The organism is Vibrio olivae (genome assembly GCF_042428525.1).
Classification (GTDB): Bacteria; Pseudomonadota; Gammaproteobacteria; order Enterobacterales; family Vibrionaceae; genus Vibrio; species Vibrio olivae.
The window spans coordinates 115,344-173,014 of record NZ_JBHMEP010000002.1 but is presented as its reverse complement, the minus strand read 5'-3'; the positions used below and the strand labels follow the sequence as shown (position 1 = coordinate 173,014).

At 45.2% G+C, this 57,671-nt stretch carries 49 protein-coding genes (2 of these 49 cut by a window edge); 30 read left to right on the top strand and 19 right to left on the bottom strand.

Annotation, left to right across the window (positions count from 1 at the left end):
• On the top strand, nucleotides 1–48 hold the end of the coding sequence (locus tag ACFFUV_RS10660) for an Lrp/AsnC family transcriptional regulator (protein ID WP_390192274.1). Its footprint begins 393 nt before the window's first position; 48 of the gene's 441 nt are visible here — the last part of the coding sequence; its start codon lies beyond the left edge, outside the window; the stop codon is at nucleotides 46–48.
• A 2-nt stretch (nucleotides 49–50) separates the two neighbouring features.
• Here the strand turns inward: ACFFUV_RS10660 and ACFFUV_RS10655 are convergent, their stop codons facing one another.
• From ACFFUV_RS10655 to ACFFUV_RS10645, 3 genes are all read right to left on the bottom strand, one after another.
• Nucleotides 51–1,391 carry an MATE family efflux transporter gene (locus ACFFUV_RS10655; RefSeq protein ID WP_390192272.1) on the bottom strand — a complete coding sequence of 447 codons (1,341 nt, stop codon included), beginning with the start codon at nucleotides 1,389–1,391 and terminating at the stop codon, nucleotides 51–53.
• Between the two features lie 215 nt (nucleotides 1,392–1,606).
• Nucleotides 1,607–2,230, bottom strand: a complete 624-nt coding sequence (locus tag ACFFUV_RS10650) for an HAD family hydrolase (RefSeq protein WP_390192269.1) — start codon at nucleotides 2,228–2,230, stop codon at nucleotides 1,607–1,609.
• A gap of 33 nt (nucleotides 2,231–2,263) precedes the next feature.
• A complete protein-coding gene (locus tag ACFFUV_RS10645; RefSeq protein ID WP_390192266.1) occupies nucleotides 2,264–2,623 on the bottom strand; it encodes a glutaredoxin family protein in 360 nt (119 codons plus the stop codon).
• 399 nt (nucleotides 2,624–3,022) lie between these two features.
• Here ACFFUV_RS10645 and galE point away from each other — a divergent pair, with 399 nt between their 5' ends.
• The 4 genes from galE to galM all read left to right on the top strand — a co-directional run bounded on the left by galE (nucleotide 3,023) and on the right by galM (nucleotide 7,420).
• Complete coding sequence (gene galE / locus ACFFUV_RS10640; protein WP_390192263.1) at nucleotides 3,023–4,033, top strand: UDP-glucose 4-epimerase GalE; 1,011 nt, start codon at nucleotides 3,023–3,025, stop codon at nucleotides 4,031–4,033.
• Between the two features lie 28 nt (nucleotides 4,034–4,061).
• Complete coding sequence (locus ACFFUV_RS10635; protein WP_390192261.1) at nucleotides 4,062–5,123, top strand: UDP-glucose--hexose-1-phosphate uridylyltransferase; 1,062 nt, start codon at nucleotides 4,062–4,064, stop codon at nucleotides 5,121–5,123.
• Between the two features lie 111 nt (nucleotides 5,124–5,234).
• Nucleotides 5,235–6,347, top strand: coding sequence for a galactokinase (gene galK, locus ACFFUV_RS10630; protein WP_390193265.1), 1,113 nt, complete (start codon nucleotides 5,235–5,237; stop codon nucleotides 6,345–6,347).
• Nucleotides 6,348–6,361: 14 nt separating this feature from the next.
• On the top strand, nucleotides 6,362–7,420 hold the full coding sequence (gene galM, locus ACFFUV_RS10625; RefSeq protein WP_390192258.1) for a galactose-1-epimerase: 1,059 nt from the start codon (nucleotides 6,362–6,364) through the stop codon (nucleotides 7,418–7,420).
• Between the two features lie 77 nt (nucleotides 7,421–7,497).
• Here the strand turns inward: galM and ACFFUV_RS10620 are convergent, their stop codons facing one another.
• The 3 genes from ACFFUV_RS10620 to ACFFUV_RS10610 form a co-directional block, all read right to left on the bottom strand.
• Nucleotides 7,498–8,502, bottom strand: a complete 1,005-nt coding sequence (locus ACFFUV_RS10620) for a substrate-binding domain-containing protein (RefSeq protein ID WP_390192256.1) — start codon at nucleotides 8,500–8,502, stop codon at nucleotides 7,498–7,500.
• Nucleotides 8,503–8,663: 161 nt separating this feature from the next.
• Nucleotides 8,664–9,068: a hypothetical protein gene (locus ACFFUV_RS10615; RefSeq protein ID WP_390192253.1), complete on the bottom strand. Its 405-nt coding sequence runs from the start codon at nucleotides 9,066–9,068 to the stop codon at nucleotides 8,664–8,666.
• A gap of 138 nt (nucleotides 9,069–9,206) precedes the next feature.
• Nucleotides 9,207–10,106: a LysR family transcriptional regulator ArgP gene (locus tag ACFFUV_RS10610; protein WP_390192249.1), complete on the bottom strand. Its 900-nt coding sequence runs from the start codon at nucleotides 10,104–10,106 to the stop codon at nucleotides 9,207–9,209.
• Nucleotides 10,107–10,216: 110 nt separating this feature from the next.
• Here ACFFUV_RS10610 and ACFFUV_RS10605 point away from each other — a divergent pair, with 110 nt between their 5' ends.
• Nucleotides 10,217–10,834 (top strand): LysE/ArgO family amino acid transporter, encoded by a 618-nt coding sequence (locus ACFFUV_RS10605; protein ID WP_390192248.1) that lies wholly within the window; start codon nucleotides 10,217–10,219, stop codon nucleotides 10,832–10,834.
• A 91-nt stretch (nucleotides 10,835–10,925) separates the two neighbouring features.
• Nucleotides 10,926–11,645 (top strand): SGNH/GDSL hydrolase family protein, encoded by a 720-nt coding sequence (locus tag ACFFUV_RS10600; RefSeq protein WP_390192245.1) that lies wholly within the window; start codon nucleotides 10,926–10,928, stop codon nucleotides 11,643–11,645.
• 110 nt (nucleotides 11,646–11,755) lie between these two features.
• Here the strand turns inward: ACFFUV_RS10600 and ACFFUV_RS10595 are convergent, their stop codons facing one another.
• Entirely contained in the window at nucleotides 11,756–12,979 is a 1,224-nt protein-coding gene (locus ACFFUV_RS10595; RefSeq protein ID WP_390192242.1) for an aldose 1-epimerase family protein, read from the bottom strand.
• 295 nt (nucleotides 12,980–13,274) lie between these two features.
• Nucleotides 13,275–13,709, bottom strand: a complete 435-nt coding sequence (locus ACFFUV_RS10590; protein WP_390192239.1) for a hypothetical protein — start codon at nucleotides 13,707–13,709, stop codon at nucleotides 13,275–13,277.
• Nucleotides 13,710–13,872: 163 nt separating this feature from the next.
• Between ACFFUV_RS10590 and ACFFUV_RS10585 the strand changes: the two genes are divergently transcribed.
• Complete coding sequence (locus ACFFUV_RS10585) at nucleotides 13,873–14,298, top strand: GNAT family N-acetyltransferase (RefSeq protein ID WP_390192237.1); 426 nt, start codon at nucleotides 13,873–13,875, stop codon at nucleotides 14,296–14,298.
• Between the two features lie 68 nt (nucleotides 14,299–14,366).
• Here ACFFUV_RS10585 and ACFFUV_RS10580 read toward each other — a convergent pair whose 3' ends face one another.
• Nucleotides 14,367–16,076: a phospho-sugar mutase gene (locus ACFFUV_RS10580; RefSeq protein ID WP_390192235.1), complete on the bottom strand. Its 1,710-nt coding sequence runs from the start codon at nucleotides 16,074–16,076 to the stop codon at nucleotides 14,367–14,369.
• Between the two features lie 348 nt (nucleotides 16,077–16,424).
• Between ACFFUV_RS10580 and ACFFUV_RS10575 the strand changes: the two genes are divergently transcribed.
• The 8 genes from ACFFUV_RS10575 to ACFFUV_RS10540 all read left to right on the top strand — a co-directional run bounded on the left by ACFFUV_RS10575 (nucleotide 16,425) and on the right by ACFFUV_RS10540 (nucleotide 25,725).
• Nucleotides 16,425–16,907, top strand: a complete 483-nt coding sequence (locus tag ACFFUV_RS10575) for a MarR family winged helix-turn-helix transcriptional regulator (RefSeq protein ID WP_390192232.1) — start codon at nucleotides 16,425–16,427, stop codon at nucleotides 16,905–16,907.
• Between the two features lie 2 nt (nucleotides 16,908–16,909).
• Nucleotides 16,910–18,361, top strand: a complete 1,452-nt coding sequence (locus tag ACFFUV_RS10570; RefSeq protein WP_390192229.1) for an efflux transporter outer membrane subunit — start codon at nucleotides 16,910–16,912, stop codon at nucleotides 18,359–18,361.
• Nucleotides 18,362–18,376: 15 nt separating this feature from the next.
• Nucleotides 18,377–19,567 (top strand): HlyD family secretion protein, encoded by a 1,191-nt coding sequence (locus tag ACFFUV_RS10565; RefSeq protein ID WP_390192227.1) that lies wholly within the window; start codon nucleotides 18,377–18,379, stop codon nucleotides 19,565–19,567.
• Between the two features lie 11 nt (nucleotides 19,568–19,578).
• Nucleotides 19,579–21,078: a DHA2 family efflux MFS transporter permease subunit gene (locus ACFFUV_RS10560; RefSeq protein ID WP_390192225.1), complete on the top strand. Its 1,500-nt coding sequence runs from the start codon at nucleotides 19,579–19,581 to the stop codon at nucleotides 21,076–21,078.
• A 377-nt stretch (nucleotides 21,079–21,455) separates the two neighbouring features.
• Nucleotides 21,456–22,574, top strand: coding sequence for a cytochrome c oxidase subunit II (coxB, locus tag ACFFUV_RS10555; protein ID WP_390193262.1), 1,119 nt, complete (start codon nucleotides 21,456–21,458; stop codon nucleotides 22,572–22,574).
• Nucleotides 22,571–24,226: a cytochrome c oxidase subunit I gene (gene ctaD, locus ACFFUV_RS10550; RefSeq protein ID WP_390192223.1), complete on the top strand. Its 1,656-nt coding sequence runs from the start codon at nucleotides 22,571–22,573 to the stop codon at nucleotides 24,224–24,226. Before coxB ends, ctaD begins: the two co-directional genes overlap by 4 nt.
• A 9-nt stretch (nucleotides 24,227–24,235) precedes the next feature.
• Nucleotides 24,236–24,844 carry a cytochrome c oxidase assembly protein gene (locus ACFFUV_RS10545; protein WP_390192220.1) on the top strand — a complete coding sequence of 203 codons (609 nt, stop codon included), beginning with the start codon at nucleotides 24,236–24,238 and terminating at the stop codon, nucleotides 24,842–24,844.
• Entirely contained in the window at nucleotides 24,841–25,725 is an 885-nt protein-coding gene (locus tag ACFFUV_RS10540; protein WP_390192217.1) for a cytochrome c oxidase subunit 3, read from the top strand. Before ACFFUV_RS10545 ends, ACFFUV_RS10540 begins: the two co-directional genes overlap by 4 nt.
• A gap of 5 nt (nucleotides 25,726–25,730) precedes the next feature.
• Here the strand turns inward: ACFFUV_RS10540 and ACFFUV_RS10535 are convergent, their stop codons facing one another.
• Nucleotides 25,731–25,958: a DUF2909 family protein gene (locus ACFFUV_RS10535; RefSeq protein ID WP_390192215.1), complete on the bottom strand. Its 228-nt coding sequence runs from the start codon at nucleotides 25,956–25,958 to the stop codon at nucleotides 25,731–25,733.
• A 46-nt stretch (nucleotides 25,959–26,004) separates the two neighbouring features.
• Here ACFFUV_RS10535 and ACFFUV_RS10530 point away from each other — a divergent pair, with 46 nt between their 5' ends.
• From ACFFUV_RS10530 to cyoE, 4 genes are read left to right on the top strand one after another with little or no spacing between them, the layout of a single operon-like run.
• Nucleotides 26,005–26,682: an SURF1 family protein gene (locus ACFFUV_RS10530; protein WP_390192213.1), complete on the top strand. Its 678-nt coding sequence runs from the start codon at nucleotides 26,005–26,007 to the stop codon at nucleotides 26,680–26,682.
• Complete coding sequence (locus tag ACFFUV_RS10525) at nucleotides 26,675–27,223, top strand: redox-active disulfide-containing membrane protein (protein ID WP_390192210.1); 549 nt, start codon at nucleotides 26,675–26,677, stop codon at nucleotides 27,221–27,223. Before ACFFUV_RS10530 ends, ACFFUV_RS10525 begins: the two co-directional genes overlap by 8 nt.
• A 41-nt stretch (nucleotides 27,224–27,264) precedes the next feature.
• The gene (locus tag ACFFUV_RS10520; protein ID WP_390192207.1) at nucleotides 27,265–28,296 is read left to right on the top strand and encodes a COX15/CtaA family protein; all 1,032 of its coding nucleotides are present in this window, start codon (nucleotides 27,265–27,267) and stop codon (nucleotides 28,294–28,296) included.
• Entirely contained in the window at nucleotides 28,293–29,183 is an 891-nt protein-coding gene (cyoE, locus tag ACFFUV_RS10515; protein ID WP_390192206.1) for a heme o synthase, read from the top strand. The genes ACFFUV_RS10520 and cyoE overlap by 4 nt, the downstream gene beginning before the upstream one ends.
• Before the next feature lie 3 nt (nucleotides 29,184–29,186).
• On the opposite strand, the gene lpdD is transcribed toward cyoE, so the two are convergent.
• Nucleotides 29,187–29,564, bottom strand: a complete 378-nt coding sequence (gene lpdD, locus ACFFUV_RS10510) for a prenylated flavin chaperone LpdD (protein ID WP_390192203.1) — start codon at nucleotides 29,562–29,564, stop codon at nucleotides 29,187–29,189.
• A gap of 395 nt (nucleotides 29,565–29,959) precedes the next feature.
• Between lpdD and pncA the strand changes: the two genes are divergently transcribed.
• The 3 genes from pncA to ACFFUV_RS10495 all read left to right on the top strand — a co-directional run bounded on the left by pncA (nucleotide 29,960) and on the right by ACFFUV_RS10495 (nucleotide 34,501).
• A complete protein-coding gene (gene pncA, locus ACFFUV_RS10505) occupies nucleotides 29,960–30,577 on the top strand; it encodes a bifunctional nicotinamidase/pyrazinamidase (protein ID WP_390192200.1) in 618 nt (205 codons plus the stop codon).
• Between the two features lie 292 nt (nucleotides 30,578–30,869).
• Entirely contained in the window at nucleotides 30,870–31,637 is a 768-nt protein-coding gene (locus ACFFUV_RS10500; protein WP_390192197.1) for a DUF1266 domain-containing protein, read from the top strand.
• A gap of 2 nt (nucleotides 31,638–31,639) precedes the next feature.
• Nucleotides 31,640–34,501 (top strand): J domain-containing protein, encoded by a 2,862-nt coding sequence (locus tag ACFFUV_RS10495; protein WP_390192193.1) that lies wholly within the window; start codon nucleotides 31,640–31,642, stop codon nucleotides 34,499–34,501.
• Here the strand turns inward: ACFFUV_RS10495 and ACFFUV_RS10490 are convergent.
• Nucleotides 34,482–36,158, bottom strand: a complete 1,677-nt coding sequence (locus tag ACFFUV_RS10490; RefSeq protein WP_390192191.1) for an Hsp70 family protein — start codon at nucleotides 36,156–36,158, stop codon at nucleotides 34,482–34,484. The two genes, ACFFUV_RS10495 and ACFFUV_RS10490, sit on opposite strands and share 20 nt — an antisense overlap.
• Nucleotides 36,159–36,657: 499 nt before the next feature.
• On the opposite strand from ACFFUV_RS10490, the gene aroG reads away from it, so the two are divergent.
• Nucleotides 36,658–37,710: a 3-deoxy-7-phosphoheptulonate synthase AroG gene (gene aroG / locus ACFFUV_RS10485; protein WP_390192189.1), complete on the top strand. Its 1,053-nt coding sequence runs from the start codon at nucleotides 36,658–36,660 to the stop codon at nucleotides 37,708–37,710.
• A gap of 65 nt (nucleotides 37,711–37,775) precedes the next feature.
• Here aroG and ACFFUV_RS10480 read toward each other — a convergent pair whose 3' ends face one another.
• Both ACFFUV_RS10480 and ACFFUV_RS10475 read right to left on the bottom strand, forming a co-directional pair.
• Nucleotides 37,776–38,051, bottom strand: a complete 276-nt coding sequence (locus ACFFUV_RS10480) for a nitrogenase-stabilizing/protective protein NifW (RefSeq protein WP_390192188.1) — start codon at nucleotides 38,049–38,051, stop codon at nucleotides 37,776–37,778.
• 326 nt (nucleotides 38,052–38,377) lie between these two features.
• The gene (locus ACFFUV_RS10475) at nucleotides 38,378–40,435 is read right to left on the bottom strand and encodes an alpha-amylase (RefSeq protein ID WP_390192186.1); all 2,058 of its coding nucleotides are present in this window, start codon (nucleotides 40,433–40,435) and stop codon (nucleotides 38,378–38,380) included.
• A gap of 301 nt (nucleotides 40,436–40,736) precedes the next feature.
• Here ACFFUV_RS10475 and ACFFUV_RS10470 point away from each other — a divergent pair, with 301 nt between their 5' ends.
• The 4 genes from ACFFUV_RS10470 (at nucleotide 40,737) to ACFFUV_RS10455 (ending at nucleotide 46,361) form a co-directional block, all read left to right on the top strand.
• On the top strand, nucleotides 40,737–41,090 hold the full coding sequence (locus tag ACFFUV_RS10470; RefSeq protein WP_390192183.1) for a helix-turn-helix domain-containing protein: 354 nt from the start codon (nucleotides 40,737–40,739) through the stop codon (nucleotides 41,088–41,090).
• Between the two features lie 82 nt (nucleotides 41,091–41,172).
• Entirely contained in the window at nucleotides 41,173–41,400 is a 228-nt protein-coding gene (locus tag ACFFUV_RS10465; RefSeq protein WP_055451883.1) for a DUF3820 family protein, read from the top strand.
• The gene (locus tag ACFFUV_RS10460; protein ID WP_115206697.1) at nucleotides 41,384–43,420 is read left to right on the top strand and encodes a recombinase family protein; all 2,037 of its coding nucleotides are present in this window, start codon (nucleotides 41,384–41,386) and stop codon (nucleotides 43,418–43,420) included. The genes ACFFUV_RS10465 and ACFFUV_RS10460 overlap by 17 nt, the downstream gene beginning before the upstream one ends.
• 1,549 nt (nucleotides 43,421–44,969) lie before the next feature.
• Complete coding sequence (locus ACFFUV_RS10455; protein ID WP_390192179.1) at nucleotides 44,970–46,361, top strand: RepB family plasmid replication initiator protein; 1,392 nt, start codon at nucleotides 44,970–44,972, stop codon at nucleotides 46,359–46,361.
• 136 nt (nucleotides 46,362–46,497) lie between these two features.
• On the opposite strand, the gene ACFFUV_RS10450 is transcribed toward ACFFUV_RS10455, so the two are convergent.
• Entirely contained in the window at nucleotides 46,498–46,869 is a 372-nt protein-coding gene (locus ACFFUV_RS10450; protein WP_390192177.1) for a hypothetical protein, read from the bottom strand.
• A 230-nt stretch (nucleotides 46,870–47,099) separates the two neighbouring features.
• Between ACFFUV_RS10450 and ACFFUV_RS10445 the strand changes: the two genes are divergently transcribed.
• Entirely contained in the window at nucleotides 47,100–47,924 is an 825-nt protein-coding gene (locus ACFFUV_RS10445; protein ID WP_390192174.1) for a hypothetical protein, read from the top strand.
• A 5-nt stretch (nucleotides 47,925–47,929) separates the two neighbouring features.
• Nucleotides 47,930–50,017 (top strand): hypothetical protein, encoded by a 2,088-nt coding sequence (locus ACFFUV_RS10440; RefSeq protein ID WP_390192172.1) that lies wholly within the window; start codon nucleotides 47,930–47,932, stop codon nucleotides 50,015–50,017.
• A 707-nt stretch (nucleotides 50,018–50,724) separates the two neighbouring features.
• Here ACFFUV_RS10440 and ACFFUV_RS10435 read toward each other — a convergent pair.
• The 4 genes in view from ACFFUV_RS10435 to ACFFUV_RS10420 are tightly spaced (at most 16 nt apart) and all read right to left on the bottom strand, a layout consistent with a single transcriptional unit that may run on beyond the window.
• Complete coding sequence (locus ACFFUV_RS10435; RefSeq protein WP_390192171.1) at nucleotides 50,725–53,949, bottom strand: type I restriction endonuclease subunit R; 3,225 nt, start codon at nucleotides 53,947–53,949, stop codon at nucleotides 50,725–50,727.
• A gap of 16 nt (nucleotides 53,950–53,965) precedes the next feature.
• Nucleotides 53,966–54,895 carry a COG2958 family protein gene (locus tag ACFFUV_RS10430; protein WP_193295504.1) on the bottom strand — a complete coding sequence of 310 codons (930 nt, stop codon included), beginning with the start codon at nucleotides 54,893–54,895 and terminating at the stop codon, nucleotides 53,966–53,968.
• A complete protein-coding gene (locus ACFFUV_RS10425; RefSeq protein ID WP_390192167.1) occupies nucleotides 54,895–56,238 on the bottom strand; it encodes a restriction endonuclease subunit S in 1,344 nt (447 codons plus the stop codon). Before ACFFUV_RS10425 ends, ACFFUV_RS10430 begins: the two co-directional genes overlap by 1 nt.
• On the bottom strand, nucleotides 56,228–57,671 hold the 3' portion of the coding sequence (locus tag ACFFUV_RS10420) for a class I SAM-dependent DNA methyltransferase (RefSeq protein ID WP_130545509.1). It continues 260 nt past the right edge of the window; the window shows 1,444 of its 1,704 coding nt (coding positions 261–1,704); its start codon lies off the right edge, out of view — the gene reads right to left on this strand; the stop codon is at nucleotides 56,228–56,230. Before ACFFUV_RS10420 ends, ACFFUV_RS10425 begins: the two co-directional genes overlap by 11 nt.

Here is a 57,671-nt window from a genome sequence, read left to right as displayed (position 1 = left end):
GCCATCACTACCATGGTAGTGATGGATTCGTCGAAAGATGAGCGTTGAGCTTAGTTTTGTTGGGCTAATTTTGCTTCGACTTGAGTCAGTGCTCGGCGATACATGAGCCAAGCACAAAGTCCAGCAAAGAGGTTGCCGACAAGAGCGCCGATAAACAAGCCTTGTAATCCGTCCAATTGAGCACCGAGCCACAAGCAAGGCAGGAAGAAAACGAACAGACGCAGTGCCGAAATGGTTAACGCGGTATACGATTTACCTAATGCGTTGGACACCGATACCATCATCATACACACGCCAAGTGGTCCAAGGCTCAAAGGCACAATCATCAAGTGCCAATTTAAAATCGACTCAACACTGTGCTCACTGGTCATGAGTTGAGCCAGTGGTGTTGCGGCAAGCCAAGTGATGATCGCAATCACCAGCTGTAAACCAAGTATGAACTTGACGGCAATGTTAATGAGTTGGCGAATATCCTGTATTTTCCCGGCCCCCAGTAAGCGACCAATCATTGGAGGCATGGACATGGTTAACGCCAATACCGCAACAATAGCAAAAAACTCATAGCGAGAACCCAATGCCCACGCAGCCACTGCGGCGGTGCCGAACGTGGCAAGCAATTTGGTGGCTAACATTGATGAAAGCGGAGGAAGAAGCTGGCTTATCATCGCTGGCCCCATGATATTGCTGATCGAACCTACGCTGCGCACGATATTGAGATCATGCCAATCAAAACTTACCCAATGGCGTGACATGACTTTTGGGGCAACCACTAAAATACCGATACCAAACGCGAGTATCGTTGCAATCGCAGCTCCGTTAATACCCAAATCAAGGGTAAAAATGAAGATAGGGTCAAGCGCTAGGTTGAGTACGCTGGTGACCATCATCATGGTGCCTGGCAACATGGTATTGCCGTTTGAGCGGCAGAGGCTGTAGAAAAAGTAAAGTACAGCGCCCGTCCAAGAGCTGACTAACCAGTATATCCAATAACTGTCTATGATTGGCATGACGCTGTCTGGGGCACTAAGCAGAGACAGTAAAGGGCCGCGCAACAGGTAAATCAGCACGGAAAACAGCGCAATTCCAATGCTCCCGATGGCAATCACCAAGCCGCCAAGTTGTTTGGCATAGCGTGTTTGTCCGGCGCCTAACGCACGAGAGATAACCGCCGTGGTTGCGATGCCTAGGCCCACTTGAAGTCCAATGATCACCATCTGAATTGGTAAGGTGAACCCTTGTGCAGCTAACGGTAAAACGCCAAGTTGACCGATAAAAGCACTATCCACCAATTGAAAGCTCATGAGCGACAGCACGCCGAATAACATCGGCCAAGTCATGGTAAACAATTGGCGGCTTAAAGAATTGGGTGGAGCGGAAACAGTATCAGACATAATTCTCGAACTTGTGTAATAAAGAAAAGTAAACCGAGGTGTGGTTAACCTCGGTTTAGCTGCTAGAGATTATTGGGGATGAAAGCCAACTAATCAACCGTCACCGCGTAAGGTTACTGCGATTTTATATGGCACCATAGTTTGGCATTGACGGTGTGGATTCACCAATGCTTTGATATCGAGAGATCGAAGTTGGTAAGCGGTTACTTCACTCTCTATTGATGTTTACTGATATACGGAATTAATTGATCAAGTGAGTTAACGGTAAGCGAAGCATACGCGGAAAACTCTCGATGCATCGGATGGTTAGTGACGAGGCAACTTGGCGTCTTTGCATTCATCGCGGTATGTAAATCATGCACGTAGTCGCCAACATAAATCAGCTCCTCTGGCATTAGTTGCCAGCGCTCAAGGAGGGCATTTAACGCGTCTGGACTAGGCTTGGCGGCGTAGTGTTCTCGGCTAATTACGGGCGAAATCGTCAACTCATGCTGCTCAAGTTTTTGCTTCGCGGCTGCTTGGCAATTACGAGTAATGATCGCCACATGATGCTGCTCGTGAGCTAATACGTTGAGCAGTGCTTTGGCCCCTGGCATCAGTGCGCTGTGCCGAGCATCGTCAAGTTCATGATCGACCACAATTTGATGGGCTTTTTGTGCTTGTTGATGCGGAAGTTCGTCGACGTAGTCAAGAACATCCCGTTGAGGCGGGCACCCGATTTGTTCACGAAGCCAAACAAAGTTCAGTTGCGAGCTAATCAGAGTATTATCCAAATCAAACACCATGGCTTTGATTTTGGTCCAATCGAGCTTTACTGGATGTGAAGCAATCCGCGTCATACTCTTTCCTATGGCTGCCTATCAGAGATCAATTTAAGCGAACTCTTTTTCTAAGTACGCGACAATGTCTGAAGATTCATACATCCATTGAGTTTGACCATTTTTCTCAATGCGCAAACATGGCACTTTGATTCGTCCACCACCTTGCTCTAACTCAGCTCGATGCTGTGGATTGTTCTTCGCGTCTTTCAATGCAACATTCACGGATTGACGTTTCATCGCGCGGCGAACTTTCACGCAAAATGGGCAAGCTTCGAATTGGTACAGCGCTAAAGATCTAGCCTTTTCATCAACTTGACGCTGATCTTGGGGATTGCGTTTAATGCCTTTGGGAGAAAATACCGCATTTAGTACCAAAATGAGTTTTCCTAATAACCAGCGAATGACTTTCATATTGTTTTCCAATATTGCAGTTTGAATGAATGGCCTAACACAGAGGCCCAATGAATCGGTGCTACTTTGCCAATCCTTAATTTGATAATCAACCGTCGATGCGCCAAAGCGCGATGTTTTCTGATGGTTTTTGACGTTCCTTAGCAGATCAAAGGGTTTCTCTGAGTCGCGAATGTTGTATTTGGATTAGCCTTATAATGGTGCTTTTTTTGTAAACGTTTACCTCTGGTTATTAATTTATTAACTCGTGCTTTATTAACAGGGAAATTAGTACCTCTTAAATTTTTAATGAAAATTAGTGGAAACGTTTACATGTTGTGCTTTTTATCACAGAAACGATCTTCGTCGTACTGCTAAACTCAGCGCTACTAATTTGGGTAATCAACAGAGAGGTTAGTCGTGAACGTTCTCATTACCGGTGGCATGGGGTATATCGGCAGTCACACTTGCGTTGAAATGTTAGAAGCGGGTTTAACACCCATCATCATTGATAACTTATGTAACGCCAGATCTGAAGTACTCAATCGCATTGAGCACTTGACTCAACAACGCCCGGTTTTTTTAGAGGGTGATGTCCGTGATGAAGCTTTTTTGGACTCCGTATTTGCCCAATATGATATCGATTCGGTGATTCATTTTGCCGGATTGAAAGCGGTGGGGGAGTCAGTCAGGAAGCCTCTTGAGTATTACGACAATAACGTAAATGGTTCGTTGGTACTCACCCGCTGTATGCGCAAAGCGGGCGTCACAAGTCTTGTCTTCAGCTCTTCAGCAACGGTTTATGGCGACCCTCAATCTGTGCCAATTACTGAACAGGATCCTACTGGCGCGACAACAAACCCCTATGGTACCAGTAAATACATGGTGGAGCGGTGTCTCATGGATTTGGTTCATGCCGAACCCGAGTGGAGTATTACGTTGCTACGCTATTTTAATCCGGTTGGTGCGCATCCTTCAGGATTAATGGGAGAAGACCCACAAGGCACGCCCAACAATTTGATGCCTTTTATTGCGCAAGTTGCCGTCGGGAGACGCGAAAAACTGTCTATCTTTGGTGATGATTATCAGACAAAAGATGGTACGGGTGTACGGGACTACATCCATGTGCTCGACTTGGCCGATGGGCATATTGCGGCGCTACAACAAGTGGGTGCAAAGCCGGGACTGCATATTTTTAACCTTGGTACGGGACAGGGCTCCAGTGTGTTGGATATGGTGAATGCATTTTCTCAAGCAAGCGGTAAATCGATTGCTTATGAGCTGTGTCCGCGGCGGCCAGGCGATATTGCGAAGTGCTGGGCAAGTACTGACAAAGCTCAGCGTGAGCTTGGTTGGAAAGCCAAACGCAGTGTTACCGAAATGACCGCCGATACATGGCGCTGGCAGTCTAACAACCCTCAGGGTTATTAAGTTTTTAACAATTTGGGTAAATACGATTATGGCGAACAAACAATTTAATCCGGTTGATCATCCCCACCGACGCTTCAATCCATTGACAGGTCAGTGGGTTCTTGTTTCTCCCCATCGCGCTAAGCGCCCTTGGAGTGGGCAAGATGAAACCCCTGCACTCGAGCAGTTACCAAGTTATGAGCCCACGTGCTTTTTGTGTCCAACGAATCCACGGATTTCTGGCGATGTGAACCCGGATTATCATGGCACTTATGTGTTTGACAATGATTTTGCGGCATTGATGGTCGACTCACCGGATACGCCGCCGTCAGAAGACCCATTATTTCAAGCGCAGGGTGTTCGTGGTTTAAGTCGAGTCATTTGCTTCTCACCCGATCACAGCAAAACCTTACCTGAACTCTCGGTTCACGCCATTCGACAAGTGGTCGATACCTGGAGTGAACAAGTCGCGGAGCTAGGCAAAGAGTATATATGGGTTCAGGCGTTTGAAAATAAGGGAGAAACCATGGGGTGCTCTCAACCACACCCCCATGGGCAAATTTGGGCAAATAGTTTTTTGCCCAATGAGATCGAACGAAAAGACACCAACCTGAAACAGTACTACCAGCAGCATAACCGCAACTTATTGACTGACTACGTCGAGGCAGAATTAAAGCATGGTGAGCGTGTTGTCGTCGAAACCGAACATTGGGTGGCTCTCGTGCCTTATTGGGCAGCGTGGCCATTTGAAACCATGTTGCTGCCAAAAGCGGCGGCTCGGCGTTTCAGTGACTTAAACGAAGCACAGCGTGATGATCTGGCTTTAGCACTGAAAAAGCTCACGAGTCGCTATGACAACTTGTTCCAATGTTCCTTCCCGTATTCGATGGGATGGCATTATGCGCCATTTTTTGAGCAAGGAACCGATATCGAGCATTGGCAGTTACATGCCTTGTTTTATCCACCACTGCTGCGCAGCGCTAGCGTGCGTAAGTTTATGGTCGGTTATGAAATGTTAGCGGAAACGCAGCGTGATTTAACGGCGGAACAAGCCGCTCAAAGGCTACGTGATGTGTCAGATGTCCACTACAAGTCTGAACGCAATGACTAAACCCAATCCGTTTTTAGTGCGCTTTCTTTAGGCTAGCGCGCTAAATAACCAAAATTGAAGAGAAATAACATGAGTGATCCAGTAAGCAAGGTGTCGGCGAGTTTTGAAACGATGTTTGGCGCAAAACCGCAGTTCTTGGTCCAAGCTCCAGGGCGAGTTAACTTGATTGGTGAACATACCGATTACAATGATGGTTTTGTTCTGCCGTGTGCGATTAACTATCAGACTGTGGTCGCTGCGAGTCGACGTGAAGACAGCCTTGTACGAGTGGTGTCGGCCGATTACCAAAACCAGTTGGATGAATTTGACTTAACCCAGCCGATTGAATTTCAAGCCGATAAAATGTGGGCCAACTATATCCGTGGTGTGGTGAAATGCTTGCTTGAGCGTGACTTGACGTTAGGCGGATTAGATCTGGCTGTGAGTGGAAACGTACCGCAGGGGGCAGGGCTTAGTTCTTCTGCCGCGTTAGAAGTGGTCATAGGGCAAACGTTTAAAGAACTTTATCAACTTAATCTATCTCAAGCTGAAATTGCACTCAACGGGCAAAAAGCAGAAAACGAATTTGTGGGCTGCAACTGCGGCATTATGGATCAGCTGATTTCTGCTGAGGGCGTTGAGAACCACGCCTTGCTGATTGATTGTCGAACCCTAGCCACCAAGCCGGTTTCTATGCCCAAAGAGTTGGTGGTGGTTATCATTAACTCGAATAAACAGCGGGGGTTAGTTGACAGCGAATACAACATGCGTCGTGAGCAGTGTGAGCAAGCAGCACAAGCGTTTGGCGTGCCCGCCCTTCGCGATATTAGTTTGGCGCAGTTCGAACTGAATAAAGCGAGTTTATCGCCAGTAGTGGCGAAACGCGCTCGCCACGTGATTACTGAAAATGCACGAACGATTGAAGCAGCAAAAGCGCTCGAAGAGGGGAATATCGCCCATTTAGGCGCTTTGATGGCGCAATCTCATGCCTCTATGCGAGATGATTTTGAAATTACAGTACCGGAAATTGATACCTTAGTTGAAATTGTTCAAGGTGTGATTGGTGACCAAGGTGGTGTGCGGATGACGGGTGGTGGCTTTGGGGGCTGTGTCGTATCATTGGTGGTGCCTGAGTTAGTGGAAGCGGTTACATCTGCTGTTGCTGAGCAGTATCAAGCTGCAACTGGACTCAAGGAAACTATCTATGTCTGCCAAGCCCATACAGGGGCTGGCCTCGTCAACTGATCAAGGAGCACAGCGTGACCCATCCACTATTTGAAACAATGACAACTGAGCCTGCGTATGATGGCAAGCCGGCGACATTGGTTGAACTTAAGAATGCCAAAGGCATGCGTTTGGTATTGATGGATATCGGTGCAACCTGGCTGAGCTGCAGTTTACCCTTGGCAAGCGGTGAGCAACGGGAAGTACTGCTGGGTGTCGACACCCTAGCGAACTTCAAGCGCCAACAAAGTTACATGGGGGTAACGGTTGGGCGTTATGCGAACCGTCTTGCTAAAGGGGCTTTTAACGTTGATGGCCAAGCGTATATCGCTGACCAAAATCAGAAAGGAAATTGTTTGCACGGTGGTGATGGTGGGTTTCATAGTTTGCGTTGGGAAATTGAATCGCACTCTGACTACCATGTTACTTTCAAGATAGTTTCCGCTGACGGCGACCAAGGTTTTCCAGGTAATGTAACCATGCGTGCTACTTATACCCTGACAGATGACGATGAAGTCTTGATTGATTACCAAGGGGAAACCGATAAAGCAACGCCGCTCAACATGACCAACCATGCTTATTTCAACTTAAATGGCGCCGAGTCTCAAACCGATACTCTTGCGCATGAATTATGGATTGATGCGCCATGGTATTTACCCATTGATGATGCTGGCATTCCAAATGCGGATTTAACGGCAGTCATTGAAACTGGATTCGATTTTCAGGAGCCGAAAACGCTTGGTCAAGATTTACTTAAAGATGAGCAGCAAAAACCGCATCAAGGTTATGATCATGCTTACTTTTTTTCTGACCAGCGTGATGTCGCGAAGCCGATTGCGCGTCTTGTCAACCAAGACCAAAGCATTCGGATGGAAGTGTTAACCGATAAGCCTGCCATTCAGCTCTATGGTGGGAACTGGTTGGAAGGTACACCGGCACGTAACGGGCAACATTATAAAACTTATGCTGGCGTGGCACTAGAAACCGAGTTTCTCCCTGATTCTCCGAATCATCCAGAGTGGCCTCAACCCAGCTGTATCTTCGAACCTGGACAAACGTACCGCTTTCATACTGGCTATCATTTTCACTATTAAGACAGTGACAACCCCAATAAGGCTTACGCAAGTAAGCCTTATTGCTATGTGCTTATTGCTGTGTGTCTGCAGGGGAATTAATCGAGCGCTTTTACCGAGTCGCGTTTGACCATGGTTGGTGAATAGCGCATGACCTCTGGCTCGGTAGGGGCATCACCTGCTGCGAGTTCCAGTGCGAGATTCGCCGCTTTTTCCGCCATCATTTGTATTGGATAACGTACGGTGGTAAGCCTTGGTTTTACGTAGCGGGCAATAAACCCATCATCGAAACCCACGATGGAAACTTGACTCGGTACGTCAAGGCCATTTTCATCCAAAATAGATAATGCGCCTGCCGCCATATAGTCGTTGTAGGCGACAACACCGGTAAACTCAATTCCTTTGGTTAAAAGGTGCATCATCGCATCTTCGCCGCCGTCATTGTCGGGTTCACCACTTTCAATATAAGCATCTGACAGCGGGATTTGATGATCAGCCAGAGCTTGGCGATAGCCTCCAATACGTTCATTAACATCTTCTATATCGTGGCTAGAAGTGATACAGGCAATTTTTTCGTGGCCCTGGCGAATGAGAAACTCGGTCGCCAAATAGGCCCCTTTGTGGTTATCAAGATATACGCAGCGATCTTCTAATTCAGGAACATGGCGATTAATGATCACCAGGCCTTGAACCTCCTTAGAAAAATCAATCAGCTCTTGGTCTGAAAGGGCTTTAGCGTGAATCACCAATGCGTCACAGCGGTTATTGATCAGTAATTCTATCGCCCGGCGTTCATCATCGGCGCTGTGGTAGCCATTTCCTACCAATAAATGTTTACCGTTTTGGTGGGCTACCTTATCTATCGCTTTGACCATCGTGCCAAAGAACGGATCGGAGACATCACCTACCAACACCCCGATTGTATTGGTGCTTTGACTGACTAAAGCCCTCGCTGCGGCGTTTGGCCGATAACCCAACTCGTTCATGGCTTTGGTTACAGAATCGATTGAGCTCTGGCTCGCTTTTGGAGATTTGTTGATAACTCGAGAGACAGTAGCAACAGAAACGCCAGCGGCTTTCGCTACATCTTTGATAGTAGCCATGAAATTTGAGTTCCTCAGTTAGACATTTAGGAAATTAAACACTGGATGTTTGGCTAAAGCAAACATTGAATTCCCAATCATACGCAAATGCGAATTAAGCCATCACATTCATCAACATAGTCGTGCTGTTTTAACCCGTTTGGTTAATTTATGGGCTTGATTTACGCCGAATCAGCGAGCGACTCAATGGCGACGAAATTCAGGTCGCTCGGTGGCGTAATAGTAACGCCCGACACAGCCTGTTGTGAGTAGGTTTGCCGCGCGAGTTTGGGCGATAAGAAGGTGATCGTGGCGTTTGCCAAATCGAGTACACCTAAGGCCACGTTTTTGACCTCGACACCTGATTCGCCCGCAGGCTGATCCGTAAACTGACGCAAAATCAGCAATCGTTTCACCTTTTCCATCTCACCACGCTTTTGAGCCCAGTGCTCAAAGTCGTGGGCGTTTTCTGCATGAAAATGAATGTTCATTTGTGGGCTACTAATAAACAGCCGGTTACTTAGGCTATTTGCTTCAAAATAGAGGGCAAAATCGCTGATTGAGCACGCGACATCGGTCGTTAACATCGGCATATCCTATGACCATTGATGGTAAGTGTTACTCGGTGTTGTTTGTTCCCACCAAGCTATGGCTATTATATCCAGCCTTACGAGTTAACGCTTGCGCCAAGCGCTCAATGTAAGATTGCACCAATATTCAGCGAATTAGCTTGAGCGATGTAACTCACTCGTTGAGGCGTCAAATAACGCGTTGGTCACCCTATCGAGTAATTTGGATTGGACCGCTGCATGCTGCCAATAAAGCGGTTCATCAAGCCACATCTTAGGGGCAAGATACACCAACTGTTGATGTTTTATGGCGTCGCCAAGTAGACCTTCAGCGACCATACACCAACCCATGTGTTGAGTCGCAGCCGTCACTAACCCGGAAGAGTTGGGCATAAAGTGGACGTTATTGGGAGAAAGTGCCTGGTGGGTGACTTTTTCCATAAAGCGGTGTTGTAAGGGGTCTTTACGGTTATAAGCAATGAGCGGCGCTTGAATAAAGGCTTGTGGTGTAAGCCCGTTTGCAAAGTACCGTTTGGCAAATTGCGGAGAGGCCACGGCATAATAGCGCATGTTGCCCAAGTTATGACAAGTGCAGCCTTGGAGCGGCGTTTTCTCCGAGGTCAACGCACCAATCGCTGTGCCATTTTTGACGTAGTCGAGGGTATAATCTTGGTCATCAACGCACAGGTCAAAGAGATGACCATGCTGTTGGTGAAGAGCAGTTAAGGTGGGAATAAGCCATGTCGAGAGCGAATCTTCATTAACCGCAAGCGTAAAGCGCTTGGCCTGCGTTGACGCTCGAGGAACAAACTCCGCCATGACTTCGGTTTCGAGTAGGGCCATAGGTTTGACTTTCGCGAGCAGTTTTTCACCTGCAGGTGTGGGTTGGCAAGGTGACTGGCGAATCACCAGCAACTGTCCTATGCGATCTTCTAAGGTTTTAATTCGCTGTGAGATGGCAGAGGGCGTGACGGCTAAACGCTTGGCCGCAGCGTCAAAGCTGGTTTCTTCAATGACGGCAATAAATGCTTGTACTTGTGGAGAGAGTAAACTCATCGTGATGGCATCAACATTAGTTATTCTTAATTAAGATAAGATTATATCGTTTTCCTAATTAAGTCTTGTTGTCGATAATTGAAAACAACTTTTCCTTATTTGACGTTTTTATGATCATTTCTTCATTAGCAACTGGATTTACTACGGGCGCTGGCCTGATTGTTTGTATTGGCTCCCAAAACGCGTTCGTTCTTCGCCAAGGATTGCTACGCAGCCATGTTGGTTTGGTGGCCTTGGTGTGTATTATCAGTGACATTTTGCTGATTGCGGCTGGCATTTCAGGGCTAGGGTTTATGGTTGAGCAATGGCCAACTATGTTGCAGTGGGTTCGCTATGCGGGCGCCTTATTTCTTGCATTTAATGCGTTTCAGGCGGCAAAACGTGCATTCGATACCCATCAATCGTTGAACCCTTCCGAGTTCATTGCTCCGAGTCGAAAGAAAATACTGCTAACTTGCCTGGCATTTACGTGGCTCAACCCCCATGTGTATTTAGATACGGTGTTCATGCTGGGCAGCTTGTCGTTGCAGTACACCGAAGGCACCCAATGGGAATTTGGGGCAGGTGCGATGCTAGCGAGCGTGGCGTGGTTTATCTCTATCACTTACGGGGCGCGGTTGTTGCTGCCGTTATTTAAAAATCCCAACGCGTGGCGCGTTCTTGATGGGCTCGTCGCGTTAGTCATGACGTATCTTTGTATTGGACTGTTAGTGGTGCCACTTAATTAAACTTAATGGTGAATCTGCCGTGTTCTCACATTCAATATTGCATTTTTCGTTAAGGTGTCGATAAACGATGGCGTTAAAAGGTAGGGTCACTATGAATCTAAAACGATTATTTTTTGTGTTTACGCTGAGCACGTTGACGATAAACAGCTTTGCTGCCGATGCCAAATTTGTGCCTTACGGTAAAGCGGATAAATTTGAATCTGAAATCGCCCACTTTGAAACACGAGACCAGAAAAATCCTCCTGCGCCTAATGGTATTGTGGTGGTCGGCAGTTCCAGTATTGGGATGTGGCATTCGAACATTAAACAAGATTTGGCTCCGCTGACGATCATTCCTCGCGGGTTTGGAGGCAGTAACATGAATGATTTACTGCATTATGCTGAGCGAGTGATTGTGCCTTATCAGCCACGCGCAGTCGTGATTTATGAAGGGGATAATGATATTGCTCAGCGTGTTGCGCCGCAGCGAGTTGCTGATACCTTCGCCAAGTTGGTCAATACCATTCATCAACAGTTGCCAGATTGCCGTATCTATGTGCTTTCGATAAAACCCAGCCCCAAACGTACCAGTCACTGGCCGAATATGCAGCGCGTCAATCAATTGCTTGAAGCGCAAAGTCGCGAGGATCCAAATATCACCTATGTGGATGTTGCCACGGCGATGTTTGACGAGCTCGGTAAGCCTAATTCAGCGCTCTATCGTAAAGATAGGGTTCATATGTCACGTGAAGGGTATTTAATCTGGACCCAAGTTTTAAAGCCAATTTTGATTGAAAAAGAACTTGAATATGAACCTTCTTATCAGTCTTAGCCGGTGATGCCGAGGCCAACCGTGCGAGACGCTTGTGCATGGCTCATGGTCAATGATGTTCGATGTGAAAAGACCACCCCTTGGGTGGTCTTTTCGGAGCAAAAATCACGTTAGTCGCTGACGTTATTTAAATCCACAATCGGTTCTTCAACCTGCTTGACGGGGTTTCCGCCTTGAATGTCATCAACAATTTTTAGGGCTTGTTTAACATCCGATGAATTGTCGAGTAATTGATAAGTGACATCAAAATGCTTTGATTGTCCGGCCTTGATGGTGGGGACCAAACCCAGTGGACGCTGATATTTGGTGTTGTATGCGTAGCTGGTGCCGGGTTCAAGCCCCGTTACATAACCTTGTTTTTCCGTGTCGGTATTTTTCCAAAGGGTCAGTACAGGCAGTTGTTCTACATTAAACTTCACTGCCACGCCTTTATTGGCTACCGAGTTATGCAGAACGGCTAACGAGTTGCCTTGTTTATCGGCTAACGGCTTAAGATTAAAGACCATCTCATCAAAATCTTTGGTTGGACCAAGGTAAGTTTGCCAATCCTTTAAGCCCTTTTTTGCATAGGCATTAAACGGAGAGATTTCACTGGCAGGGGCTGAGACTTGAGCGCCTTTCTCCAAAATTGGCGTACCAAAATTAGAGTGATAAATGATTTGGTATTCATCGTCGTAGTCAGCGTGATTGGTGAGTGTGTCATGCACAGAAAAACGCAAACTCCCCGGAGTGGTTTCAAATCGAGTTTGCGTGACCAGCTCTGCTTTTTTAAATGTGCGCTCTGAAATATCACCTTGAACCGAGATGGTGTAAGGGGGCTCCTCTTCAATGGTAACTTTTACCGCTGAGGCTGGGGTATTTTGCGCTCGACCATGAAGACTTAAAAGTTGACCGTTATCATCCACGCCAGGATGCCCTGTCCATTCGTAACCGCAGCGCACCAGCATTTCATTAAACCCGTCGAGCCAACCTAATCCGTTACGACTTTCAAGGTCGATGTACACTGGGTTGACTATTTCTTTGACCGGAGAATCCCATCCGAGCACACGTTGACCATCTTGTTTAACGTTAAAAATGCCCATACCACGCGTCGGCACTAAAGTAATCTCCAGCTCTCCGTTTTTGATCACGATAATGTCAACGCCAGCTTGTTTGCCGCCATAGAGGCGCTGCTTTTCGACTGAGAACGGTGTCGGGCTATCAATCCCTAGTTGCTCACTGGTTACTTGCCAATTTCCCACATCTTGGTGGCTGTCGGTAAGGATAAATTCCGCGCCATAAGAAAAAACTGGGCAGGCGAGAAGTAGGGCAGCACATACAGAGGTTAATTTCATGTTGATTCCTTATTATTATCTGGCATAACTGAAACGATTCAGCTTCTAGGCTGAACCGTTTCAGCATAGATAAAGTTCCTGAATGGTTTCAAACAGAAAACTAACCTTGTGTGATGATGTTCATATCTGTCGGGCGGGGTTTGGCCAAGTTTGATTGGTGAATCACGTTCAGCAGCAATATAGCGTCATCGCTGTGTTTATGCCCAGTCAGCGCATCCATAGACACCATGTACCTTGGTCAAAATTGCCGCAATACATGGCTTTATCGCTTAAAAACCTAGGAAGTGAATGACGATTAACCCTGCATGCACTGAGTGAGGCTTTCTTTTACTCGACGCGCAGAGCGAATAATTTTTTCTTGAGCGATTAAACCATCGCTCATATCGCTTTCTATCAACTGATTCACGCGTAAGCTGCTGGCGCGGATATCATCGCCTTTGACGATCGAGCGAATCATGGTATCGCGGTAACGTTTGGGAAAGTCTTGGTAAGCATCGTATGAACAGTTTGCCATACGCTCAATCCGCTGGCTGGCGATATCAAGGAGGGATTCGAATTGCTGATGTGACATCTCAAGTTTTGCGGCTTGCTCTTTGAGTTCGTCGACAAATAGCGGTGTGGTGCTCTCGATATAACTTGAAATGTATTGGTTCTTGAGTTCTTCATCACTGGAGTTGGAGCATCCCCCCAGTGCAAGGCAGGCGATAATAAAGAGAATTTTTTGAGTCATGATGAAATTCCGAAATACGATCAATTCGCGGTTACTCTTAGACGGCGACAATAATGCCTTCAGTCTTAAATTTTGAGTTTATCAATGAAAATCATTTTGTTGTCTGTCTGTCACGTATACTGATTGGATCGAGAGAATCACCGCTAAATGGAGGCGTATCAAAATGTCTGTGCAGTTTATGATTAATCCGCCTAAATCGATTCGAGAAGTCATCTACAAAGGTTTGCAATCGTTCAATGCGCGTCACTTACCTGAAGGTGAGGTTTATAGCATTGCCTGCTTTGAGCAAGATGCCCAATTTAACGTGCTTGGCGGATTGATTGGCGAAGTGTTCAAAACCACGTTATTCGTCGAGTACCTATGGGTTGATGAAACGCACCGAGCGTCTGGGTTGGGTCGAGCGTTGATGTCAGAGATGGAACATCAAGTCCGTAAGCTTGGCGTGTGCGATTTATGCCTTGATACCTATACCTTTCAAGCCAGAGAATTTTATATCCGTATGGGGTTTGAAGAAGTGGGGCGGTATAGTGATTTTCCTGCTCAGGGGATTGATAAAATTTTTATGCAGAAGCGCTTAAGTCATCCATAAAAAAAGCCATCAACAGTAGGGGCTGCTGATGGCTTAAGCGTTATGTAGTATGACTTTATGGCTGGGTCTTAAGAGGCGAGACTGGCTTGATGTTCGCTAATCAGTGTCTCCATCTCACGTTCGGCATTGGCCTGCGCTTGTTCAAACGTTTCATCGATTTCAAAATCACCTGCAATCTCATAGTAACACTTGAGTTTAGGTTCCGTTCCTGACGGGCGAACGATGACTCGAGCGCCGCGTTCAAGTTGGTAAGTCAGAACATCGCTGCTTGGCAAATTGATGGCCTGAGTCTCACCATTTGCGTAAGTGCGTAGAGATAACTTGAGATCGTCAATGATTTCAACGCGGCGCCCGGCAATCATTTTAGGTGGGTTAGCTCGCAACGCGTCACCAACGGGTGGTGTGTCGGGCGATAATGCGATGCTGCGCTGCGCGTTAATATGCATCCCATGCTTACGATACAATGACTCCAGTTGATCCCAAATCGTTTTGCCTTGGCTTTGCAGTTCAGCCGTTAACTGTGCGAAGGCGACCAAAGCGGAAAGGCCATCTTTATCCCACACTTTGTTACCGACGGTGTATCCGAGCGCTTCTTCATAAGCAAACAAGAATTGATGATCTGATGTTTGTTTTTGCATCGCCACATTGGTCAGCCATTTGAACCCTGTTAACGTCTGGTAGTACTCAGCCCCGGCAGCTTTGGCAATTTTGCTGAGCAGGGTTGACGAAACAATAGTATTGCCGACCAACTGTTTATTAGCGTCTGTATTGCTAAGTAAGTAGTCACCAAATAAAGCGCCGACTTGGTCACCTGTTAGCATCTGATAACCGCCTTGTGGCTTTTTAACGGCCACGGCAAATCGGTCAGCATCAGGGTCGTTGGCACAAGCAATGTGTGCATCGACCGATTCAGCAAGCGCCATCACCATATCCATTGCGCCCGCTTCTTCAGGGTTAGGGAAGTTGACGGTTGGGAAGCTACCATCGGGCTCTCGCTGCTCTGTAACGCTATGAACTTGCTCGAACCCTGCGTCTTTCAGCAAGGTCTCCGCCATTTGCGCTCCGACGCCGTGCATTGCCGTGTAGGCGATACGTATTGCGTTGGGTTGATGATGATTTTGCAGTAGTGGATTACCAGAAATCGCCTGACGATAGGTCTGGTAGTAGTCATCAGTCAACCATACCATTTTTTCATCTTTTTCTGCTTGAGCCAAAGACTCTAATGGGAGCGGTTTGGTGGCTGCAATATCAATTTGCTCGGCAATACCTGAATCGTGCGGAGGAATGATCTGCGCGCCATTTTCCCAGTACACTTTAAAGCCATTGTACTCGGGTGGATTATGGCTGGCTGTGACGACCACCGCTGCAGCGGCATTAAAGTGTTTAACCCCAAAGGCAACGATCGGCGTGGCAGCGACTTGGTGAGTGAGATAAACCTTGATGCCCAGTGCTGTAAGTACACTGGCGGTATCATGGGCAAACTGCTTGGAATCTGGACGCCCATCATAACCAATGACCACACCACGTTGTCTGGCGTCTGTGATTTGTGCAATCAAATAGTGCCCTAAGCCTGCCGCTGTCTCTTGAATCACTAATCGGTTCATTCGGTTTGGCCCACAGCCAACTTTTCCGCGTAAGCCAGCAGTACCAAATTCTAATCGTGAGCTAAAGCGACTTTCCAATTCATCGATCATTTTTTCATCGATCAGATATTGCAGCTCTTCGCGTGTTCTTGGGTCTGGGTCGCGTTGCAACCACTGAGTCACTTTTTCCATCATAGCGGTAACCTTCATATTGTTGATGGAGAAATTGTAAGTGATATCTATTTTCGTTTACGAGAGCGCAATCGTTAAAACCTGCAACATCACCTTAACCTAACAATTTCTCTTGGATAACTACCAATTATTAGTTCTAAACCTGTGATTTTACGAGAGCAATTTCAACCCCTAGCCGCCAATGCGTTCGGCAATATCCTGTGATACGCCAATGTTTACCTCAATCCCTAATGTGATTGGAGTCAAAAAAAATCACTCATTAATATTTATTTACAATTGACTTCATTCACCATTAGGCGAATAATTAATTGCATAGTCAATTAATGACATGACAATTAAATGGTGAGTTTTATGTCTAACCGCAATTTGGAGCCGGACTCGATCATTGAAAACTTAGGTTTTCTGCTTGGGAAAAGCTGCCACATTAAAGATCGACTGCTCGATCAATACTTGTTACCAGAAGATATTACGTCGACGCAGGGGAAGGTTTTGTTTCAAATTTACCACCTGCGTTTTAATCGCCCGTCACACATCGGTAAGTCATTGAACGTCGATAATAGCGCGATTACACGCATGCTCGATCGTCTGGAAAAGAAAGAGCTCATTCGGCGTTTACCTGACCCTGAAGACCGTCGCTCGATTGTGATTACGTTAACCGATACCGGTGTTGATGTGGTGGAGCGAGCGCTGCCGCTTGCTGCACAAGCGATTGATGAGCTCACCCAAGCACTCACCGCAGAAGAAATTGAACAGCTGCGCCACTGTCTACAAAAAATTATTACCTCTGCGCTGCCAGAGAATTGCCAAGATACATACTTGAAGGGTTCAAATTGATAATGCGTCACTATACAAAAATGACCGTACTGGCCTCCTTGCTTGTGCTTGCGGGTTGTTCAGCGCCAAGCAATATAAAGCCGATAAACCACGTTGCGGAGAAGTCTATTCTTGAACACAGCCAGCAACTGGCGTCTGCTCCCCTTTCGCCAGCGGTGTGGCCAGCACAAGATTGGTGGGTGCCGCTCGATGATCGTCAACTTGAACAGTTGATCGATACGGCATTGGTGAATAGCCCGGATATGCAGATGGCCAACGCCAGTTTGGTGAATGCATCGGCCATGGTAATGGCGGCAGATGCCCAGTTTGAACCGTCACTTTCTGCCGATGCCAGTATTCAGCGAGCACGTCTTTCTCGTTCACAAGATTACGCTTTTCAAGGCAACCGCTATGGCACCATTTATAATTTGGGGTTAAGTGGTCAATACAACTTTGACTTGTGGGGCGGTGAGCGTGACGCATGGGAAGCGGCAGTCAATAACCAACGAGCGGCGCAAATTGATCATCAAGCTGCGCGCATTACGCTATCTAGCGCCATTGTTCAAACCTACGTGCAACTGGCCAACGCCTATGTGCTTGAGGATTTGGCACAAAAGGATCTCGACCGTACCAATCGTATCGTTGAAATCACGTCTCGCTTATTGCAACACGGTTTGACTTCTGAAGACCGTCTTTACACAGCGCAAAGTGGCGCGGCCAGTGCGAAACAAACGCTGAAAAAGCGCCAGCTATCGGTAAGCCAATTAAAAAATGCCATCGCTACTTTGGTGGGACAAGGCCCTGATTTGGCAAACACCATTAAACGCCCAACGATAGAGATGGATACCTCGCTTGCACTGCCGCGCAATGTGCCAGCGAATTTGCTCGCTCATCGCCCAGATATTGTGGCTGCAAAGTGGCGCGTAGAGGCATCAACTAAGCAAATCGAATCAGCGAAAACGCGTTTTTATCCCAACGTTAACCTCAGCGCGATGGCGGGCTTTAAAGCGATGCTCGGCGATGCGGTATTTGATGACGTTAGCCGCGCATGGAGTGTCCAACCAGCGATCTCTCTACCGTTATTTACCACCGGGTTGAAAGCGAACCTTATCGAAAAAACCGCTGGGTATGACTCTGCTGTCGCACAGTACAACAAGACCTTAGTCAATGCGCTTGGTGAAGTCGCGGATAACATTCTGGCGATGCAATCGATCGAAAAACAGCTTGTTGATGCGAAGCAGAGTATGAACTTGGCAGAAAAGAGCTACGACATCACGGTCAAACGCTATGAAGCCGGCATGGGAAGTCAACTCGAAGTGCTTATGGCTGAGCAACAACTGATTCAAGCTGAATCGTCTTTTACTCTCTTGAAGAATCAACAACAAGAACAGCAAGTATTGCTTGTTCGCGCACTGGGTGGTGGTTTTCAACAAGACTCATCAAGCCAGGTAGCAACCACGGCAAACTCATTGTGATAAAGGTTTAACAACATGACAGAAACGAACAATCAAAATCAAACATCACCTCAAACCGCTAAACGCAAAAAGAGTTTGACCATCTTCGCGGCTATTTTAGTTGTCGCGGCGATTGGTGCGGGTTTCTACTACACCAATTATGTGGTGGGCAATCAGGAAACCGAAGATGCGTATGTGAATGGTAACTTGGTGCAAATTACCCCAGAAATTACCGGAACCGTCACCGAAATTGCGGCTGATGACGGTGATTATGTAGAGAAAGGCCAAGAGCTTGTGCGTTTTGATGACGCCGATGCGCAGATCGCGTTTGAAAATGCCATGGCGAATCTCGCGCAAACGGTGCGTCAAGTTCGCGGGCTGTTTAACAACGTCGAACAAGCCAAAGCTGTGGTGGCAGAGCGTACTATCGACCTGAATAAAGCCAAAACTGACGTCAATCGCCGTAAAGATATGGTTAAAGCGGGTGGGTTGTCTCAAGAAGAGCTGAGCCATGCACAAGATATGGTGAACTCGGCAGAGAAAGCCTTGGCTGTCGCTGAGCAGCAGTTGAAGTCTCAGCAAGCGATGATTCACAACACCACAGTAGAAACGCACCCTTTAGTGAAAACGGCAGTCGCACAAGTTAAACAAACGTACTTGGCGAAACAACGTACTCGTCTGGTAGCCCCAGTGTCTGGTTACATTGCGCAGCGCAACGTTCAGGTAGGGCAACGCGTTGGTCAAAGCTCGACGCTAATGGCAGTTGTGCCGCTGGATCAAGTGTGGGTTGATGCCAACTTTAAAGAAACACAACTGAACGATATGCGTATTGGCCAGCCTGTTACCTTGATCTCTGATCTATATGGTGAAGATGTCGAATTCCACGGCAAAGTTGAAAGTCTTGGCATCGGAACGGGCAGCGCGTTTTCTATTCTGCCAGCTCAAAATGCGACGGGTAACTGGATCAAAGTTGTTCAGCGTTTGCCTGTCCGCATTGAGTTAGATCAGCATGATATTGCTCAGCATCCACTACGTATTGGGTTGTCGATGACCGTTGAAGTGAATACGTCAGATACCGGCGGGGCGTTGTTAGCGCAAAGCGGCTCAACCACATCACGCTATGAAACCGATGTTTATGCTCAGTCATTAGCTGGCGTCGATCAGCTTATCGAACAGATCATTGCAGATAATGACGTTGCTTCTGAGCAGTACGCGGCGAAGAAATAGAAGGTGTCAGTATGAGTCAACAACAAGGGTTTCGACCCGCAAATATGGCTCTGTGCATCTTTGCCATCGCCCTTGGGGTGTTTATGCAAGTGCTCGACACCACCATCGCCAACGTTTCACTGCCGACGATTGCCGGTAATATGGGGGTCAGCCTTAACCAAGGTACGTGGGTCATTACCTCATTTACGGTGAGTAATGCCATTGGGTTACCTATTACCGCTTGGTTAAGCCGCCGGTTCGGTGAAGTTCATTTGTATGTTGGTGCCTTGATCGCGTTTAGTATTACCTCATTTTTATGTGGTATTTCGCAAACCATGGGTGAGCTGGTGCTGTTTCGCACCTTACAAGGCTTTGCGGCAGCGCCTTTATTTCCTATGAGCCAGGTGCTGCTGATGTCGATTTTCCCCAAAGAGAAGCGACACATGGCACTGGCTTTAATTGGTATGGTCGCCGTTGTCGGGCCGATCGTTGGGCCTATTTTAGGTGGCTGGTTAACCTACGACTATAGCTGGCCTTGGATCTTCTTTATCAATATTCCGATTGGCGTGTTTAGCGTGGTCGTGATCATGGCTCAGCTGAAAGATCGTCCGAAGCAAACTTCCAAGCCCAAGCTTGATGTGATTGGTCTTGCGACCATGGCTCTCGGAGTTGGCGCACTGCAAATTGTATTGGATAAGGGTAATGAGCTGGATTGGTTTGCGAACGCATGGATCATCGGCGGAACCATTTTTGCGGTCATCATGCTGGTGTTTATGGTGATTTGGGAACTCACTGATGAACACCCAATCATCAATTTGCGCCTGTTTGCTAACCGTAACTTCTGTATTGGTACGATTTTGCTGACCTTAGGCTACTCAGGCTTTTTCAGTATTAACTTGATTTTGCCTCAGTGGTTACAAAGCCAAATGGGCTATACCGCATTGTGGGCTGGCCTTGCTGCTGCGCCGATGGGAATTATTCCGTTCTTTATGACGCCGCTGCTGGGTCGGTTTGGTGGTCATTTAGATATGCGCAAATTGGCGGCGGGTTCATTCATTGTGATTGCGATCAGCTGTTACGCACGGGCGAAGTTTAACACTGAGGTCGACTTCACCAGTATTGCTATCGTGCAGTTGTTCATGGGCATCGGTATTGCGTTGTTTTTTATGCCGATGACGACGATTTTGCTGTCTGATTTAAGTGGGCCTGACGTGTCAGATGCTGCGTCTTTATCAACATTTATTCGTACCATTGGCGCCAGTTTTGCGTCTTCGTTAACCACATGGATTTGGTCTCGAAATGCAAGCTTACATCACTCCGTTCTTGCCGAGCATATTTCGCCATACAACCCTCTGGTGGCGCCCGCACTGCAAAATGGTGATACGCAAACTACGCTGGCCGGCGTTAATGGCACGATCACGAGTCAGTCGTTTATGATGTCAACCATTGATTTATTTACGATTTTAATGGTGTTGTTTTTTACATTGGTTCCTTTTATTTTCCTAACACGTAAAGCGGTCAAACACGCCTAATTATTTCCAACCGTTCCAATTTGAGCCTCGCTTTACGCGAGGCTTTTTTCTTGCTCATCGTCACCTACACATTGAGATTCGGCTCACCCATTGAATCTGCCGGGTTGCAACCGCCGATCAAAGAGTGAGAGGTCAACAAATGAATTACATTATTCCTACCTTGCTCAATTCAACATCTTTAACTAACTTTGTTAACACAAATGCAACAAATATCAGTCATTTTTAGACCTCATTATGCTTTTTTGCTCCTTTAGGTTTAGTGATGCATCAACGACACGGTGATGCTATCGAGCAGAAACGTAGTGAAGATCAAACGCCAGCAGAGGAGAAATCTGTTGAAAAGTGTTGTCATCCGTTTGTGGCTATTTGCCGATATCATGCTGATAGGGTTTGCCGCGCCAGCGATTGCGAGTGAATCCAACTTCAACATGACCAAAGGCGTGACAGAAATCAGTGGGAAAGTCTATGACTTACATATGCTGATTTTTTACATCTGCTGTGCCATTGCGGTGGTGGTATTTGGTGTGATGTTCTACTCCATTCTTCGTCACCGTAAATCAAAAGGCGCCGTAGCGGCCAATTTTCACGAAAGCACTAAAGTGGAAATCATCTGGACCGTGATTCCAGTACTGATTCTGGTCGCGATGGCCATTCCCGCCACCAAAACCTTAATCGCAATGGAAGATACATCTCAATCCGATTTAACCGTGAAAATCACGGGATCACAATGGAAGTGGCATTACAGCTACTTCGATCAAGATGTGGAATTCTTTAGCCTGCTGGCGACGAAACAAAATCAAATCGATGGCATTGAAATGAAAGGGGCAAACTACCTACTTGAGGTTGACCAACCGTTAGTGTTGCCAGCGGATAGAAAAGTACGCTTTCTCATGACATCTGATGACGTGATCCATTCATGGTGGGTACCCGCGTTTGCGGTCAAAAAAGACACCATCCCTGGCTTTATCAATGAAGCATGGACACGGGTTGATGAGCCGGGGATCTATCGCGGCCAATGCGCCGAGTTGTGCGGCCGTGCGCATGGCTTTATGCCCATTGTGGTTCAGGTACTAGAACCAAGTGAATTTGATACTTGGCTTGAGGATAAAAAGCAGCAAATTGCGGAGCAGAAATTACAGGCCCAGTCGGCGCTGACACAATCTTTAAGCCTTGATGAACTAATGACTCAAGGCGAGAAGGTCTACCTTGAACGTTGCTCTGTCTGTCATCAACCAACCGGGCTTGGTGTACCAGGTGCCTTTCCTGCGCTCAAAGGCAGTGCAGTTGCGACTGGAAATATCGACACCCATTTGGATGTGGTGCTCAATGGTCGAGCGGGAACCGCGATGCAAGCATTTACTAACCAGTTAACCGAGCAAGAAGTGGCAGCGGTGGTGACGTATCAAAGAAATGCTTGGGGTAATGATACTGGCGACACAGTGCAAGCGGCCGATGTCAATGCCTATAAGCAAGGCGCGTCTAAGGAGGGGGAATGAAAACCTCAGATTCAAAACAAACTGCGTCAGCACCGATAACCGATGCTGAGCTGAGCCGTGCAACTCCAGCGATGGATGACGGCGGTGTTGAGCACAGTTCTGACCATCATGGCGCGCCTTCTGGCATTGGACGTTGGATATATTCAACCAACCATAAAGATATTGGCACCCTATATTTGTGGTTTAGCTTCATTATGTTTTTAACGGGTGGCGCAATGGCCATGGTGATTCGCGCTGAACTTTTTCAGCCCGGCTTACAATTGGTTGACCCAGAATTTTTTAATCAGATGACCACCGTGCACGGGCTAATTATGGTGTTTGGTGCGGTGATGCCAGCGTTTACTGGGCTGGCTAACTGGATGATCCCGATGATGATCGGTGCTCCGGATATGGCGTTGCCTCGAATGAACAACCTTAGCTTCTGGATTTTACCATTTGCCTTTCTTATTTTGCTGGCATCGCTATTTACGGAAGGGGGCGGACCTAACTTTGGCTGGACGTTCTATGCTCCTCTTTCAACCACTTATGGCCCAGATAGCACCGCTTTGTTCGTCTTTTCAGTTCATATTATGGGCATCAGTTCGATCATGGGGGCGATTAATGTCATCGTTACCATCGTGAACATGCGGGCTCCCGGAATGACGTGGTTCAAAATGCCTTTGTTTGTGTGGACTTGGTTCATTACCGCGTTCTTGTTGATTGCCGTGATGCCAGTACTGGCGGGTGCTGTGACCATGGTACTCACGGATAAGTACTTCGGAACCAGCTTTTTTGATGCTGCAGGAGGCGGCGATCCGGTGATGTTCCAGCACATTTTCTGGTTCTTTGGGCATCCGGAAGTCTACATCATGATTTTGCCTTCCTTTGGCATTATTTCGGCCATTGTTCCAGCATTTAGCGGTAAAAAGCTCTTTGGTTACCATTCAATGGTTTATGCAACGTGCTCAATCGCTTTATTGTCGTTTTTAGTCTGGGCACACCATATGTTTACCACGGGTATGCCTGTATTTGCTGAGCTGTTTTTCATGTATTGCACCATGTTAATTGCTGTGCCCACGGGGGTAAAAGTATTTAACTGGGTTGCCACAATGTGGCGCGGTGCATTGACCTTTGAAACGCCAATGTTGTTTGCTATCGCCTTTATCGTGTTGTTTACCATCGGTGGTTTTTCAGGTTTGATGCTGGCGATCGTTCCTGCCGACTTCCAATACCACGATACCTATTTTGTGGTTGCCCACTTCCATTATGTCTTGGTCTCTGGTGCGGTGTTTTCAATCATGGCGGCGGCGTATTATTGGCTGCCGAAATGGACAGGTCATATGTATGACCACAAGTTGAGCTTGTGGCATTTCTGGTGCTCTCTCGTGTCGGTTAACATTCTCTTTTTCCCTATGCACTTTCTCGGCTTGGCGGGTATGCCAAGGCGTATTCCGGATTACGCAATTCAATTTGCAGATGTGAATCAAGTGGTGTCGATAGGTGGTTTTGCGTTCGGTGTTTCTCAGCTCATCTTCCTATGGGTGGTGATTAAATGCGTACGCGGGGGAGACGTCGCGCCAGCGAAGCCATGGGAAAGGGCAGAAGGACTGGAGTGGACAGTGCCCAGTCCGGCACCACACCATACATTTAGTGAGCCACCAAAAGTGGATTAGGGGGCGGCTATGAATGAGCAACAAAGCGCCAACAAACGATTAAGTGGCAAATTGCTGTTCGCCACCCTGCTCATGTTTGGGTTTGGGTTTGCCTTAGTACCGCTCTATGACGTGATGTGCGACGCCTTAGGGATTAACGGCAAAACCAATTCAGAGGCGCAAATTCAGCCTCAGGGAATGGTGGTGGATACTTCACGGGTGATTCACGTTGAGTTTATGGCTCATATCAACCAAGGCGTTGATTGGGAACTCAGACCAAAACAAGCTTCAATGGACGTGCATCCGGGGCAAGTGATTCAAACGGCTTATGTTGCCGTTAATCGCTCGTCAGAGCGCATGATTGGACAAGCGGTGCCATCGGTCTCACCGGGTTTAGCTGCGAGCCATTTCAATAAAATTGAGTGTTTTTGCTTTCAGCAGCAAGGGTTAGATTCTCAACAAACCGCGGAGCTACCACTCATTTTCTATATTGAGCCTAACGTACCCGCGTCGATTCATACACTGACGCTCTCGTACACCCTGTTTGATATTACTGAACGGATATCGAAACAAGATGTAGCCGCTTTGAATATGGCGGCGATTGCTCCTTATGTGAAGGCTATTGGAGGTGGACAATGAGCCAAAAACTTCCTTCTTATTATGTCCCTGTTCAAAGCTCATGGCCCATCATGGGCGCCGTCGCGCTGTTTTTGATTGCTGTGGGCGCTGGGTTGACCGTTCAACACATGGGTCAAACCGGCGGGGCAGGCACGTTGAGTAAAATCATTCTAGTGTTTGGTTTTTTAATTTTACTGGTGATGTTTGCGGGATGGTTTAGCAATATTATCACTGAATCACTTTCTGGACTCTATTCCGCCCAGCTCGGGCGCTCGTTTCGCCAAGGAATGAGTTGGTTCATTTTTTCTGAAGTCATGTTTTTTGGTGCTTTTTTTGGCGCGCTATTCTACGCCAGATTGATTGCGGTGCCTTGGCTGGGCGGGGCTGGAAATAATGTGATGACCAATGAAGTGCTGTGGCCTGCCTTTGAGTCACTGTGGCCACTGACAACCACCCCCTCAGGACAAACCACTCAAGCGATGGGCTGGCAAGGTATTCCATTGACCAATACCATTTTATTGCTGCTTTCCTCAGTGACATTACATATGGCCCACATCAGCTTAGAGAAAAACCATCGCATGGCGCTGGTCGTATGGTTGGAACTCACCATTGTTCTTGCTGGATTCTTTCTATATTACCAAGGTGTCGAGTATGCCCATGCGTATAGCGATCTTGGATTGACATTACAGTCCGGTATCTACGGTAACACCTTCTTTATGCTGACAGGCTTTCATGGATTGCATGTCGGGTTAGGTACGCTATTTCTGATTGTATTGTTGGCACGAATCGCCAAGGACCACTTTACGCCGAAGCAACACTTCGCTTTTCAGGCAGGCAGTTGGTATTGGCATTTTGTGGATGTGGTTTGGCTGTGTCTGTTTGTCTTTGTTTATGTGCTTTAAATGGTTTAGTAGGGGCGGGGATTGGGGTCAATCAAACCGCTAAGCAGGGCAATGATCAACAACACAACCACGAGGGCGGAAAGTAGGACACGCCGGCCTAAATAGTGACTCACCGGCTTCTGGTCATTGGTTTCATCATCAGATTGTTTGGACATTAAAATCATCGCTTTAGCGAGGTTCACAATGATAAATAGCAGCAGTAACAATAAACATAGCTTAAACAAAACTACCATAACGGCCTCGTTTCAATGGTCTGTGTGGCTGGGGGCTGTGTTAACTGTGGGCGCTATTATCATCTTGGTCAAATTGGGTTTTTGGCAAGTAGAACGTGGTGCTGAAAAACAGCATATAGAAGCGCAGTTAGAATTACGCGCGCGATTGCCCGTCCAGCGATTATCCGCGTTGAATGCATCTCCTGTTATTGATTCCTACACCGGGATAAAAGTATCAGCATCGCTAACACCGGTTGCTGATCGGTATCTATTGCTCGACAACCAAACATTCGATGGTCAAGTTGGGTATTTGGCCTATCAATTAATGCAAACGAAAGATGGACAATATGTGTTATTGGAAGTGGGATTTGTCTCTGCTCTTGCCTCGCGACAAGTCTTGCCTGATGTCGACTGGTTGGTATCTAGTTCTCACTATGAAGGTCGATTGTATCAACGTCAGCGGAACCCATTGAGCTACCAATTGCAAATTGAAGAAGGAAAGGTTGCGCGAATTCAAAACCTTAACTTAACTGAATTAGAAAACTTGTGGCACATAGAGCTATTGCCCTATTTGTTTCAACCACAACAAGCCGATTGGCCTTATGCGCAGCCTTGGCAACCTGTACCGCTTGCCTCAACTCGGCACTATGGATATGCCATACAGTGGTTTGGATTGGCAATAGCACTTTTGTGCTTATCTCTTTGGGCGTGGATACAATTTGTCGTGAGGAACAGGGATGACTAATCGAATTGTAAAAGGACGGTTGATGCTCATCGGGTTGGTTTCGTTATTTGCGATTCCCGTGTTTGTCGCCAAAGCCATTTTGGTTAATCAATGGTATCAACCTGGCGTAACTAACCGTGGTGTCTTGATTGAGCCGCGAGTGACTTATCAATCATTAGGCGTTGATAATCCATTTGAACAGCAAAAGTGGCAGCTTGGATACGTACTACCTGAGCAGTGCGGTGCGGTTTGCCAACAGCAACTGCATTTGCTGCAGCAAAGCCACATTGCGCTTGGTAAATATCAAACCAATGTTGAACCAGTGGTGTTTGTGACACCCCAAAGCGATACCTCACAGCTCGATGACCGCAAGTTTACTCAAGTCGCCGTGTCGCCAGAGTTTCTCTCTTTGGTGCAGCATTCGGAATATGTGATTGTCGATCCTTTAGGTCAACTGGTGATGCGTTACTTGCACTTCTCACAACCTGATGACCTGGTTGAGCAAAGCAAGGGCATTTTGGCGGATCTACGCAAAATGCTCAAATTGTCACGGGTTGGGTAAACGCAGCGAAAGCCACTTTCGTACAATAACAAGGAGTCATTATGCGATTTATCTATTTAGTAAGATCAAGCATTGCACTGACTCTGATTGTTATTGTGCTCGGAGCGTATACTCGTCTTTCTGATGCTGGACTTGGCTGCCCGGATTGGCCGGGTTGTTATGGTCACCTCACGGTTCCCAATGATAGTCATGAAGTTGCCCGCGCCCAACGTTTGTTTCCAGAGGCGCACATTGAGCCCCATAAGGCTTGGCTTGAAATGATTCACCGCTACGTGGCGGGCGTGCTTGGGATGATGATCTTTGCGATAACTGCGTTGAGTATTCGCCGGCATGATGTTTCGAAAACACTTTCCGTACTGATTAGTGTTGTGGTGATTTTTCAGGCGATGCTTGGAATGTGGACGGTTACCATGAAACTGAACCCGCTGGTGGTTATGGGGCACCTTCTAGGGGGCTTTACTTTATTGTGTTTGCTGTGTCTGTTTTATTGGCAACTCACACGCGCCTATACCTTTCATGCTCCCGTATCATTTACACCCTCGCTCAAATGGCTCTCTATTGCCGCCATGGTGTGCGTCGTTGTTCAAATCGCTCTCGGGGGATGGACATCGGCAAATTATGCCGCGTTTATGTGCAGCGAACTGCCATTTTGTGAAGGCTCTTGGACTCGTTTTCTCAACTTCAAAGAGGCGTTCACTCTGGTTCAACCACCGCGAGAAAGTTATGAATTCGGCACGTTGGACTATGGCGCTCGAATGACGATTCATTTCACACATAGAATCGGCGCGCTGGTGGTATGTGCCATCTTACTGGCTTTAATTACTGCGATTTATCGTCACTCTCTTCATGCTCGCAAACTTGGCTTAGTGGTCGCAGGGTTACTGGTCACACAAATTGCGCTGGGAATAAGTAACGTGCTGTTTAGCTTGCCGTTACTCACCGCAGTGGCACACAATTTAGTGGCGGCGTTACTGCTCGTGAGTGTGTTGTACACCATGATGATAATATGGCGCGCTGACCATTTTGCCGATAAAGCGCAGGCTGCACCGAATTCGAGAGGGGAATTGTTATGAACCGATACGGCGTGGCTTATGCTTCCCAAAGTGCAAAATGGCGAGCCTACCTCTCGGTGACTAAATTGAAAGTGGTTGGGTTGATGTTGGTGACCGCTTTCGTCGGGATGTGCTTGGCCAATCCCGCTGCGGATGCTTGGCGAATAGTGCCTTTGGCGCTTCTGGGGATTGGTCTAATGGCCAGTTGCGCCGCGGCGTTTAATCATATTATCGACCAAAAAATCGATGCCAAAATGGCTCGAACCTATCAACGTCCTTTGCCGTCTGGCGCTTTGAAAGCGTCACACGTTTTGATCTTTGCTTGCATACTGGGTGCACTTGGCTTTGCCTTATTAGCGGTGTGGGTAAATGCTCTGACCGCTTGGCTTACGCTTGCCAGTTTGGTCGGCTACGCTGGGATTTATACCCTGTACTTAAAACGAGCGACACCGCAAAACATTGTTATTGCCGGTATCGCGGGTGCGATGCCGCCTTTGCTAGGTTGGACAAGCATCACCGGAGAAATGCACGCGAATGCTTGGCTGCTGGTGATGATCATTTTTATTTGGACGCCCCCTCATTTTTGGGCACTTGCGATACATCGCCGTGCTGACTATCTCAATGCTAACATTCCAATGCTACCGGTCACGCATGGTGTCGACTACACGAAAACCTCGATTCTGCTCTACACCATTTTATTGGCGGTGGTGTGTGTGTTACCCGTTCTTATTGGCATGAGCGGCTTACTGTATTTTGTTGCCGCATGCTTATTAAATGCTGGGTTTGTTTATCATGCGTGGGAACTAAAATATCGCTCGAAGAGTGGCAGTGCGATGAAGACGTTTAAGTTCTCTATCTACTATCTGTTACTGCTGTTTATTGCGCTCTTGTTTGATCACTATTGGTAGGCGTCAGTCTTTTTGAGCGTCAATTGCGCTGAACAGCTGTTGCACCAACTCATCGACTGCATTTTGCACTGCTTGAAACAGGTTGGCTTCGATATGATTGAAATGGATACCACACGCGACGCAAGTTAGCGCATTTAATTTCACCGCGACCGTTTCGGCGACCTGTTTGGCGACTTGATCTTCTTTGTGCCCGCACACCGTCATGACCGATGTAGAAGCGCTCACTTTATTTGAATCGCTGAGACTTGGGCGATTTTGCGCGAGTGCCACTGCGCCGATATGAGGGACATCCCCGCCAAAAAGTGAAATATTCATATCGCTGCCATGCCAAACTGCGATTAGCTTAATGTGATGGGTGCCTACTTGAGCTGAAAATTCCATACGATAACCACTTATCTATGTAATGAGAAGGCGCTATTGTGACGCGATTCAATCGAGCTCGCTAGCGTTTGATGCTCAGTATTTACTTTATCTAACGCTCTATAACTAATTGGTTTGTTGCTAATGGAATAAGCTCAGTATGCCGTTGCCAATTATTGACGTGGAACTTGGAAGCTTATCTTGTACTTAGAGATTGACGATGACGTCATTGGTGCGTGCAAAACGCAGTATTTAAGTGGGTAGACAAGGCGGAATCGATAAACGAGATTGCTGGGCATCGTTGATAGGAGAGACATAAAATATCAGTTTACACTGCGAGTGGTTATCGCCAGACTAATAGTGACCAAATTGATAACCAGTGCCAAAGTTTGGCGCTAAAAGAAAAGGATTCTGCAATGACTAAGACTCTGTTATTAGTTGATGTGCAAAATGATTTCTCTCCGACCGGAGCTTTGCCAGTTCCTGAAGGCGATCAAATCGTCTCTGTCATTAATCGTTTACTTCCGCATTTTGAGCACGTAATTGCAACGCAAGATTGGCACCCTGCGGGGCACGCCAGCTTTGCTTCCGTTCATGGTAAAAATCCTGGTGAGGTAATTGATCTCAATGGTATCGCTCAAATTATGTGGCCTGATCACTGTGTTCAAGGTTCTTTTGGCGCTGAGTTTATTGAGCAATTGAATACGGATGCCATTGAACACGTGGTACAAAAGGGGACTGACCAAGCGATTGATAGCTACAGTGGCTTTTTTGATAATCAGCGTCTTCAAGCGACTGGGCTAAGTGATTATCTGCGTCGTCAAGGGCTAACGGACGTGTACATTGTCGGCTTAGCAACCGACTATTGCGTTAAATTTACCGCGCTTGATTCAGCGGAGCAGGGATTTAATACTTGGGTTATCAAAGATGCCTGCCGAGGCGTTAACATGCAAGAAGGTGATGTAGAAAAGGCTTTCCTCGAGATGGCAGCGGCAGGCTGCCAATTAATTGATTCATCTGCGATTGGGGGCTAAAACCATTACTGGCTGATACCCTCATCCTCACGAGTTTTATGATTGATACGTGACGATTGGACTGAGCTTTTTATCGCAATTTACATTGTAAACAAGCGCTCAATTCGGTCGTTAAATACACAGCGGTGCGATCTTAATACCAACTCGCCTTAATGAAATATTTTTCTTAACTTCCTGTCATAAAAGGCTTTTGAAACAAGCTCTCAGTTTCTAATTGTGTTTTTACTCAAATTTAGGCAAGCACGATGTAAATCGTTATCTTAAGCGTTCCTCATTTTATAAAGAGCGCTTAATGTCCGACTCATTTTCTTTCGATTTAAACGCCCCTTACGTTCGTTGGTGGTTAGCCATGACTTCACCTCAGATAAGTTATGGTCGCCATAGTTATGATTATGAACGGCTCGGAATGACTCGCGATCAGGGGATAGAAGCCTCAGAGTTATGGCGGCAAGAGCTCGTCGAAATTTGGGGAATTGAACATCGGTTTGAGTGGCTTGAGATGATTTTTCGTTTGGCGGAAGCGCGCGTGCATGGTCAAACTTGGCGCAGTGAATTTGGTCGCCGAGCGTGTTTGACCTCAAGCGAATGGCAGCAACGCGTCTCCGAAGTCGCTGGGGTTGTGGCACAAGCAGAAATGCGTTTTCTTGATACGACTTATCGCCAAGTTGGTGTTGTTGGCTTTCAAGCGTGGGATTACTGCCGAGCGACTTTTTTAGTCAGGGCGGGGTATGAATTAGAGGTACTCAGCCAAAGCGAATTAGCGTATTTGCTGAACTTTATTGGTCAACGTGTACAAGCGCATTTCCATAGTTGGGAACACTACATTAAAAGCTTCATCTTGGGACGCACCTATTGGCAATATTCTGTGCAAGATGATCCTGAGAAGTCGATTAGTGGTTTGCTGAATGATGGTTTATACCAAGCCGTTAGCGAGTTTTTCTACAACCTAAAGCAAGATAAAGAGGCGCTGATTTTTGCTATTGATTGGCAAACACCATTGCCATCTTTAATGATGCCGGATTCATTGGATCGTGATCTAGAGACCATGTTGGAGATGTAAAAATGACGCCTTGGGAGATTCTTGGGTTAGAACAAACAGCGGATGAATCAGCGGTGAAGCAAGCGTATCGTGTTCAATTGCGAAAACACCATCCGGAAGTGGATCCTCAAGGCTTTCAGCGAGTTCGTCAAGCTTATGAAGCTATCCTCAATGGGTTACAGCATCCTCAGCCTGAACTAGTAAGTGAATCGTTACCAACAAGCAGTGAATCCCCCATTGACCCACTTGACGATCTAAAACGTCAGTTTGTACACATACTTCAAGATCCCGCCAAGCGAGTCATGCCGGTATGTTGGCAAACATGGCTTGAGCCGATTTTATGGCAACCCATTGATCAGCAAGAGCGCCTATCGCACTGGGCAATGCACCAAATTATCGTCCATCGCTGGTTGCCCGGTGAGATTGTCGATGTGTTGTGGCAGGGCTTAAGCTGGCAACTGCTGTTTAATCGTGACCATTCAAAAGCGAACTTGGCTGAGTTTCTAGATGAGTGGCGCAAAACCAAGCTGATCGTCAGTTTAGATAAAATTGCGGCGTTATCCGATGCTGAGCAACGTGCACTGCTCAGTTTTATGATGCCGTTTCAACATGTGTTAGCTCACGGCCGTCATGATGCGCTTTATGCGTTTCTTAACCAGCCAACGGTGTTTCGGTTTCCCAAAAGTAAAGAACTTAAGCTCTCATTACTGAAAGCATTCAACGCTTGCCAGACATTTCCGCGTGCCAGTATCAGGCCCTTTATTCATGACTTAATTGAACTCAGTGCAAGTACGTTAAACGTTACGCAATGGGAAATTGTGGGAGAAGCATGCGTCAATATTCATGATCTCGATGGTGTGGTTGGGGTCGCGAAGCAATTGATTAGGTTGGAAGCATACACTCAAGCGGCTGATGTGCTTTATCAAGTTTGTCTACCGGATAACCCTTCGTTAGCTTTGTGTTTTGCATTTCTCAAACAGCAGTGGGAGCCGCTGCCGAGTATTTACTGGCGCTCTGTGGAAGGTTTTTTTCCCTCATCCACTCAGTTGGCTGAGCGTCGCCGCGTCAATTGGCTGTTTGCTCAGTTAATTGATCAGCCCAGCGATGAGTTTTCTCATCATCTTGATTTTATGGATCAAAATGGCTTTCTAGGTCTGATGGTGAAAACATTGTGGGCAACGCAGTTTGGTAGCTGGGTGTGGATAGAACAACTGGCTCAGCAACTGTTTGCAACACTCAACCGGTGTGACGAATTAGAGGCGTTAGCAGTCCAGTTAACCTTAGTATGGGCTGAACCCATTTGGGAGCAGTTTCCGTCTGGTTCGTCAGTGGCTAAAAAATTGAGCACCTATCAGAGCGATGTATTTTTAATGTGTGAGCCATTAACCGATGAAGAATGGTATTCGCTCAATGCATCGCAGTGGATTGAGTGTGTGAATCGTCATCCGCTTATTCCTGATAGTTGGTTGTCGCGGTTACATGGTCAAAATATCGTGTCTCGGCAACTCTGTTGTCAGCCGCATATTTTCACGCCATTTGTTTCGAAAATGCTCTACTACCGTTTGATTTTTCCCGAGTATCGGCTGAGCGAGAGTTATATCAACCAAATTTTTGAAGGGGCATTTGATTGGATGATTACGTTGTTCAGTCAACCTTTTGCCAACGGGTTACCGATATCATCACGATTAACGTTTTTGCCTGAGCTTCCTACCCCCCAAGCCAACGGGCCGCTGGGACTATTGCCTGACTTGGATGCCGATCATTATTCACTCGCTCAGTTTGAGCGCTTTCCTCGTGAAATCAGTTTTATTGCCCTGACGGAGCAACACTATGACTATTTTGTCAAAGCGCACTCTAAACAGCAGTTATTTGTATTGGCAGAGCAAGGGGAAATATTAGCTTTGGCGGCGCTTGCGCAATGTCTACAGGAGCAAAATTTTGATCTGTCGGTCGTCTATTGGAATTTGTTTCATGTCGCGGTAGCCCAGAGACCTTTGTTCTATTCGATATCACGCCAGCGCCAGCACGCCTTGTTAGGTGTTCGGCACCATCTTGAGTTGGATCGCGATACTTACCATATTGATAAAGCGGAATTTTTACAATCAATGCTGACCCGTAATTCGCAAAATTTTCCGACGCTTGCGGATATAGAAGCAACGCCACCTAGTGAAGAAGCAAAATTTTTCCACATGCCGATGGCCTATTTGCTGGTCATTTTGCATCGAGGCATCGATGACCAAGGCTATTCAATGTCGCCATTGATGGCGTTCTCGAAGTACTACCACAAGCTTCCAGATGATTATCAGAAAACCATCGATATTGCGGTGGGGCGTTTACAACGAATGTATCAGAAAACACTGGATAAAGACCGGAAACATCGAGGGTTGTGCGCAATTAAGTTTAGCGCGGTGAAGTTAAAGCTTGCGTGTTTAGCGTTTGCGGGCTTTTGGTTTGGCGTCTTGCCAACGGTTCGGATGACTCATCCTGAGCAACCAAGTTTATTCGCCGCCAGTGTGTTTTTGCTGCTGGTCTTTCACTGGATGTTGGTCCGCCGATTGTGTAAATACATTATCACGGGTCGAATGCGTATCCAGTATCGCTGGTATTCGGTACTAACGATGGTGGGCGCGTTAATCATGAAATCGGTGTTTTTATCTACACTCAATATTGTCGGGCATCTATGGTGCGCATACGGAATCACTAAGTTATTTGTCGCCGGCGGCTGGGAGAAACGCTGCGTGACGACTGGTCGCATTGATATTCGGGCAATCATTGGTTTTAAACCGCCTCGCAACAGTCTGTTTAAACGAGGCATTTCGGCTTTTCTGAAATACCTCCCCGCCGTGAAATTGAAGCCGAAGGCCGCTAAAGGTTCAGCTCCTTAAGCTGCTTTTCAATTTCTGTGCGGGCTTGGCGAATGAGTTCATTATCCTGCGTTTCAAGGATTTGCGTGAATGACAAGAGCAATTCTTCAACTCTGTGACGTTCCCACCCCAGTTTTTCTTCGTAGAGGCGGCTGAGTTTTTCACTGAGTGTAATGTTAGGCAATTGGTCACGTTGATGAATCTTGAGCCGAGCAAGACGAGCGTGGCTTTGCGCTTTCATTTCATCAGTAATACCAACAGGGCTTCGATCAATCACTTTTTGAATCGTCTCATTGGTGGAAAGAATGGTCACATCAACCTCAAGCAACCCATTGATATCATAACTAAAACGCACATCTATGGCTTCTTTGCCCTTATCATTCTCTGGTACCTTAACCTCAAAATTGTCGATAAAGATGTTCTCTTTCACCCACAAACGTTCTCCTTGATACACTTCAATGTTAACGACAGTTTGCTGATCGTGAAGCGTGTAAAAGCGTTCGACACGCGAAGTGGGTACCACGGTATTACGTTCGATGATTGGCGTGAAAATACCCGTTTGATTGTCGCGTGAGGCTGCAATACCAAGGCTGAAAGGGGCGACGTCAGTCAATACAATTTCTTCCACCGCTTCGTCGCGCAGGCGGCAGGCGGCTTGTGTCGCAGCCCCCATGGCGACCACGAGGTCAGGATCAAGCTCCATACTTCCAAAGCGGCCAATAAGCCGCGTCGCTAATTGTTGGACTTGCTTTAAGTGGGTCGCACCGCCAACAAAGATCAATTCATCGATTTCCTGCGGGCTAATTCGAGCATCGCCCATGGCTTGACGCAAAGGCTGAGAAAGACGAGTCAGCGTGTCTTTCCAAATGGTATCAAGTTGCTCGTTGGTCACCGTTAGGGTGCGATTAAAAGGATCCGTTAATTCGATGGTCACTGGGTTTTGTGGCTGTTTTTTGGCACGCTCACAAGCAGCCACGAGTTTGGCCTTTTCGGCAAGGGTTAATGTTTCAGGTGAGCGTTCAAGTTCTTGGCAGACAAACGCCAGCAATTGATGGGTAAAATCCTCGCCGCCTAGCTGGTTGTCTCCTGCTGAAGCTCGCACATCGACAAAGCCTTGCTGATGCTCGACCACGGTGACATCGAAGGTGCCTCCTCCCAAATCGAACACTAAGAATCGGCGATCATGGGTTTGATGTAGGCTATGGGCGAGGCAAGCCGCTGTGGGTTCGTTAATTAAACGCACGGCGTCTAGGCCTGCTAGTTCAGCGGCGAGTTGTACTTGCTTACGCTGCTGATCGCTAAAGTAAGCTGGGACAGAAATTACGACCTCAGAGATAGAGTGGCCTAAATACGCCTCAGCATCGGCTTTGAGTGATTGTAAGACCAAAGAGCTCAATTCAGTAGGCGTATATTGTTGAGAGCCTAAAGTGATCACTTTGTCCGTGCCCATATAACGTTTAAAGGCGGCAACGGTTTCTTGAGGGCGAGTAATAAGACGTGAATGGGCCGCTTCACCCACTAAGACTTGGCCGTGTTCATCAATGCTTACCACAGAGGGAGTCAGGTAGTGTCCAAGCGCGTTTGGAATGAGTTCTGCGCTCTCGTTACGCCATATGGCAATGGCGCTATTGGTCGTGCCCAGGTCAATACCGATTGCTGATGCGCTTTGTTTCTTCATTTTTTGTTCCACAGTCTGTCTAAATCGAATACCAATTCGCTCTATGCGTTTACATGATCAACGCTCACGTTATTTTTAATGCGGCGCAACTGAGCAGTAGACAAAGTGTTTAATGATGCTTTGGTCAGAAACGGGAGCAATGTTTTGTTGTAATTTAGAGACGTTAATTCGGTAAAATTTATGCCGTGATCCTATGCGCAAATTTTATTGTGATTAATATCACGAAATAGTTACGGGATTTTTTACTGTATATCGACTTTATGGACAGTCTGATGTTGTATTTGATTTTAACGTATTGAAATATCGTACAAAATTAACTGTAAATTTAAATATACACCAAGCTTGTTTTGTAAAGTGGGTATAAATATTGCGTTTTTTTAAATTTAGTGCTTGCGTATTTTCGTCATCCTAGATAACTTACTCGTGACTAAACGAGAACCCCACTAGAATTGATGTTTTTATCACCAGTTTTAGAATAAGAATGACAGGAAGCCCAAGCATGTTTCAGACCGATGATGTAAGAATTAAACACGTAAAAGAACTGTTGCCACCCGTGGCTATTTTAGAAAAATACCCAGCGACAGACACTGCGGCTTCAACCACTTTTCAATGTCGCCAAGCGATTTCAAATATCCTTCAAGGCAAAGATGACCGCTTGCTGGTCATTGTTGGCCCATGCTCTATTCACGATACCAAAGCGGCACTGGAATACGGTGAGCGTTTGAAAGGGCTGCGTGATGAATTCGGTGAAGATCTCGAAGTGGTGATGCGTGTTTACTTTGAAAAGCCTCGTACTACAGTCGGTTGGAAAGGTCTCATCAACGACCCGTACTTAAACGATACATACCAAATCAATGATGGTTTGCGAACTGCTCGTAAATTACTGCTTGATTTGACCGATATGGGCATGCCAACGGCCACTGAATTCTTAGATATGATTTCGCCACAATACATCGCTGATTTGATTAGTTGGGGAGCCATTGGTGCACGTACGACGGAATCTCAAGTGCACCGTGAATTGGCGTCAGGCTTGTCTTGTCCTGTTGGTTTTAAAAACGGTACGGATGGCAATATCAAGATTGCGGCTGACGCGATCCGCTCTGCGGGCTCTGAACACAATTTCTTGTCTGTGACTAAATTTGGGCATTCAGCGATTGTTGAAACCAGTGGTAACCCCGATTGCCACATCATTTTACGTGGTGGTAAAGAGCCAAACTACAGCGCTGAGCATGTCGGTGAGATTAAGCAAAAAATGGAAGCTGCGGGTCTGGCTCAAAAAGTGATGATTGACTTTAGCCATGCGAATAGCTCCAAGCAATATCAACGTCAAATGGTGGTTTCTGATGACGTGAGTGCACAAGTCTCAGGTGGTGAAGATGCTATCTTTGGTGTAATGATTGAATCGCATCTTGTCGAAGGTCGTCAGGATCTGGTTGACGGCCAAGCGTCGACATACGGTCAGTCGATTACGGATGCATGTATTAGCTGGCAAGATACTGAAAACGTGCTTCGTCAATTGGCCGATGCGGTGAAAGCGCGCCGCGCGAAGTAATGACATCGCTGATGACCAAAGCCTCCATTTGTGGAGGCTTTTTTGATCGCATTTCATATTTAGAATTAGCGTCTCTGGCAGGAAGTACAACCGCGGCACGCTGATCGGCTGTGGCGGTCAAGTCGTCCGCGTTGCACTTTGCAGTAGGCGTTTTTTAGCGCGCGCCGCGCTGAAAACCAATCATCGGGTTTAGCCAGAATCAAATAGCCATTAAAGCGTTTGACTAAATCAGTACGATATTCATCAATAAAGCGGCTATCGAACTCAATTTCAAAGTAGTCGAGAGCTTGCTCTATCGATGTAAATTGCGCAATCGTCTGTAATATATCCGTTTGACTCATGATATCGCTGACTAAGTTACGTGTGTTAAGGGCGACTTGGTGTTTGCAATGGTAGTTGCAAGCGAGCCAAGTTGATGAGAGTGATTAACTGAGTGTAATGAGGCTGGCTGGCCGTGTCTTTGATATCAACACAAGTTTGGTGTTTTTTTGTTCGCACTCATTGCCCTTTAATTGTAACCAAAAGCCCCGTTAAGCCGTTATATGTTGGGGATGATTGCCCGTAAAAACTGGGCTGTGGATAAAATAAAAAGGCTCATAAGAGCCTTTTTCATCAGGTTATTCGTCACTTGGCCGTGACTCTAGGATGGATAAACGGCCGCACGGTATTACTGCCGACCCACAAAGCCGATAATGACTTTGTCATTTTTGAGGGTCCGAGAAAAAACATACGCATTATCTTGTTTAATCTCTTTATGTTCTCCGGCGCCAATCGCAGGGTGATGCTGGCGGAATTGACCCACTGTTTGCCAATGTTTTAGCAGTGCGCGGCGGTCTTCATCAAGTTTCCAAACCATATCTGAGCGCGTACCTTGATGGAAGTCATCCGCGTATGGGCCAAGCTCTCGACCGACCTCGTCACCGTAATACACTTGTACACCACCTGGGCTAAGTAACAAAGCATTGGCCGCGTTACGTTGCATTTCAAACGAGTTAAAACGGCTGAAAAATAGCTCCGTATCATGCGATGACATGTAACTCACTGGCATAAAATCCGGTGAACTTTGCATCTCGTTGGCATAGTTTTGATAAGTATCCGCCATCTGGCTAAAGCATGCGGCTCCGTTATCGAGGCGTTTTTGTAAGTCGAAGTTAATTAGAGCGTCAAAGCCATCATCGACGTACGGGCTGCGATACGCTGAATGCCCCCAGACTTCACCTATCATCCAAAACGGCGCGCCTTGTTGATGATTCACTTTACGCCATTCTATTAAGCTCTCAGACGCCTGAGATTTAAGGCGCTTCCAAACCTCGCCCTCGACGTGTTTCACGGTATCTACTCGAAAGCCATCAATACCAAAGCGTTTTACCCAATCGGTTTGCCATTCGATGAGGTAGTCGGCAACCGTATAGTTGTCTTTTGCTGTGACGCGAGTGCCGGGATTATTCAACAGCCATTGTGGTGGTGTCACGTAGGCGGTTGATTCAGTGCGAAAATCGGGTAATCCTGCCAACGTCATCGTGATATCGCTTGATCCAGGAGAAGGATAACCAGGAAGGCCTGCACGAACCCAATCGCCGCCCCACCAATCTTTCCAGTTCGAGCTATTGTAATTGATCGCTTGGTGAAAACTGTGCCAGTTTTCACCAGACTTTGGCGCCCAATCGCTCCATTTTGCTGGTAATTGAGCCGCATCAACCACGTGTACTTTATCCATTTGTAAATCGGCAAGAGTCGCATAACCTGAATGGTTAATCACGGCATCAAGCAGCACTTTCATGCCGCGTTTATGAGCTTCTTGCACTAAGGTTTTTAAATCGTTTTCATCGCCAAGGTTGGCATCAATTTTAGTGAAATCACGAGTCCAATAACCGTGATAGGCATAAAATGGGAAACTGCCACTGTCACCACCACCAACAAATCCATGAATTTGCTCCACAATTGGCGATAACCAAATGGCATCAGTACCCAAACTGGCAATGTAGTCGAGCTTGTCTATCACACCTTTTAAATCTCCACCGTGAAAAGTACCAATCTCTTGTTTACCGTCACTTTTACGTCCGTAGCTGTGATCGTTACTGTTATCACCATTGTTAAATCGGTCAAGCATCACAAAATAAATGTTGGCTGATTTATAGGTAAACTCGGGCTTTTCGATTATTTGGGCTTTTTCAAGTAAGACTAAACCGCCGCTGTTTGCTGCGGGTGTCAAAGTGACTTTGCCGTGCTTTACCTCTACGGTTTGACCGCTTAATGCATCTTTAAGCTTCGTTCCATCGGAAAAGGTCTCGCCAACAGCAAGTGTGACTTCACCGCCTTGATACGTTTCACATTGGACATCGGGAATCGGGCGAGTAAAGGTGGTTTTAGTGCTTTTTTTGGTTGCACGGCGAATCGCTAGGGTATGGGCGCCAGAGTCAAAATCAAATGCGTAGTCCCCACTAAAACGGACTTTAAGTTTGAATTCAGTCTCCGCTCCACAATTGAGCGCAATGGGCTTTGAAAAACGGATTTTTGCGCCACTGGGAGCAATACAATTGCCCATCACCCCCGAGATTTTGAAGGTGTAGTCATCTTTCGGTAACGGAATGACCAGATCATCACTGGCATCCAGTGGGAAATTACGACTCGTTGTGGTTGTTGAAACCGTAATATTTGGCGCGGCGAGTGCACTAACGCTAATAAGACTCGCGGTGATAGCGCAGCAGAGAGTAGAAAGTTTCACGTTCAGTCCTTGTTACTATTTTTAGAATTTTAAGAAGCCGGATGACCATTGGCTTTAGATATCACACCATGGTACCGCTGCTTTTTTGAGCTGACATCATTCCCGCTGTCTACGCCCTAAAATTTGCACTAATTCACAAAGCAAACGGAGCAAGGATGAGACATCATTGCGGTGATTGCCTAAATAGATGCCACGTTCTATACAAATCGATAAACCTTGATAAAAACTTCACGTCCGCCTGACATGCGGTATGGAGAATTTTCTGACACTCGTTCCACAAAAAATCAGCGAAGGAAGAGTTATGGAGTTTACTCAACAAGACAAAGAAGCGTTGTACAATGTCTGGATGTCGCAGAAAGCGAAAATGCGTATTACTCAAATGGAATTCGCCAAAAAACTTGGGCTTAGCCAACTGGAGTTTTCCGAGTTGTTAAGGGGCAAACGCGAGCTTTCGATGTCATTCATTGGGCAGTTTTGCCACCTATTACATGTTGAGCCTGAACGTGTTGTTCCCTCTTTAAAATCCAGTATTACGGAAACGCCAAAAGTGGTGTACCTAGAAAGTCGAATGTCAGTGGATGGCGAAATCCAACGAGCATACATCGAAGGTAATCAAGTGGTTGTTGAATACGCACATACCGTTAAGCAGTCTTAAGTACTTGAGTGACACCCAGTCACGCTTCTTCTCCAAGCTGTGTTAGAGTAGGGTACTTTGATACTGCGTTACCTCTGAGCTCATGTTAGAAAAAGAGAATTTATTAAAGCTGGCCCGCGTTCAAATGCCGTTTGGCAAATACGCAGGGCGAGTGTTGATTGATCTTCCAGAAGAATATCTGCTGTGGTTTGCCAATAAAAAACAGTTTCCTTCGGGAGAGTTGGGTGATTTAATGCAGCTATGTTTAGCTCTCAAGGTTGAGGGCTTAGATTCTGTAGTGAAGCCCCTTAAGTATGAGAACTACCCCTAAAATCTATAATTACGCTCGTGTCAGCACCACTAAACAAACAAAAGGTGTGGGATTAGAAACCCAGCAGCAGAGGAGCGTCCTCGAAAACCTGTCGCAAGAGCATAACCTTCCTATTCATGATGAGAATTTCGTCGATCAGGGGTTAAGTGCATATCATGGTAAACACAAGGATGGTGCATTTGGAGTTGTTTTATCTCGAATTGAAAGTGGTGAAATAGCGTCTGGCAGTATCCTTGTTGTCTTCTCCCTAGACCGCCTCTCAAGAGAAACGGTTAACGTTGCTATGGAGCAATTTCTTAGCATTATTAATCGTGGCGTACGTGTTTATACACATATTGATTGCAAAATGTTTGATTCAGAGAGCCAAAATCAGACCGCAGATCTTATTGGTTCGTTAATTACGATGCAGAGAGCAAATGAGGAATCTGAAACTAAATCGAAGCGTATAATTGCTGCACAGAAGATCGCTTTAAAGCGTTGGAAAGATACAGGTAAGCCACAAGGAGCACTTGGACGCTCACCATTCTGGATAGATCAACCTACAAATACACTTAATATCAATGCCGAAGGTGTAAAAAAAGCGGTTGAAATGAAACTTGCGGGTTACGGGGACTTAAAAATTAAACAGTACCTTGATGCTAATTTCGAGTACAAGCAAACACGAACAAAGGGTACTGTAAAACAATCGAATACATGGGATTATACTGCTATCAGTCAGTTATGGGCTAATCGTTCATTGATTGGGGAAAAAAACTTTCATATAGAAGGTGTCAGTCATGTTTTTGAAAATTACTATCCTCCCATAATTGATGAAGCCACATTCCGTAAGCTTAAAATGTGTAAATCCGAAAAACGAGGAAGGAATACAAGCACTGGCAAAATACCATTGCTAAAAGGTATTGCTCGGTGCGGCATTTGCGGCGGGGCGATGGTGTTCGTCGATAAGGGTGATAATAGAGTTAACTACGTGTGTAATTTGGCGATGAAAGGAGAGCATGATAGGGAAGTATATAATGTAAACATGCTGGATCTTTTGACGTTGGAAATATGTAAGGATGCTTACCTTGCAGAATCTGATAAGGCTAATAATACATTTGTAGAAAATGAAAAAATAAAAATTGAAACAGAGTTGGTAGAAGAACGAGAAGTACTAGATGAACTTGTAGCTCGTTTTAAAGCAAAAAAATCGAATACGATTTTAGATCTTATTGGAGATAGTGAAAACCAAATTGACGTACTTGAAGCCAAACTGGATGCCATTAACAATGCTGACGTGGTCTTAAATGCAGATGAGTTGGTAAGTTTACCCGAAATTTTTACTGACGACGTTCGAACAGACTATTTACATCCAGAAAGGTATACAATCCGTAATAATCTCTATCGTTTTATTTCTTCAATTACATTAAATCGTGTGGTCGAGCATTGCAGTGACGCTAAGATCAAGAGCGCTAACTGTATCGATATTACTTGGCACTTCAAAAATGGACAAAAGCGAAGGCTTGCAATGTTGCCATATCAGTACTTAAAGGCTGACGATGGTAGGAAAAGCCTTTATCTACCCTTTGTATATATGTATGGCAGTAAGAGTAACATTAAAGTTGATGATGGTGGCCAATTCTTACCAAGCATTTTTGAGAAACTCCATGCTTTCGATTTAACAAAGTGCTTGTATCCGAGTAGAGGTTGTTATCAATGGAGTAAATTGAGTTTAGAGTGTGGTAAAACTTATTGGGCGCCACTTGATAAGGCCATGTTTATGGAAAAAGGAATGGAAGTTATTGCTGATACTGTTCGAGATAATGGGGGCACAAATAAAGTTGATGGAGTCACTACAAACTATCTTTCTCTCATGTTTAACTATCCGTCATCCGAAGAGTTTTCGTATGACTATCCGGACTCAACCTTCGTTGAGTTAGCTTGTAAGTTTGGTTTTGTCGCGGATCGTGATTTTTCATTATTCTTACAAGACAATAATTTCAATCGTGAGCTTTATTCATCACTCGACTTTTTGATGTCTTAGTAAGCTTTTCATTCTAATTAAAGGGCATGGTACGACGGAGTATTAAATGTAATACCCATGACTCTTTCGACGAGAGTTCGCTGGAGATTCTGAGATTGCAGCCCGTTAACTATGGCGATTATGGGAGCACTACTGTTAAATATTGGTGATTATAGGTACATCTAGCACCTGAACTATGGTGATTTTGGGATCGCTAACGCTAAACACTGGTGATTATAGGTACATTCAGCACCTCAACTATGGTGATTTTAGGATCGCTCATCGCCAAAGGCTGGTTATAGGACATCCAGCACCTCAACTATGGTGATTTTAGGATCGCTACCGTTAAAACTGGTGATTATAGGCACATCCAGTGCCTGAACTATGGTGATTTTGGGATCGCTAACGCTAAACACTGGTGATTATAGGTACATCCAGCCCTGAACTATGGTGATTTTGGGATCGCTAACGCTAAACACTGGTGATTATAGGTACATTCAGCACCTCAACTATGGTGATTTTAGGATCGCTCATCGCCAAAGGCTGGTTATAGGACATCCAGCACCTGAACTATGGTGATTTTGGGATCGCTAACGCTAAACACTGGTAATTATAGGTACATCCAGCCCTTAACTATGGTGATTTTGGGATCGTTCACCACCTAAGGCTGTTGATTGTAGGACATCCAGCCCCTGAGCTATGGAGATTCTGGGATCGCTACCGTTAAAACTGGTGATTATAGGCACATCCAGTGCCTGAACTATGGTGATTTTGGGATCGCTACCGCTAAACACTGGTGATTATAGGTACATTCAGCACCTTAACTATGGTGTTTTTAGGATCGCTCATCGCCTAACGCTGGTTATAGGACATCCAGCACCTGAACTATGGTGATTTTGGGATCGTTCACCACCTAAGGCTGTTGATTGTAGGACATCCAGCCCCTGAGCTATGGAGATTCTGGGATCGCTACCGTTAAAACTGGTGATTATAGGCACATCCAGTGCCTGAACTATGGTGATTTTGGGATCGCTAACGCTAAACACTGGTGATTATAGGTACATCCAGCCCTGAACTATGGTGATTTTGGGATCGCTACCGCTAAACACTGGTGATTATAGGTACATTCAGCACCTTAACTATGGTGTTTTTAGGATCGCTCATCGTCTAAGTCTACGACGATAGGAACTAACACAGTACAAACCCCTATGAGTGGACTCCGTACACTCAAAAGCTCTTCCATCAAAATCCTAATCTTGTATCTGTTTTCCAAATGTCTTTCCTCCAATCTTAACTCTTTAGACTTTTCCTCTTTTAAAACCTTTAAGAAACTTTAGGATGAAAATAATCCTTATATTACAGTACCATAGGAGAATTAGTGCGAATAATATCAGTAGTATTGCGAGCGACATCAGTATTATTACGAACAATATCGGTATTTATTACGAGCAATATCGGTATTTATTACGAACAATATCGGTAGCGTAAGTGCAGAAAGTTCCTTATTTATTGCGAAAAAAATTTTGATTTTCGCAAATAAGTTATTAACCTTCTAAAAAATTTAGAGATTATGATGATGAATTTAAGTGAAATTGAGAAAAACGGCGCAGCAAATTTTAGCCGATTGCTAGTTTCCCCTCATGCAACACTCCAGCAACAGCGAATTATGGCATCCGCAGTTGCTGCGTTTGTTCCTACCGATAAGTTTTTGATTAGTGCATTAAATAGCCACATGAACAACCTTGAGGTTGATTTAATTAAAATTCACAAGAATGTAATTAAGGGCGATGATCGAGAATCTGAGTTAATCGAGTTAAAGAAAAATGATCGATTAATGGAAAATACGTACCTAGAGTCTGGAGAGGGAAGTGAACCTTCTATTCAATGGGATCAGTTAGGTCTGCTTGAGTGTGCGAGTATATTTTTTTGTAAACACCCTAGCTATCTGCAATTTAGCTTTAATTTACGCGATTTTGTCAGCTATTGGTCACCAGATTCACGTATAAATATAGCCCCTAGCAGGTTATCTGAGAGTATAGCGCAGGCTGCATCTAGTACGAATTTTAACACCGCATTTGAATACAAATATGAGAAAAATGGAAAAAGGTGCAGGGATGTAGTTCCAATTTTTAGTCGCATTCAATTGATTGAGGGGAATGAGGTCGTTTCGGTTGAGTTAAATCCTAGATTTATGCCATTTTTGGTTTTTTACTGCCAAGATTTGAAGCGTATCGGTTATACAGCACTGCCTCTTTATCTAGTTAAAAGTTCTAAATCAGAATTTACTATGAGAATGTGGTTGGTTCTTTTACGTAGATATCATTTAGATACAGGAACATCAGTTAGAGAAATTAATGTAACTATTCAGGAGTTACGAGAGGAGATGGGGACAACTAATCGATACAAAAATGGTAGTGATTTTTGCAAACATGTTGTACATAAATCATTAAATGAAATTAACGAAATTTCTCAAGATCCTGATGTGTCAGAAAAAGCACTTAAAATTGTAACTCAAAAGAATGGCGAATTGTTTAAGGTCGAAACCAGAGGGCGCAGAATTGTCGGTGTCTCTATAACTATTGATCCATCAGGATTAGCAAATGAGAAGGCTAAATCTAAGAGTAAGAGTAAGAGTAAGGGCAAGGGTAGATCTAGGATGGATAGGTTGGAAAAACTCATAAATATCGAGGATACCAGAACGGTTGAGGAGGAAATAATGGCGATTAAAAGGGGTAGTGTTGGTAGCAAAGAACAAGCCAAAGCGTCATTTAAATCCCAACCCGAAATTATGAATAATAGTGAGCCTAAACCTGATGGTATCGAGCCTACATCTGACGATGTTGCTTTAAAGGGAGTTACAGATACGAGTGTGGACGAAAGAGCTACTAAGGTTCCAGAGAAACCTAAGGCCGAAAGGGATTCCGATCTATTCTCCAATTTAAGTGAAAATAGCCTGTTTTAAAATATGAAAGCCTCCTTAAGTGGAGGCTTTTTTTGGGATTAATTATTTAGGTAGTTTATGAGCATGAATTTTTCCATTTTTAGTCTTATGTAATATGTGGTTATTAAGCAGATACTCTATAATACCTTGTCTGTAATTATTTGTTTTTATTATCATTAGTTTTCATTTTATTTTTGAATTTTCTAGTGTATTGCGGAAGGTGTTTTTGTATAAATAACTCTAACTGATACTCTGGAATATTTATACAAATAGAAGCATCCCTTTTCGATATACCAAACCCACTTTTAAATAGTTTTGTTAGATGTTTATTTGAGAATCCTCGTGATTTATATATGTCAATTATTTCTTTAAATTCTAATAGCTGATTTTCATATTTCGATTTCAATCTATTACTCTGCATCGGCTTAAACCTTCCACTCTCAGTCTTACCCAAAACCAACTTCAAAAACTCTCTTTTTTGCGCCTCATTGAGGTTAAGGTGATCAATTGAAATTTTATTTTTATTCATAGTATTTTAATTATTTATCATTAATTATAGTGACCGCAGAACGTTGATTCAAATATGTGAATTTGTATAGCCAAAAAATATTGTACTATTAAGTTAGGTGGAGAGCTAAACCGTGGAGGCACGTCCAGATTGTTTACATTTTTGCATCCGCAAACAACAATCTCGTGCTTTAAGGGGTGCCCTTAAAAATCCCATTTATTGTCTCCGCCAATAAAATATAAATAACGATTATGACAAATAAAGAGAGTCAAAATAAACAAAAGAAAAAGAAGGAGGCATTAAGTAAAGTTATTGGCTTTAGAATCGATAATAACTTAAAGGAAGAATTAGAGCCTCTTTTGATTAATGAGGAAAGCTTCAATATCTTTGCTAGGAGAATGATTGATGTTGATAGAATAGTTCCTCCTATTGATGTATCTAGAGAGTTAATGGCTGTGTCTATTTTGGAAGTGGAAAAATCTCATTTTGATTCATTCTCAAAGATATTTTGGGGGATGATTAATAATGAAGACTCAGTAAAAGCAAAGGTCGATTTTCAGCTAACAAATTACCTAATATGTCTTAGAAAAATTTGTCACCTTCTTACAGTGCATAACTCTAACTTTCCTAAGTCAGAATCTTCGACTCGATACATTGGAAATGAAGGTAATGATTTTGAAGATAAGGTTGTATCTGGTGATGTGATTTTTGATGAAGAGATAGAGGAGAAAAACAGTACTAGCTCTGTTGTAAGTTTTAGAATCACTGAGTCTCTTTATCGCCAACTTTATGACAAGGCGGTTGGGACAGAATCCGTCCAGCAACTATGCAAATTAATGCTAAAACCTAACTACAAAATCCAACCTGTAGATCTTGGTTACATTAACCTAATTCTTAAGACTGAGCGGTTCTATTATTCACGCCTAAATAGTCTTGGTAGAGCGTTAGTAACACTACAAGAAAGGTATTCTGGTTTAGATATGAAATTTGTGCTCATTTATAGACAAATGTCAGCTCTAAAATTTTTGATGGAGGAAAGCCTTGGTAAGCATATAAAAGTAGTTAAAAAGAAATAAACACCATGATTATTAGATTTTCAACGCGCATTAATGGCATCGGTGACTACCTTGTGAACGGCAGGGTTAGAACCACAGGGGTTCATCGGGATGAGTACGATACACGAGTCCCAATTCATGGCTCATTAGAGGCCATCGAGCGGGACGCAAATTGGATTGCAAAATACAGAAGCAAATGGGATGGAGCGTACAAGCACATTACTATCAGTTTTGATGAGACAGATGTAAAAAAATACAGCGAAATACCGACCAGTGAGCAGTATGAGATGCACAAGGCTATTGTTGATGAGGTGCTTCGCGCAAATGTTCCTCATCGTGATCTTGATGAGCTTAACTATTATGCAGAAATGCATATTCCTACCAGAAAGCACATGCTCGATGATAATGGTCAGCGCCGCAAGCCTCACTTACATGTTGCTGTGTCTCTCCTTGATCATAAGACTCAGAAAAAATTAGAGTTTTATAACCCTAATGATTTGTCATATCACTCAGCCGTTCAGTCAGAAATTAACGCTCGCTATGGATTTCTAGATCCAGTCACGGTTATGGAGAGAAACGCAGAGCAACAAATTGACCGAGTTACACCTGTAAAGGGTAAGAGTACTAGCCACAAGGTGAGGCAAGCTCTGATCAAGCATCTACAGACCTGTAAACCCAAATCTGGAGCAGAACTAACTAAGGCTCTCATGGATTTTGAGCATATTGCTCCCGTCTCATCACCGATCACGCCTGTCGCAACCAAAGGCACTAAAGGTAATCGCTATCTTAAGATTAAAATAAATAGCAAGAAAGGTCGTGGCCGTAGAGGGGAATGGCGCTCACTGAATGTTAGAGGTGAGGGACTGGAGTTTTTAGAGTATCTCTATGACAAATATCGTGTTGATTCATCCAATGAAGCAGTGGTTGATGAGTCTGTCAGAAAATTTAAGCGCGAATTCATGAGTGATACTAGCTCTCCGTTTAGCAACAACCTGCTAACTTCTGTTTTCTCGGACAAAATTGAGCCTAAGCTTTCTGCTAAATCTCGCCGAAAGCGAGTTGATAGTGAACTCAATTCTGGAGCAAACTTCCGAGTAGATCTGAGAGATAATCATGAGTATCGCCGCAACCTAATCGACGAAAAACGTAAAAAATTCTTATCGAAATCACCCAACCGATCTACAAAAGAAAGAGAGGAACAGGCGAGGAGAAATAAGCAGTTAGCTATTGATGAGAGTCGCAGATTCATTAGGGAGTTAACGAGGCAGCAAAGACAGTTTTACTGTATTTACAAGACCAACATCGATAAAGATTTTGTTGAGGATGGTAAGTTTTTTAAACCTCGTGAAAACCCAGATCAGAACCATTTCTATAGTAAGAGGTGGGGGTGTTACATCATCGATCATGGAGATATGATCACAGCCGACACATCCTCTAAATCACCTCTCGATAAAATTGCTGCCCTAATGGTGCAACAGGGTCTAGCTAAAGGTTGGGCGTTGGATAGCATACAAGCAACTGAAGGCTCAAGCGATGAGTTTAAGGCTGCTGTAGCTCGCGCAGTGGAAACACAGAGAAAAGGTTTACTCTCAGATGAAGTGCAAGAGCTAAATGTCAGAACTACAAAACTAACTACTCACTCAAGGTATAGAGAGCCACCAAAAAATCTATACACAGACCGTTTTGAAAAGGAGTTGTCAGAGCGTGTAAATCGTAAGGCGAGAGCTATTTGTAGTCACGCTAAAAGCGCTGTTACTTCTGAAATGATTAAAGCCATCCTTAAACGATTTAAGCCTCTTGGTCGCGCTCCTGATTTTGATACCCTTCAATTTGAACGTAATGATAAAAATCACCTAATCATTATTGTTGGTGGTCGTCGTTATAATGCTATAGATCTGCTGAACAAGGTTATGGGCATCTCAGTTAGTGATGCTGTGGACGAAATCAGCAGACAAATTGAGTTAGCTAAACCGCAAGAGAAGGAGGTATTAGACGATAGTACTGACAGAGGGATCGGCGGTGGCTCTGGACAGAATACTACCCCCGAACCAGAACCTAAGTCAGCACCTGCCAAACCTGAACTACAATTAAAAAATCCCCTAAAAGTTGGCTGATAAGTATGGGGATCTAAACCAGAGAGATTCAGTGCTTAATCTGAGAGTAGTAAGGTGTTGATGTAAAGGTGTTTTCGTAATTGATGTAACAAGCAGAAATGGAGTTGAAGAAATCCGTTTTGTTGTTAATAAAAAGAGGCGTTACGCCATAGGTTTTGTTAGAGATGTAACTGGTTGTCATCCCGATGAAGCCATTAGATAGGCTTATGTGCATACATTTGCTGCTCCTAGAGGATGGACACAAAGCTACACGATAAAGAAAGGATGCGTCGCGTAGGTAGTCCTAGAAGATTTCCTGAAGGGTAGGAAAGCGACAATATTAGCGTTAACCCTAAAAACCAAGTATTAACTACTTGAAATAGCCTACATTCTGTTTGTTAGTTTAACAGTTTCGCTGAGATATACCGCGAGATGGCAGAATTTTCACTAGTGAAAAAATCGCTGGTTTAACAATTTCGCTGAGGTATATCGCGAGACGGCAAGTTTTCCACTAGTGAAAAAGTCGATAGATTAACGATTTTCCTGAGATATACCGTGAGATGACAGAATTTTCACTAGTGAAAAAGTCGATGGTTTAACGATTTCGCTGAAATATATGGCGAGATGGCAAGTTTTTCACTAGTGAAAAATTCAGAGACTTTAAAAATTTCTGAGTGATTCCTAAATTAGCCCATATAAAAAGGCAAGGGTTTACCTTGCCTTTTTAGTTACTTATACCACCCATCAGCCAATACTTCTGCTTGATCCAGAACCAGCTTAATCGCCTCTTCAGCGGCATCAGGTGGGTACTTCCAGCGACGCAATAAACGACGTACAAGGTTACGCATCCTTGCTCGCACACTCTCACGTTTCTGCCAGTCTACCGTAGCGGACTTACGCAGTTGGTGAGTGAGTTCAATGGCGAGTTGACGCAGGTTATCGTCGCCTAAGGTACGCACAGAAGCTTCGTTGGTGACCAATGCACGGTAAAATGCAATTTCATCGGTAGACAGGTTGAGCTTTTCCATCATCTCGCTATCCGCCTGCATTTCTTTGGCCCACTGGATCAGTTCTTCTATTACCTGTGCGGTTTCAATACTACGGTTATGGTATTTGCGCAGCGATTCCATGATGCGCTCTGAGTATTTTTTCTCTTGCACCACATCGTTTTTCATTCTTGCTTTCACTTCGTCGCGCAGCAGTTTTTCTAGCAGTTCTACGGCTAAATTCTTCTCTTTCATATTGGCAACATCTTCCAAAAACTCAGGAGAGAGCAAGCCAATATTGGGCTTATCTAAGCCAACGGTTTTGAAGATGTCATCGACTCCATCTGCCACAATGGCATTGTTGAGGATCTGGCGCAAAGCAGAGTTGCGTAGTTCGTCGCTGCGTTTTTTGTCAACCGTAGAATGTTTTAGGAATGCTGTTTTAATCGCTCCATAAAAGGCAATTTCGCTCTTATAGCCGTCCACTTCATCCAAGGTATTACATAGCGAGAACGCTTTCATCAGTGCAGCCATGACATCTAGGAAGCGGCGTTTACCATCACGAACTTCTTCGCCTTTGCTGTTGCGGTGTGAGAGACCAGATATATGGTTCACGGCTCCCGGAAGCAGTTGCAGAGGTTTGGTTTCAAAATCTGGACGATAGTTGAATACATCACCATCGACGGGCGTGGCAAACATACCGCGAATCACGTCTATTTTTTCCATGAAGACAGCGAAAGCTTCGGCGGTGTCGACGGTGGGCTGACCTTTCCCTTGACTGTTGGTATAGGTCTTAAGTGCGTTTTTAAGCTCATTGGCAATACCAATATAGTCAACAACCAAACCTCCGGGCTTATCCTTAAACACGCGGTTCACACGCGCTATCGCTTGCATAAGATTATGGCCTTTCATTGGCTTGTCGATATACATGGTATGGCAGCAAGGTGCATCAAAGCCTGTTAACCACATATCGCGCACAATAACCAATTGCAATTCGTCATCGGTATCTTTGTAGCGTTTCTCGAATAACTTCTTGGTTTTCTTATCATGGATATGAGGCTGCATTTTTGCTTTATCAGCGGCGCTGCCTGTCATGACGATTTTGATCGCGCCTTTGTTTGGATCTTCGTTATGCCATTCGGGTTTGATAGCCACGATGGCATCGTATAAATCCACACAAATCTCGCGACTCATGGCAACAATCATCGCTTTGCCCGGAAAGGTTTCACAGCGAGTCGTAAAATGCTCTACCAAATCTTGGGCAACTTGTTTGATTCGCGGCTCTGCACCAACCAGTTTCTCAAGTGCTGACCACTGCGATTTTATTTTCTCGCGACTTTCCGTTTCTTCGTCTTCGCCAATTTCCTCTTCGACCTGATCGTTAAGCGCTTCGATTTCATCTTGATTAATATCGAGCTTGGCTAAGCGAGATTCGTAATAAATCGGCACTGTCGCGCCATCATCGACCGCGTCTTGAATATCGTAGATAGAAACATAATCACCAAAGACACCGCGAGTGTCTTTATCGTCCATCGATATCGGTGTACCTGTAAAACCAATAAAAGCGGCATTTGGCAGCGCGTCACGCATGTATTTGGAGTAACCATAAACATAACGCTGATCAATCACATTGCCATCTGCGTCTTTAACATCTACTAAGCGAGCTTTATTGCCATACTGGCTACGGTGTGCCTCATCGGAAACCACCACGATATTCGAGCGCTCAGAAAGAATCGGATGTGCCATTTCTTCATCGAGCAGCGCAAACTTTTGTACGGTTGTGAAGATGATGCCACCGGATTGACGATTGAGCAGTAAATCGCGTAATGAATCACGATCTTCAGCCTGCTGAGGGATTTGCTTCAACGTTTCTTGCGCCATGGTGAAGGTATTGAATAGCTGGCCGTCTAGGTCATTACGGTCGGTAACCACTACTAAGGTTGGGTTATTCATTTCTGGTTGTTGCAGCAATTTACTTGCGTAACAGACCATCGAAATGCTTTTTCCACTTCCCTGAGTATGCCAAACCACGCCCGCTTTTTTACTTCCGGGCACCACGGTATTGGCGTAATTTGCCCTTGGCTCAGTAATTTGGTCAGACGTTGTGGCAGCCGTGACGGTTGCCTTAACAGCAGCTCGGACGGCATGGAATTGGTGATAACCTGCGATTTTTTTGATGATCTTGTCGCTATCATTTTCGAACAATACGAAGTAGCGAATGTAATCGAGCAGCAATTCTGGCTTAAAGAAGCCACGCACTATGGTTTCTAATTGGAATTCGAGTAGTGGCTTGTCGTCTTCACTCTCTATCGTCTTCCATGGCAAGAAACGTTCTTTATTAGCCGTTAACGAGCCGACTCGCGCCGTCCATCCATCTGAAATGACCAGCGCTTCATTGAACACAAAGAGATCAGCGATTTCTTCTTTATAAGTTTGAATTTGATTGTAAGCATTCCAAATATCGGCGTGATCATCGGCTGGGTTTTTCAGCTCTATCACTGCCAAAGGCAAGCCATTGATAAAGACAATCACATCTGGCCTGCGATTGACCTTGGTGCCTGTAATGGTGAACTGATTGACCGCTAAGAATTCGTTATTCTCGCGGTTCTCAAAATCAATTAATCGAACATGAGTATGCTTGGTCACCCATTGTTCTTGCTCCATTACCGAGTATTCAACAGGCACACCTTCGATTAAATATTGGTGAAAGAGTTTGTTGTTTTTAATCAGTACAGGCGTTTGCGGTGTGGCAACGATTTTCGCTACTTCGATTAAGGTGTCACTGGGCACATTTGGGTTTAAGGTTTCCAAGGCAGAGACTAAACGCGCCTGTAGCGTGACTTGCTGATAGTTTTCACGTTCAGGCGTATCACCATCTGGTGCGATGTCATAGCCATTTTGGTATTGGTAGCCTAGCTCTTTAAACCAATCGAGGCATTGTTGTTCTAGTTGGTCTTCAGTAATCATTAAGCCTTTATCCTTATTATTTATTCCATGCGCTCTTAATCAACCGTCCGGTTTGGTTATAAATGCCAACCTGCTCAATGTAATGGTGGAAATCCCTATTTTCAGAGACGATTCGGTTTGCAGATTGCCAATCCACGTTGACTCTCTCTTGAGCTGGAATGAGTATTTGGCTATCAAACAAAGATTCAGTATCCAGAATCAGCACGCCGATCCCGTGTAAGCTCGACAACATTTGCAACTCACCTTCAACGTCGCTATTTAAGCCTGTGGCAACAAGGTAGCCGAAATTGGCCCAACTCGAATTCGATACGGCTTGGAAAAAGTATTTTCGTACATTGCCTTTGGTAAGATGTTTCTTCACCTCAAAAGACCAAAGTCGAACCGAGCTGTGATTACCGCTGCGCACACAGCTTCTCACAATTTCATCCCAACCTTGGTCGAGCGGCTCTAACGCCACCACATCCGGATGTAACCAGTGATTGCCACCGTTGCCATGAGAGTTTTTAGATTTACGCTCGTCAATACGCTGACAGTAAAGGCCCAGATCCTTGCTAAGGTACTCAATCAACATTGGGTAGAGATCGTGTTCGCTTAAGCTTTGCGGCACGAGAGGCGTATCGATGTCTGATTCATCTGCATCGCTAAGATCATCTCCCTGATGAGCAGGTGTAGGCTTCTGCTCCCAGTAATAAACCCGAGGTCTTGGTTTGTCACGAGTGGCGACATTAGGACAAACTATTTTCGCTCTTTCAGTACGTTCCCCACCAATTTCTGCCGCGAGCTGGGCAATCAGCTTTTCTTCGGTGTTGTATCGCGGGTTTGCTTGCTTCTCAGCAATTTCTTCTGGATATCGAAGCACAAATTCTTTGGCTAAATCCCGAGCAGTAAACTTCTTGTCGGGGTTCGCCTTGAGCGTTTCGATAATCATTTCTACTCGGGTTGCCATTATTCGACCTCTGCTAATTCTTGAGCTTGTCCTAACTCGATTTCGCCGGAAAGCAATTTAGGAAGTAGCGTGTCGCGTAGCTTGGCTAACTCTTGTGACTCCAGAATGTTTGCTTCGATCTTAGCGAAAATTGGTGCAGCAAACTCGTGGTATTTCTTAACTAACTCGGCACTTGGACAGGCAAACTCAAACGTAGTGATTCCTTTTGGAGATAAGTGCAATACAGTTGTCCCCGTAGCAAAGCTCTCTGCATAGCGGTGAAAACGATAGGTGCTCATTAGTCCATAAAAGTATTGCTTAGCATCAGTTTCTTTTGGGCGTAGTATCGCTACATCAAGCGATGCAACCAGCGTGTCATATTGTGGTGCATCAATAACTAATGCTGGTTTACCTACGATCTCTGCTGCTTGTGTTACATCAGTCAAAGACATAACTAAGTCACCAGCCTCAATTACTTGCTGAGGTTTATATTTACCAGTGTACTCTTTAAGACCATCCATTCTGTAGCCACCGCCACGCTTAAAGGATTTCAAAGTAACTAGTGCAGTCGTAGATTCTTGAAGCTCAGCGCTTTTGTATGACTTGCCTTTCGTCACGTCAATATGATTGCCGACTTGATCTACAGGCCACCCTTCAGGAATCAAACCCAACTCAGACTCAACAAGCTTTTCGGGGAATAGCGAGGCAGTGGCAGCATCCATGCCTTCAGGCTGTTCACCATTCATTTTGGCTTTGACCGGATCGAAATCGACAAACCATGATTTGAAGATGGCTTGCGCCATTTCTTCTAAGATTTTGTTTATACGAGAATTAACAGCGATTTTTTTGCTTAGAGAGTTATATTGATTTGCAATTTCATTCTGCACCTCTCTTGGAGGAAGAGATATCTCTAAATTTCTTACCGCATCTTTGGTAATAGTTTTAGTAACAGACCCATTGGCAAATTGCTTGACGTAGGCTTCATTTATTTTTAGGAAAATGTAAACATAAACGGGATTAGCTTTTTGCTCATCAACTCTAATAAGAAACAAATTCATTGCTAAAGATACTGGACGCTTTAAATCCGGCATCAGATATATAGATCCAGCATTAGCTATCTTGTTCATTATCAAATCACCGCCATACACCTTTGATTTCTCTAGAAAGTTATAGGCATGCTCAGAAATAAACTTAAGTGAATCAGAGAAGTCATTACTCTCAAAGTTTGTCGTTCTTACCATCAAGGCGTAATCTTCGTCATCAAGCAATTCAACGTTTTCTTTTAGTTTTTGGTATGCTCCGTTGGCATGATAATCAGTGAGAACTGTGATTAAGTCTCCTAGGGGAACTTTGTTATATTTCATAACCCAACCCCGCTAGGTTTTTTTTGATCTCAGCTTCTAAGGTGGCTGACTCTGCAAACTGCTCGCTCAATTTAGCGGTTAACGCTGCCATCTTTTCACCAAATGGAACACCGTCGTCCAGTTCTTCTGCTGCTCCAACGTAACGTCCCGGAGTCAGAACAAAATCGTGTTTCTTAATCTCTTCCAAAGTTGCTGATTTGCAGAAGCCTGCTTGGTCTTCATAAGCGATACCATTTACTTCCGCACCTGTTTTCCAAGCGTGGTAAAGGTCAGCGACTTTCTGGATATCATCTTGGGTGAAATCACGTAGTACACGGTCTTTCATATAGCCAAGATTGCGCGCATCAATAAATAACACCTCACCTTTACGATCACGCAGCTTACGACCTGATTTATCGGTACGTGCTTTCTTGTTTTTGGTTAAGAACCAGATACAGGCTGGGATCTGGGTGTTGGTAAATAGTTGTCCCGGAAGCGCAACCATACATTCCACCAAATCGTTCTCAACCAAGGCCGCACGAATTTCACCTTCGTTGTTGGTGGTTGAACTCATCGAACCATTTGCAAGTAACAAGGCTTGAGAACCATCTGGTGCAAGGTGGTAAAGCATGTGCTGCATCCAAGCAAAGTTAGCGTTACCTGATGGTGGGGTGCCGTATACCCAGCGCGGATCATTATCATCGACACCTGTATTCCACTCTTTCATATTGAAAGGCGGGTTAGCCATGATGAAATCGGCGCGTAAATCAGGGTGTTGGTCATTGGTATAGGTACTGGCAGGCTCCTTACCGAAATCATAATCCAAGCCACGGATTGCCATGTTCATTGCCGCCAACTGCCATGTGGTGTAGTTGTATTCCTGACCGTAAATCGAGATTCTTTGTTTTTGCGTTAGCGGGTCAATCTCTTTTTGGTTAGCGCGACGTTCAATAAATTTCTCTGATTGCACAAAGAAACCGCCGGAACCCATTGCAGGGTCATACACACGGCCTTCAAACGGCTCAATCATCTCAACAATCAGCGAAACGATTGATGCAGGCGTATAGAACTGACCGCCTTTCTTACCTTCAGCAAGCGCAAATTGGCCTAAGAAGTATTCGTAAATATGACCAAGAATATCTTTGCTGTTAAGCGACTTATGATTGAATGGAATGGTCGCGATTAGGTTAATCAGCTCATTCAGTTTTGCCTGATCAATTTTTAGCGAGGCGTAGTGCTTGTTGAGTACACCTTTTAGCTTCTGGTTGTCGCGCTCAATGCCTTCCAATGCATTATCAATCAGATGACCAACAGAAGTAATTTTCTTCGTCTTACCATCAATAACCAAATCGGCACCACCAATGACCATCGGGCCATTGTCTTGCAGGAACTTCCAACGAGATTCTGTCGGCAGCCAAAACACGTTTTTCTCTTTGTAGTAATCGCGCTGTTCC

What these genes read in the sequence shown, in the direction of transcription:
- ACFFUV_RS10655 (WP_390192272.1), bottom strand. Translation starts at nt 1,391, where the DNA reads ATGTCTGATACTGTTTCCGCTCCACCCAATTCTTTAAGCCGCCAATTG.
- ACFFUV_RS10650 (WP_390192269.1), bottom strand. Translation starts at nt 2,230, where the DNA reads ATGACGCGGATTGCTTCACATCCAGTAAAGCTCGATTGGACCAAAATC.
- ACFFUV_RS10645 (WP_390192266.1), bottom strand. Translation starts at nt 2,623, where the DNA reads ATGAAAGTCATTCGCTGGTTATTAGGAAAACTCATTTTGGTACTAAAT.
- ACFFUV_RS10635 (WP_390192261.1), top strand. Translation starts at nt 4,062, where the DNA reads ATGGCGAACAAACAATTTAATCCGGTTGATCATCCCCACCGACGCTTC.
- galK (WP_390193265.1), top strand. Translation starts at nt 5,235, where the DNA reads ATGTTTGGCGCAAAACCGCAGTTCTTGGTCCAAGCTCCAGGGCGAGTT.
- ACFFUV_RS10620 (WP_390192256.1), bottom strand. Translation starts at nt 8,502, where the DNA reads ATGGCTACTATCAAAGATGTAGCGAAAGCCGCTGGCGTTTCTGTTGCT.
- ACFFUV_RS10615 (WP_390192253.1), bottom strand. Translation starts at nt 9,068, where the DNA reads ATGTTAACGACCGATGTCGCGTGCTCAATCAGCGATTTTGCCCTCTAT.
- ACFFUV_RS10610 (WP_390192249.1), bottom strand. Translation starts at nt 10,106, where the DNA reads ATGAGTTTACTCTCTCCACAAGTACAAGCATTTATTGCCGTCATTGAA.
- ACFFUV_RS10605 (WP_390192248.1), top strand. Translation starts at nt 10,217, where the DNA reads ATGATCATTTCTTCATTAGCAACTGGATTTACTACGGGCGCTGGCCTG.
- ACFFUV_RS10600 (WP_390192245.1), top strand. Translation starts at nt 10,926, where the DNA reads ATGAATCTAAAACGATTATTTTTTGTGTTTACGCTGAGCACGTTGACG.
- ACFFUV_RS10595 (WP_390192242.1), bottom strand. Translation starts at nt 12,979, where the DNA reads ATGAAATTAACCTCTGTATGTGCTGCCCTACTTCTCGCCTGCCCAGTT.
- ACFFUV_RS10590 (WP_390192239.1), bottom strand. Translation starts at nt 13,709, where the DNA reads ATGACTCAAAAAATTCTCTTTATTATCGCCTGCCTTGCACTGGGGGGA.
- ACFFUV_RS10585 (WP_390192237.1), top strand. Translation starts at nt 13,873, where the DNA reads ATGTCTGTGCAGTTTATGATTAATCCGCCTAAATCGATTCGAGAAGTC.
- ACFFUV_RS10580 (WP_390192235.1), bottom strand. Translation starts at nt 16,076, where the DNA reads ATGATGGAAAAAGTGACTCAGTGGTTGCAACGCGACCCAGACCCAAGA.
- ACFFUV_RS10575 (WP_390192232.1), top strand. Translation starts at nt 16,425, where the DNA reads ATGTCTAACCGCAATTTGGAGCCGGACTCGATCATTGAAAACTTAGGT.
- ACFFUV_RS10570 (WP_390192229.1), top strand. Translation starts at nt 16,910, where the DNA reads ATGCGTCACTATACAAAAATGACCGTACTGGCCTCCTTGCTTGTGCTT.
- ACFFUV_RS10565 (WP_390192227.1), top strand. Translation starts at nt 18,377, where the DNA reads ATGACAGAAACGAACAATCAAAATCAAACATCACCTCAAACCGCTAAA.
- ACFFUV_RS10560 (WP_390192225.1), top strand. Translation starts at nt 19,579, where the DNA reads ATGAGTCAACAACAAGGGTTTCGACCCGCAAATATGGCTCTGTGCATC.
- coxB (WP_390193262.1), top strand. Translation starts at nt 21,456, where the DNA reads ATGCTGATAGGGTTTGCCGCGCCAGCGATTGCGAGTGAATCCAACTTC.
- ctaD (WP_390192223.1), top strand. Translation starts at nt 22,571, where the DNA reads ATGAAAACCTCAGATTCAAAACAAACTGCGTCAGCACCGATAACCGAT.
- ACFFUV_RS10545 (WP_390192220.1), top strand. Translation starts at nt 24,236, where the DNA reads ATGAATGAGCAACAAAGCGCCAACAAACGATTAAGTGGCAAATTGCTG.
- ACFFUV_RS10540 (WP_390192217.1), top strand. Translation starts at nt 24,841, where the DNA reads ATGAGCCAAAAACTTCCTTCTTATTATGTCCCTGTTCAAAGCTCATGG.
- ACFFUV_RS10535 (WP_390192215.1), bottom strand. Translation starts at nt 25,958, where the DNA reads ATGGTAGTTTTGTTTAAGCTATGTTTATTGTTACTGCTGCTATTTATC.
- ACFFUV_RS10525 (WP_390192210.1), top strand. Translation starts at nt 26,675, where the DNA reads ATGACTAATCGAATTGTAAAAGGACGGTTGATGCTCATCGGGTTGGTT.
- ACFFUV_RS10520 (WP_390192207.1), top strand. Translation starts at nt 27,265, where the DNA reads ATGCGATTTATCTATTTAGTAAGATCAAGCATTGCACTGACTCTGATT.
- cyoE (WP_390192206.1), top strand. Translation starts at nt 28,293, where the DNA reads ATGAACCGATACGGCGTGGCTTATGCTTCCCAAAGTGCAAAATGGCGA.
- lpdD (WP_390192203.1), bottom strand. Translation starts at nt 29,564, where the DNA reads ATGGAATTTTCAGCTCAAGTAGGCACCCATCACATTAAGCTAATCGCA.
- pncA (WP_390192200.1), top strand. Translation starts at nt 29,960, where the DNA reads ATGACTAAGACTCTGTTATTAGTTGATGTGCAAAATGATTTCTCTCCG.
- ACFFUV_RS10500 (WP_390192197.1), top strand. Translation starts at nt 30,870, where the DNA reads ATGTCCGACTCATTTTCTTTCGATTTAAACGCCCCTTACGTTCGTTGG.
- ACFFUV_RS10495 (WP_390192193.1), top strand. Translation starts at nt 31,640, where the DNA reads ATGACGCCTTGGGAGATTCTTGGGTTAGAACAAACAGCGGATGAATCA.
- ACFFUV_RS10490 (WP_390192191.1), bottom strand. Translation starts at nt 36,158, where the DNA reads ATGAAGAAACAAAGCGCATCAGCAATCGGTATTGACCTGGGCACGACC.
- aroG (WP_390192189.1), top strand. Translation starts at nt 36,658, where the DNA reads ATGTTTCAGACCGATGATGTAAGAATTAAACACGTAAAAGAACTGTTG.
- ACFFUV_RS10480 (WP_390192188.1), bottom strand. Translation starts at nt 38,051, where the DNA reads ATGAGTCAAACGGATATATTACAGACGATTGCGCAATTTACATCGATA.
- ACFFUV_RS10470 (WP_390192183.1), top strand. Translation starts at nt 40,737, where the DNA reads ATGGAGTTTACTCAACAAGACAAAGAAGCGTTGTACAATGTCTGGATG.
- ACFFUV_RS10465 (WP_055451883.1), top strand. Translation starts at nt 41,173, where the DNA reads ATGTTAGAAAAAGAGAATTTATTAAAGCTGGCCCGCGTTCAAATGCCG.
- ACFFUV_RS10460 (WP_115206697.1), top strand. Translation starts at nt 41,384, where the DNA reads ATGAGAACTACCCCTAAAATCTATAATTACGCTCGTGTCAGCACCACT.
- ACFFUV_RS10455 (WP_390192179.1), top strand. Translation starts at nt 44,970, where the DNA reads ATGATGATGAATTTAAGTGAAATTGAGAAAAACGGCGCAGCAAATTTT.
- ACFFUV_RS10450 (WP_390192177.1), bottom strand. Translation starts at nt 46,869, where the DNA reads ATGAATAAAAATAAAATTTCAATTGATCACCTTAACCTCAATGAGGCG.
- ACFFUV_RS10445 (WP_390192174.1), top strand. Translation starts at nt 47,100, where the DNA reads ATGACAAATAAAGAGAGTCAAAATAAACAAAAGAAAAAGAAGGAGGCA.
- ACFFUV_RS10440 (WP_390192172.1), top strand. Translation starts at nt 47,930, where the DNA reads ATGATTATTAGATTTTCAACGCGCATTAATGGCATCGGTGACTACCTT.
- ACFFUV_RS10435 (WP_390192171.1), bottom strand. Translation starts at nt 53,949, where the DNA reads ATGATTACTGAAGACCAACTAGAACAACAATGCCTCGATTGGTTTAAA.
- ACFFUV_RS10430 (WP_193295504.1), bottom strand. Translation starts at nt 54,895, where the DNA reads ATGGCAACCCGAGTAGAAATGATTATCGAAACGCTCAAGGCGAACCCC.
- ACFFUV_RS10425 (WP_390192167.1), bottom strand. Translation starts at nt 56,238, where the DNA reads ATGAAATATAACAAAGTTCCCCTAGGAGACTTAATCACAGTTCTCACT.